Origin of the sequence: Litoribrevibacter albus (genome assembly GCF_030159995.1) — a bacterium.
Lineage (GTDB): Bacteria > Pseudomonadota > Gammaproteobacteria > Pseudomonadales > Litoribrevibacteraceae > Litoribrevibacter > Litoribrevibacter albus.
The window spans coordinates 230,687-288,357 of sequence record NZ_BSNM01000016.1; the positions used below are offsets into that span (position 1 = coordinate 230,687).

The following is a 57,671-nucleotide window of genomic DNA, read 5'->3' on the forward strand; positions in this document are numbered from 1 at the left end:
GGTCAGTAGCATTTCATAAGACTCACCCGCCGCGATGGAGAGGTGCTCATCTTCCATTCGATCGGTGATTGCGGGGCCAAACATCAGCTTGTATTTTTCCGGGCAATCACCCGCAAACTTTACATACGCCATGCCTTTCATACTGAATTCTTGGAGTATGTCGAGATCGGCTTGCTCCACTTCATTCAAACGAGCTTTCAGCTCTTCAAAACCAACAATGGCAATGGCAATCAACAAAGCGCGCTTATCTGAAAAGTGTCGATACGGTGCATTGGCCGAAACCCCAGCCTTTTTAGCGATCGCACGAAGGCTTAATCCGTCGACGCCCTTTTCCCGGATATCACTGCAAGCAATCTCAATCAGCGTCTGCCGAAGATTACCGTGATGGTAAGTGTTGGTTTTTTCCATGATGACTCCAAATTTTGCCGCGCGCATCATACCACATTGAAGCAGAATGATTTGAACTTCACTGGCTCGCGATTCCCTCTGAGTCAGAAGAACAGGGTTTTCTGTTACTTAGCTGATCAACGACACGTTCTTTATTCTTAATGTTATTTATTTTTAGTGCCATGTTGTCAATGCACACATTTATGTTGACACTGCATACTTTAGACGATTACCATGTTGTCATTGTCAACATAATACTATCTTTACATTGTAAGTGTACAGAGGGTTATTTGGCGGATTTGTTGTCGATCATCAACTGATCATGACATGTATGAATACACGTCGTACTGATTAAACGACACTGACCAAACAATGCATTTGCCAGCCGACAGCTGCTGCAAATGTGGAGGGAAGCTCTATGAAACCGTTCATCCTGCTATTATCCGTTGCGTTCACGTCAGCGATGCTGCCTCTGACCAGTCATGCAAATCCACCCATTAACACGGTGGATATTGAAACCGTTGAAGATGCCGTTTCTTTCTATTCTTCCGGCCTTGTTGCCAATAAAGCGCAATCCCGCCTCTCATTCAAAACCTCCGGTATTGTCCAAAAGATAACCGTAGATGACGGCCAGCAGGTTCGAAAAGGCCAGCTACTGGCTCAATTGGATCTCTCCGAAATCCAGGCACAACAACGCCAGGCGCAAGCCGATTTCAAACAAGCCTCGCTGGATGTCACCCGTCTGGAAACCCTGGTTGCACAGCGCCTGGCGCCTAAAGAGAAATTAGATAATGCCTTGATCCGAAAGGATAAAGCCAAAGCCGCGCTGAACATTGCTGAATTCAATCTCAAGCACTCCCAGATCATCGCTCCCGCCAGTGGCGTAGTTATTACCAAGCACATTGAAATGGATGAGTTGATTTCGGCTGGTCAACCGGTCATCACCTTCTCACCGAACAGCAAGGGCTGGGTGGTCAAAGCAGGTTTGATCGACCGTGAAGCGGTATATGTTAATTTGGGCGATACCACCACCATCGAGCTGGATGCCTACCCGGGTCAACGTTTAGAAGGTGAAGTCACTGAAATTGCTGCCCAAGCGAACCCGAATACCGGATTATTCGAAGTAGAAATCAGCATCAATGAAGAGCCGTTCCGCCTGCTGTCAGGCCTCTACGCACATATCAATGTCCACCCACAAGACCAACCGGTGCTGTATCGAGTACCGACGTCATCTTTGCTCACAGCTAATGGCAAGCAGGCCACCGTTGCCCAAATGAATCCGGTGAGTCGCAGTATCGAGATGATGACCGTCAACGTGCATTCGTTATCCACCGATTCGGTGCTTATTTCCAACGGACTCAACACCGCCTGGCCAATTGTCACGGGGTCGCCTTATAACTTCCCGTCTCAATTAAATGCACCGCGAGAAGTATCGCAAGTAACGGCAGAGTTTTAAGTCAATCAACCTTGGTTAACAACGTATTCATTAATTAACCAAAAGCCCTGTTCAGGTTTAGAGCCAACGGCATTTCATGCGGATGCCGGTTTCGGGCCTCGCGTTGTGAGGCCCTTTTTTTCCCCCTATCCGCTGGCACGGCCATCAGGCGTTAAACCGTCTCTGACGTTTGATCGTTGTTAACAGATTGCATAAACATTCACCCCTTTCAGGATTAACGAGGTTACGTCATGCGTTTACCAGCCTTAGCCATCAATAACCATCAGTTCGTGTGGGTCGCCACGCTGATCCTGACGCTGCTGGGCATCGTTTCATATAACTCCATGCCACGCTCGGAAGACCCACAATTCAACTTCCCTTCCAGCCTGATTACCGTAATTTATTCGGGAACTAATCCCTTCGACATGGAAAGCCAGATTGTCGATAAGATCGAAGAAGCGCTGAACGAGTTGGATGACATCGACGATGTAAAATCCACCATTCGCGATAGCGTATCGACCACACGCATTCAATTTTTGTATGGCGCCGACCCGGACGACAAATACGAAGAAGTGGTTCGGGCGGTCAATCAGATTCGAGATCAGTTACCGGATGGCATCCAGAAGCTCGAAATCAAGCGTATTTCGCCTACGGATGTAAACATTGTTCAGCTGGCACTGAGTTCTGAAAGTGCCTCTTATCTGGAGTTAAAACAGTACGCCGAGAACCTGGAAGATCAGCTCGAAAAAATTCGTAATGTGAAAGAAAGTGAAACCTGGGCCTATCCGGAACAGCAGGTAGAAATCGCACTGGATCTTCGCAAGCTGGCCACGCTTGGCATTTCCTCCAACCAAGTATTGGATGTACTGTCAGGCAATAGCCGAAACATTCCTGCAGGCTTCATTTATTCAGGCACCGATCGCCTCACCGTCCGCACCAGTGGTCTGTACCGAACCCTCGAAGAAATTGGCCGAACACCGATTTACTCTCGTGACTATCAAGTGCTGCATCTCGAAGATATCGCCACCATTCGTCTGGCCGATGCCACGCCAAGACACATTGCCCGCTACGATGGCAAACGCAGCGTGTTTATCTCCGCAGTCCAACGCGAAGGCTCTCAAATCTTCGATGTAATGAACCAGATCCGGCAACAGGTTTCAGCGTTTGAAGCCACCCTTCCCGATACTGTTCAATTAACCTGGGTATTCGATCAGAGTGAAAGTGTGGATCGTCAGACCAACAGCTTTTTCTCAAGCTTGCTTCAGGGGATTGCGGTGGTCGGCGGCGTGCTCTTCCTGATCCTGGGTATTCGTCCGGCCGTGGTGGCCATGGTATCGATCCCCCTTTCCATTGTCATTGCCATCGGCTGGGTGGATACCGCCGGATTCGGTATTCAACAGATGACCATTGTCGGACTGATCGTCGCCTTGGGACTTCTGGTAGACAACGCCATCGTCGTTGTGGAAAACATTCAGCGCTTCCTGAAAGAGGGATACAGCCGTTTGGACGCGACACTTAAAGGCGCCTCTCAAGTGGGCTGGGCCATTACCAGCGGGACCGTCACCACCGTATTGGCATTCCTCCCCTTGTTATTATTACAGAGCGGTTCCGGCACTTTTATGCGTTCCATGCCGGTAACGGTGGTCATCACTCTGCTCTGTTCGCTGTTGTTGGCCTTAACCATCGTGCCGTTGATGGGCAAATATCTGCTAAGCCACAAAATCGGCCCCATAGCCACAACCAGTAATCGGGGCTTTGACTGGCTCAACCAGCGTATTTATGAGCCGACACTGAGATTCAGTCTGAAATACCCTTGGCTCGTACTGCTGCTATGTATTGGGTTATTTATTGGTTCGTTGAGCGTTATGAAATCTGTCGGCGTGTCGATGTTCCCGAAAGCTGACAAGCCGCAAGTGTTGGTCGATATCAAAATGCCGGTAAATGCGAGCATCGAACATTCGGATGCCATTACCCGAAAAGTCGAGCACGTCATCAACAAGCACCCGAAAGTGACTCATGTGGCGACTAACGTCGGCAACGGCAACCCACGCATCTATTACAATAAGATTCCCAAACAAGGGCTGCCTAATTACGCCCAGCTCATGGTGGAACTGGATGCGAACAGCATTCAGGAAACTTCGGCAATTACCGAAGAGTTACGGGCACTGCTGGTGAACTGGCCGGAAGCCGACATCAAAGTGGAACAGTTCCAAACCGGCCCTCCCTATGAAGCGCCCATTGCCATTCGCGTGATCAGCGACAAGCATGGCAGCATTCGTCAAATGGCGGAGCAGGTGGAAGCTACCATGCGTGGCATGGAGGGCATCATCAACATTGAGAACGCTGCCTCCGATGAGATGATTACCACCAAGATTCAGATTAAGTCGGACAAAGCCGCCTTGCTGGGCATCAACGCCTATGAAATGGATCAGGCGGTAAGGACAGCCCTCAATGGCGCCAACATCGGTGTTTTCCGGGATAACCTGGGGGAAGACTACGCCATCGTTCTCAAGAGCAATCATTACAATCACCCCAACAGCAAAGAATTTGACCGCATCATGCTGACCAGTGCCTCCGGCGCTCAGATTCCTTTGCGTCAGGTGGCCGATATTCAGCTGGAGTCCAATCAGGCCAAGTTACAGCACTATAACTTGCAGCGCATGACCTACATCACCGCCGATGTCGCCGAAGGCTATAACGTCGCGGCTGTAACTCAGGATGTAATTCAGCAATTGAATCAGCTGGATTGGCCCGCCGACGTGACCTGGAATGCCGGTGGCGAAGAAGAAAACCGTAACAAGAACTTTGCAGGATTGGCCAAAGCCCTGGTGTTGTCCTTACTCGGTATCTTTGCCGTACTGGTGCTTCAGTTCCGCTCCTTCTTACAGCCCGTGATCATTTTTATTGCTATTCCCTTTGCAATTACGGGAGCCATTCTAGGCTTGTATGTCAGCGGTTACTCATTCTCGATTGTGGCCTTTGTTGGCCTGAACAGTCTGATGGGAATTGTGGTCAATAACTCCATCATTCTGGTGGATTACGCCAATCAATTGCGCGCTCAGGGAGCCAGTATTCAGGAAGCCATTTCAGAATCCTCAGCCACCCGGTTAATGCCCATTGTACTGACCACCTTAACCACCGTCGGCGGTCTGTTACCTCTGACCATTCAAGGCGGTGTGCTTTGGGCACCTTTAGGTTGGACCATCATCGGTGGATTAGCCGTCTCTACCCTACTGACACTGATATTGGTCCCCGTGTTATACAAGCTACTGACCAGGGATTAGATGACCATTGAAGGTGGCTAATCTGACCTCAGAATAAGCCGCTGCAACCGGTTCTTGCACTGGATCTCTGCCTAAACAAGGCTATGGTTAATGGATAAGGCTTTTTCCGCGTTTCCAGCTAACCTCTCTGTGCGAGAACCTGCTATCAATGTTATCCACGCTAGGCAAACAACTGACTCATTTTATGGGCCGACTGCCCTATATTAAAAAGTTCATTGCCTTGATCGTGGTGTTCTTAATTCCTCTCGTGGTGTGCTGTTCATTTCTGTTATCGGAGTTTTATCAACGCATTACATTCACTCAGCTTGAAATTCAGGGGGCAGAATATCTACAAGGGTTGTCCGGCTTCAAACACGCCCTCTATCTGGTCGAATCCAATCATAAAGGTAAGATACTCAGAAACAGCTCCGATCCGGCCTATGATCCGAAGACGCTCGACACACTCATTCAAACTGCATCGCAACGCCTGCAGGAAGCACTTGAGTTAGACAATAACTATGGTGATCAATTAGATACCCAAGAAGAGCTTCAGGAAATCCAGAAACTCTGGCACATCGCCAAAGCGTATTTGGGTGAATCAGATAATCAAACCGACTGGCAACGCTCTTACACCTATGAGCTCAACCGAAAACTCGAATCCCTGACCCGGAAAGTAGGAGACTCTTCCAATCTGATCCTTGACCCGGATCTGGACACCTACTACCTCATGGACACCATTCTGATCACCTTGCATGACCTGCAAAACACCTTGATCCAGATTGAGCGGGCGTTTTATCTCCAACCGGACATGCTCCAACAGACCATCTCTGCCCCGTCTTATGCCTATCAAAAACTGCAGGAAAAAATCATCCTGCTCAGGGAGATCAAACTCCGATTGATTCGCAATCTATATACCGCCTTTAAGAAATCGCCCAATCAGAACACGGAACAAACTCTCGCCCCGGTATTGAAAGAACTGAATCATGCAACCCAAATGCTGATCATCCAGATTCAGAGCGACAATCAAAACACGCTACTGAACAACAAAACGGTCATTACTAATCTGCAGAAAACCATTGCCAAATCTTATGAACTCTGGGATCTCACCAACAACCAGCTTAGTGCCAAGCTGAAACAACGGATCTCTGGCATCCAGCAGAAAATTGCCATTTTTTCAGTGATCACCTTGTTAGCTCTGCTGCTCGCCGTGGCCTTAATTTATGGTTTCTATCAGTCTGTGATCAAAACGGTATTGCTGCTCGATGAATCCACCACAAAACTCCTGAAAGGAAACCTTAACCAGTCCTTACATATCCACACCAAAGATGAACTTAGCGTCATAGTAAAAGCGTTCAATCAAATCATGGAGCAACTGAGAACCGAATGCTCGAAAGCGGTCAATGAAACCGAACGTGCGCGAAAAGCCGTCCTGTATGCCCAGGCTCAAGAAGAAAAATCACGAACCCTTGCTCTGATTGCCAGCCGAACCACAAACGGCGTCATCATTACTGATGCGAATGGGTATATTGAATGGGTCAATGACGGTTTTGAACGCATCTCTGGCTATTCGTTGCATGAAGTCAAAGGCAGGAAGCCCGGTGATTTCCTGCAAGGCGAAGAAACCAGTCAGGCAACCATTGAGTTTTTACGAAGAAAAATCAACGCCCAATCGGGGGTTCAAGCCGATCTCATCAATTACACCAAAGACGGAACGCCCTACTGGATTCATCTCGACATCCAGCCGTTATTTGATCATACAGGCCAACTGACTCAGTTCATGGCCATTGAAACGGACATCACGGAGCGCAAACAGATTGAACAGGCGCTGCAAAAAAGTGAAAAGTTATTCAAGGGCATCTTCAACTCGGCCCCTGATTGTGTACTCGGTGTCGATCAGAACAACCGTATTTTGTTTGTAAACCCCGCCACAGACGTATTGTTTGGCTACCACCCAGGGGAATTAATTGAACACCAGTTAGATAAACTGTTACCTAATTCAAGTCGCACTCATCACTGGAAATTCATGAAAGCGTTTGCCGAAGGTAAAGAACCGCGCTTACACATGACCAACCGCCAAGTGAATGCCAAGAAAAAAGACGGCTCTGAATTCCCCATCGAAGTCTCCATTTCCAAAGTCCAGCTAGACAACGAAGTTATTTTCACCGCCATTCTCCGGGACGTCACGCAACAACGGGAGTATGAAAAACGCCTACAGGATGCACTCGCCTTAACCAAGAGTATCCTTGACGCATCAACCTTGGTCGCCATGATTGCGACCGATCAGGAAGGCACTATTACGGTCTTTAACTCCGGAGCAGAACACATGCTCGGTTATAAGGCAGAGGAATTTGTGGGTCAAAGAAGCCCTGCCATATTGCACCTGGAAGACGAAGTTATTCAACGGAGTCAGGAATTAACAGAGCAATTAGGAGTACCGATTGAAGGCTTCGAAACTTTTGTCGCTCTGGCCCGTCGAGGCAAATACGAAGAGCGGGAATGGACCTATGTGAAAAAGAACGGCGACCACATTACCGTCAGTCTCAGTATCACCGCCATTCAAGACGCCGAAGGAGAGATCACCGGCTTCCTCGGCATTGCCAAAGACATCACCGAAAATCGTCGGACCCTTAAACGGTTAGAAGAAGAGACGCTGCGAGCCAGTCAATTGGCAGAACAAGCCCAGGCGGCAAACATTGCCAAGAGCCAGTTCCTGGCCAACATGAGCCATGAGATCCGAACCCCCATGAATGGGGTACTTGGCATGAGTCAACTGCTCAAACTCACTGAACTGACCCCAAAACAACAAGAGTATCTGGATGCCATTCAATCTTCGGGCGAAATGTTACTGACGGTACTGAATGACATTCTCGATTTCTCCAAGATCGAAGCCGGTAAGCTCACCATTGAAGCAATCGAGTTTGATCTCTTTAGAGAAATTAAGCACATCACCAAGCTCTTCAACAGCCTGGCAGAAAAGAAAGGGCTGGAACTTATTCTCAACCTACCCGTCTCCGGCCCCCGTGCATTCAAAGGCGATGAAGTTCGTATAAAACAAGTCCTGACGAACTTAATCAGCAACGCCATTAAATTCACCTCCGAAGGCCATGTTTTGGTGCAGGTTGAAACCACACCTACAAACAATCATAGCCATAGCATCGCAATCAAAGTGCAAGACACAGGCATTGGTATTCCGGCGGACAAAGTCGGTCAGTTATTTCAGGAGTTCACGCAAGTAGACGCCTCAACCACCCGAAAATACGGCGGTACCGGCCTGGGGTTATCCATTTCACACAAGTTGATTTCGCTGATGGGTGGCAGCATGGAGGTGACATCGGAAGAAGGCCAGGGAAGTTGTTTCTCATTTAAACTTCAGCTCCCAGCCGTCACGGTGAATCAATCTCATCCACCCAAAGAGCTTTCCAAAGTTCGGGCTCTGGTGGTCGACGATAATCCCATGAATCTTCAGGTTCTGGGGGATCAACTAAGACATTGGAATCTCAAGGTCAGCTTACTGCAAACCCCGGAACACTTTTTTACGCACTATCAGGCCAGTGAATTTGATGTGCTGATTCTCGACCACCTCATGCCCATTGTGAGTGGTTTGGACATACTTCAAAAAGTCAGAGAGAGTCTTCCCGCGATCCCGATTATCCTGATCTCATCCGTTGATATGAATAGCGAAATTCAGGCCCTCAATATGGATCCTCACTTCAGCTACCTACCGAAACCCATCGACCCGGACCATCTTTACGAGTGCTTAATCCACTTGCTCTCAGCAACAGAAGAAAAAACAGAGATCAAACACAAGAACACTGATACAAACGCCAAAGGCACTCATACAAACGCCAAAGGGACTAATACAAACGCCAAAGGGACTAATACAAACCCCACAGACATGAATACAAGTCTCGAAGACACCCGTAACAACGCCAAAAAATCAGTGGATACCAATGCCTTTGAATTTACCCGTTTCTCAGGTCACGTACTCTTGGTAGAAGACACACCGATTAACCAGATGCTCGGCCTGGAAATTTTGAATAACTTTGGAGTTACCGTCGATCTGGCAGAGAACGGCCAGGAAGCCCTGGACAAGATTACCAATACGAATTACGACCTGGTGTTCATGGATTGCTTAATGCCTGTGATGGATGGTTACCAGAGCACCCGACAAGTTCGGATCGCCGAAGCAGAGTCAGATCGTCACACCCCCATCTGTGCTCTCACCGCCAATGCCTTACAAGACGCCAAGTACAAATGCCAGGCAGCCGGAATGGACGACTTTGTCAGCAAACCGTTCAAACCCCAGGAACTAGTGACTGTGCTCAATAAGTGGCTTCCCACCACCGCGCAATAATTGACTTAAACTATAGATTCCATTTGTATTATTAATTTTATAAATACAGTTTTTTCTCAGATACTGAACCCATCGCAACTCAACAACTTGATTCAACCGATTTTTAATCGATGTTCAATCGAACAAATGACAGTATCTGGAGAACACCATGACCGCTATTACCAATAAAGAAGGGCAGACCATTCCGGACGTAACCTTTGCTGTGAGAACGGGTGATGAATGGCAACACTTGAATAGCCAGGATTTGTTTTCTGGTAAAACCGTTATTGTCTTCTCACTGCCAGGTGCCTTTACCCCGACTTGTTCATCAACACACCTACCGAGATATAACGAACTGGAGTCTGTTTTCAAAGCCAATGGTGTCGATGACATTATCTGTGTCTCGGTGAATGATACCTTTGTGATGAATGCCTGGGCAGCCAGTCAAGAGGCCGATCAAATCACCATGCTTCCGGATGGTAATGGCGACTTTACCAAAGGCATGGGCATGTTAGTCGATAAGCGGGACTTAGGCTTCGGTCAGCGAAGCTGGCGCTACAGCATGTTGGTAAAAGACGGAGTCATCGAAAAAATGTTTATTGAACCAAATAAACCGGGCGATCCGTTTGAAGTATCCGATGCAGACACCATGCTGAACTACATTAACGCGGAAGCCAGATTACCCGAATCAGTGACCGTCATTTCAAAACCGGGTTGCCCTTACTGCACCCGAGCCAAACAATTGTTAGCAGACAACGATTTGGTATTTGAAGAAATTGTACTGGGTCGGGATGCATCCATCACCAGTGTCCGGGCGATGACAGGTCAGGAAACCGCACCTCAAGTATTTATCGGTGGCCAATACATTGGTGGCAGTGAAGCATTAGAAGCCTTTATCGCCAACCGATAGCGTCTGTACAGTTCCAACCTCACAATGTTGAACCAAAGCTGAGGTTGGAACACCTCTAACATCCGAACAAACATGTACCGATCATCGAAATATTGTTACCGGCATCTTAGTTTTGAGTGACACTTCAAATATCTGACTATAATTCATACAAAAATCTCACATCAACTGGCTTGAACTGAGCAGATTTTATGCATTATTAACAAGCAATGCGTTTGTCAATATCTTTATCAATATAAATTGATGCTTTTTTTGATAGTTACAACGAATATCATAACCATTTGATTTTAAAGACTTTTTAAAATACGTCTATTTTAGCATCTATTTTCCGAACCCAAGATAATACGGGCGTTTGAGGTAGTTTCGAATAACTTACACACAAAGTTATCCACAGACTTTGTGTATAACCTGAAAACTTCATTTAAAAGTAAGTTATTAGAGGTATTTGTTAAGAGCGAATGATCTCAACACGTCATCCCACAGTACCTAAAAGCATCCCTTTGCCTATCCCATAGGATCGACTACTCTTTTCTCTGCAAAGATAAAAATAATGCGCTTTGATTAGGAGAGATACATGGATATTAAACTCATACTTGCAACGCTTGCTCTTGCCACTGCCACATCCGCAGTCCAGGCTGCAGACATCAACGCAGGAAAAGCAAAAGCGGCCGTGTGTGCTTCTTGCCACGGAGCGGACGGTCATGCTTCCATTCCGACCTATCCAAATCTGGCAGGTCAAAATGCCGGATACATTGAAGCCGCTTTACTGGCTTATAAAGCCGGCCAACGAACCAGCCCTCAAGCGGCGATTATGAAAAGCATGGCGATGCCGCTGAACGAGCAGGACATTAAAAATCTCGCCGCCTATTACAGCAGTCTAAAATAACCGAAGTGCTCAAAATGGCCTAAGCGCTGTTTTCTAACAATCCGGGGATCGTGACCGTTATTGATACACGGCTTGGAGAAACCCCAGAGAAGAAATGTAATCAGAAAGAAAGTTTCACATCGACTGGTCGTATCACATCGACTGGTCGTATCACAGTGATTGCAGTATCACAGTGATTGCAGTATCACGGTAGGTGGCAGGTTCTAACTTTCGCCACCCTCCAAGATCAGCTCCTGTAATGCATTTTCCAGAAGCTCAAAGTCTATGGGCTTGGTGTAAACCAACTCAATGCCCGCATATTCACACGCCTGTTGAGTCTCATATCGACCATCTGCGGTCACAACGATAATAGGAATATGACGTACCAGATCGTTATTATTCAACAGGATGGACAACTCCAGGCCATCCATGTCCGGCAGACTCATATCCATAAGGATGATGTCAGGTAATGACTTTTGGGCCAACTGAAGCGCTTCTCGCCCACTTCGGGCAATACTCATCAACCACCCTTCATGCCTTCGGGCAAAACTCTGCATCAGGGCAATATTACTGTCGTCATTTTCGACGTACATAATATGCATTTCCTGGACAGAAACGGGCGCTTTGGGGGAGTAATTAAAGTAATCCGTCCCACTCTCTGTCAACGAATCAGCCAAAGGCAAGATGATATCAAAGCGGCAACCTTCATTTTCGCGACTGCCGAACTCAATCCGCCCCCCCATATCGTCCACCAAGCGCCGTGACAGTACCAAACCAATGCCAGTACCGGGAATACTGGACGTTTCATAGCCCAGCCGATTAAAAGGCTTAAACAGATAACTCTGCTTATCGATAGGAATACCTACCCCCGAATCAAGCACTCTGACCCGGACTTCACGTGAGCCCAACCGAGTGACGGAAATGTCGATACGACCATAATCCCGGTTGTACTTGATCGCGTTATCTACAAAGTTTAAGAAAATCTGCTTTAATCGGGTTCGATCTGCAAACACCCTCACTTCTTCTGGCGGGAATGAGGTAACCAGTTCCAGTTCCTTGTCAGAGATTTTAAGAGACGATAGCTGAAGGACCTCTTTGATCGCTGAGACCAGATCCGTTTTGACCGGTGCTTGTCTTAGATGCCCTGATTCAATCCGGGCTAAATCAAGAATGTCTTCGATCAGACTTTTCAGGTGCTGACCTGCATTGAAGATATAATCCAACGATTCCAGTTGATCCGGTGAAAGTGACGTATCTTCTCTTAGCAATTGAGTGAAACCTAACACGGAATTTAAAGGAGTACGCAACTCATGGCTCATATTGGCTAAAAACTCGGTCTTCGCACGATTTGCCAGTTCCGCGCGTTTGCTTTCTCTTAGAAGCCGAACCTTGGATCGCTTCAGCTCAGTAATATCCAAAGAAAATGACGTAACAAACTCCACCTGGCCGTGATCGTTATAAATCGGAGAAAACTGGGTATCAAAAAATCGACCTTTAAACGCATGCGTAAAACGCTCGGCTCCTTCATTGGAAAATACGGCCTGAATCTGTTGTTCTTGCTGAAATGCACCATCGCCTGCAAACAGATCGGCCCACCCCAAGCCCATCACGGTATGTGCATCCGGCACACCAAATAACTCCACCGCCGCATGGTTTGCTACCAAAATACGACCCGCTTGGTTAAACACTAAAATCACGGCCTCAGGCGAATTCAGTACCCCGTCCAATAAGGTTTCATGCCTCAGTCTGAGGTCAGGTTCATGGGATTGATGCGTTTGAGAAGGAGAAGAAAAGTTCAGTGAGGAGATATTCTGAAATGACAGAGAGGCAGAAGGAAGCGCCTGAACCAAGCATGTGAAAAGCGTTTGATCATTAACACTACAACGTCCCCACACCACGCGAATGGGATACATACGTCCATTCTTGTGTAAGCCCTGCGCTTTTTGGTCATCAATGCCCTCAGGAAAACGTCCTTCGTTAGAACAAGACACCACAATATCGGACGGCTGCTTATCGGAGGCCAAGAATATTAAGCCATTGATTGATTGGCCTTCCAGCTCAGAGGATGACCAACCAAAGAGTCCTTCTACTGCACTGTTTGAGATAACAATAACACCCAACTGATTCACCACAATCAGCGGGTTAGTCATCGTTTCCAAAACGGCTTGGAATACGCTGCCTTGGGAATCCATTTCAAAGCACCTAAAGTCGATCAATTACTCATCGAAGAGTAATTGAGATTAGTCATCCAGAGCTTTTCTAAGCGTTGTGGACGCTTCAATCAACTCTCGTTCAATATCGTCCGTTTCTTCATAGAGCTCATACAATTTCTGATGCTGCTCCGCGACCTTTCCAATCAAGGTGGTTTCTTGCTCCTGAGATAACCCCATCACCATCATGCATTCTTCCACTTCATGCATCATATTGGTTAAGCGTTCTTTCATTGAGTCAGAAAACGAGCTAAACCGTCGATCAATCTTGGTCACACTGTCATTGATCAAGCCAATACCGGATTCCAGCAATTTCTGCTTACGTCTCTCAGCCAGACGATCGGTATCCAGGCTTTTAATTTTTTCTTCTACAACCGTCACCGCAATGGCCAGATGGTCTCGCAGCCGACCAAGCACCGCATCATCATTTGGCATATTTTTAATCAAGATTGAGGCGTGTTCAGAATTGAACATATAGAGGTGCTTATGAGCCACAATTCGTTCTGCATTGGTAGTCTGCTCAAACAGCGCCTTTTCCAACGGGCTGACCACCCCGGAAAGCGCAAAAAACTGGTGTCCAATGATGTCACTACGAAATGAAACCACCCCCGATAATTGAAACGCCTTCAGCATATTCAGCAAGCATTGGGCGACTTCGTTATAGTCTGAAGTTTGTAAGGACTGTATCAGGAACTCCAGGACACGTCCCATTTCGCTGGAATTGGACATGGCAGTAAACGCAGCTGCTTGCGCCATATCCGCATGAGCCTTGGCATTTACTATCTTCTGACGTACAAGTGAGTTAGCGCCGACTTTGGCACGTAGTTCTGAAGGGTTAAACGGCTTGCAGACATAGTCATCCCCGCCTGCGTCATACCCTTCCAATCGTTCATCCAGAGTCGTTAAGGCAGAAACAAAAATGACACCGATATTGTCTTTGGAGGTATCTTCTCTGAGGGCTCGGCAGAATTCATAACCATTCTGCCCGGGCATATTAACATCCAGTAATATGACATCCGGACAAAACTCTTCCACCTTCACCCAACCTTCTTCTGCGTTCATCGCCAGATCCAACTCAAAGTGTGGCGACAGCACTTTATTGATCAATGCTTGGTTAGGAGGGGTATCGTCAATAGAAAGCACTTTTACCGTCACAAGAAACCTCGATTTAATACAGCAAATAGATATTAAGTATGAGCCAAGTCTGCAATAGCTCAAGCTGCTGTTTCTCGTAAATTTTCTATTTCTTTGTGAGATATATCCTAAGATGACGACATCAGTTGTCTTAATCCATTCAATAGGTATCGGAGTACAGGGTCAGACATAAAAAAAGCGGGCATTAGCCCGCTTATTGAAGGTTCGACCAGTTATAGGCGGAACACCTTCACATAATCTTTCTTATCAAATCCGGCAAGTTTCTGTTCGCCAACTACCAGATAAGGAATACCTTCGCCACCAGCGGCTTCAAAACGATCAATATTGTCGTCTGATTTATCTAAATCCAGTTCAGTAAATTTAATGTCATTTTCATTCAAAAACTGTTTGGCTTTTTTGCAGTAACCGCACCACTCCGCAGAAAACAGAATGACTTCGCTTTCGACCTGTACAGTTTTGGCTTGTAAAGGCTCTTGCGCCATACCATGCACTGAAAACAGAACACTCATCATCGCTACAACTTTAATCAATCGATTTAAAACGTACTGCGTCATCTACTACTCACCCTGCGAATTTCAAGATGAGCAAACTGTACATTTTTTAACCAACCTGTACATCAGTTTTTTTGTAACAGATGTAACAATTGGTTAAAAAAAACCACCGGTGTTATGGCCGGTGGTTTATTGATGCAGAGATGAAAAATCTCTGTCTAATAAGTGCAGACTACTGCATGCAATCCAAATCACGTTTACGATCTGCTTTTTTCACGTATTTGCATGTTGGTGTTGCTTGATCCACAGAGGTAAAGCCTGGTTGTTGCACTTCTTGTGCAACTGAAAAAGTTGCGAATGAAGCAAGCACGATAGTACAAAGAGCCGAAGTAATGGTTTTCATAATTTCCCCCTAACCTTACAAGTGTTGTGTCCATCATTGTTATGAACTTTCAAAAAGTTAGAGGGAAATGACGCGGCATAGTTCAGAGAGCGCTAAGATCATTTGTTCATATATTAATCAACTTAAAGTCTAATAAAATATGGAACCAAGTGTTTCGATTCTCGACTAATTCGCTCTCTTTTATTCGCCCGGTTTCGTCTTCACTCGCTCAACAGCATCCAACCAACCCTGATAAAGAGTACTGCGTTGATCTTCTTCCATCGACACATCAAATGCACGCTCACAGAACCACAATTCACTGATCTGCTCTAAGGATTCAAAAATCCCCACCTGCATACCGGCTAAATAAGCAACACCTAATGCTGTGGTTTCCGTGATCTCAGGGCGCTCAACCCGAGCATCGAGAATGTCCGACAAGAACTGAACCAACCAGTTGTTCTTCACCATGCCGCCATCGACACGCAACGTGGTCGGTTTGGCTGCACCATCGGCTTCCATCGCCTTCATCAAATCTTTGGTTTGATAACATACGGATTGCAAGCCGGCCGCAACAATTTCAGCAATACCGGTATCCCGAGTCAGACCAAAAATTGCGCCGCGCGCATTTGGGTCCCAGTAAGGCGCGCCCAAACCAGTAAACGCCGGAACCAGATAGGCAGCCGACTCGGCATTGGCCTTTTCCGCCAAGGCTTCGGTTTCACGAGCATGCTCAATTAAACGGAGGCCATCACGAAGCCACTGAACCGCAGCGCCAGCAATGAAAATACTGCCCTCAATCGCGTAGGTCACTTCGCCATTCAAACGGTAGCCAACGGTGGTCAGTAATCGGTTTTCTGACTTAACGGCTTTGTTACCAGTATTCAACACCAGGAAGCACCCGGTGCCATAGGTACTTTTCGCCATACCCGGTTCAAAACACGCCTGACCAAACAAAGCGGCTTGCTGATCGCCAGCCATCCCAGTCACCGCAATCTCACCGCCAAACAAGTTGGCAGAGGTGTTGCCAAAGTCAGCACTGCAGTCCATCACTTCCGGTAATAGCTGAGCAGGAATATCAAACAGCTCTAACAGTTCCGAATCCCACTCTTGGGTATGAATGTTCAACAACATGGTACGAGAGGCGTTGGTGGCATCGGTTTTATGAGACTCGCCTTCAGTCAATCGCCACAGTAAGAAACAGTCAATAGTTCCGAACAGCAACTCACCGGCCTCTGCTTTCTCACGAGCTCCTTCCACATTATCCAGAATCCAACGAATCTTGGTGGCCGAGAAATACGGATCGATTAACAGTCCGGTTTTCTCAACAATTCGTTCTTCATGCCCCTGCTGGCGAATCGTTTCACAGAAGTCCGCTGTTCTTCGATCTTGCCAAACAATCGCGTTATAAATTGGCTCGCCGGTTTTTTTATCCCAAACAACCGTTGTTTCACGCTGATTAGTAATACCGATAGCAGCAATATCAGACGCAGATAAACGACCTTTCTTTAGAGCTCCGCGACACACACTTAACGTGGTTTGCCAAATTTCTTCCGGGTTGTGCTCAACCCAGCCATCGTGAGGAAAGATTTGATTAAACTCTTGCTGATCACTCCACAGCGGACGGCCTTTATGATCAAAAACGATGGCACGAGAACTGGTCGTGCCTTGATCGATGGCCAGAATATATTGAGACATGGGCGTTCCTTTTCACTTTCTGCAAAGAGAGTAGTTCTTTATTATTGTATGTAATTTCAGATGCATCGCATCTTAACTAATATTTTCGTTTGCGAACATAATACTTCATAATAACGAAAAAAACGCGCATCCACTCGCATATTTCGAACAAGTAGAAGTCTTACAAGGGTCTATGAATGGCAAAACAGTCACGACACGAACTCATCCTGAAACTGGTAGCAGAACATGGCTACATCAGTAACGAAGAGCTTGCCAGTCGCTGCCAGGTTACCCCCCAAACCATTCGCAGAGATCTCAACGAACTGGCCGACAATCAACAGCTGTCACGCCATCACGGTGGTGCCGGTACCAACACCAGCATTGCCAATGCCGCTTACTCACAGCGTCGAGTGATGCAGCATGAGCAAAAGGCGCGTATCGCACAACGCATCGCACAGCAAGTCCCGAACTTCTCCTCGCTGTTTATTAACATTGGTACCACCACCGAAGAAGTGGCCAAAGCCCTGCTCAATCATACCGGCCTACAGATCATTACCAACAACCTTAATGTCGCCAATATTCTCAGTGCCAAAGAGGATTTTGATGTACTTGTAGCCGGTGGCACTGTACGTAAAGACGGCGGCATCGTTGGTCAAGGCACCGAAGATTTCATAAACCAGTTCAAGGTCGATTTCGGCATCGTTGGCATCAGTGGTATTGATGAAGACGGTTCGTTACTGGATTACGACTACCGCGAAGTTCGAGTCTCGCAAGCCATCATCAAGAATTCCCGGCAAGTGCTTTTAGCCGCCGATCATACCAAGTTTGGCCGCAACGCCACTATTCGCCTGGGCAACATCACGGATGCGCACCAGGTCTACACAGATCAAGCCACACCCACAAAGATCAAAGCACTATTGGATGAACATCAGGTCAATCTGATCATCTGCTGATCAACCTAGAGATCCAACACCGTTTTCTAAATCTGATCTTTATTTCAAATAACCCGATTCTTTCATGAATAAGTTTCGGTTTCGTCAAATTCGTCGCATAAATGTTCGCTTACGAATATTTATGTTTGCTTTCGAATATAAATTTGATTATTATCATCAAAAAACAACACATACGAACATAAAGAACCTTCTTATGAACACTCAAACCTTCGATTTGGTCATTGTTGGCGGCGGTATTAACGGCGCAGGTATTGCGGCAGATGCAGCGGGTCGTGGACTCTCTGTGTATCTTTGCGAACAAAAAGACTTTGCCTCTGCAACGTCTTCAGCAAGCAGTAAGTTGATCCACGGGGGTTTGCGTTATCTGGAACATTACGAATTCCGGTTGGTAAAAGAAGCTCTCAAAGAACGCGAAGTGCTACTGGAGATCGCTCCACATCTAGTAAAACCGATGCGCTTTATTCTTCCGCACCAACCACACCTTCGCCCAGCCTGGATGATCCGCAGTGGCTTGTTCCTATACGATCACTTGGGTAAACGCGAAAAGTTGCAGGGTTCTCATAAGGTTAAGTTCCGTGGTGAATCGTCGTTAGACGATAAAATCAAAAAAGGATTTGAATACGCCGATTGCTGGGTGGATGACGCACGACTTGTGATCACCAACCTGCTGTCTGCTCAAGAAAACGGTGCGGTTATTCGTAATCACACCAAGTGTATCGATGCCAAACGCGAGGATGGATATTGGCATTGCGTCATGGAAGACACCCCTTTCGGAGGCGGTGAACGCAAACGTTACACCGTCAAAGCGAAAGCCTTAGTCAACGCTGCAGGCCCTTGGGTCGCCAGCTTCATCAAAGACCAGGTGGAAACCAAATCTCCTTACGGCATTCGCTTAATTAAAGGCAGCCACATTGTCGTACCTCGTATTCATAAAGGGGACGAAGCCTTTATTCTTCAAAACGAAGATCAACGAATCGTGTTTGTGATTCCCTACCTTGAGAAGTTCTCTCTGATCGGAACCACCGATGTTGAGTACAAGGGCGATCCGGGTAAAGTCGCTATTTCAGCCGAAGAAGTAGACTACTTGTTGACGGTCACCAACAAGCACTTCAAACATCAGTTAACTCCGGCGGATTTAATCTGGACCTACTCGGGTGTACGTCCACTGTGCGACGATGAATCAGACAACCCGTCGGCGATTACCCGTGACTATACGCTTGCCATGACGCAACCGGAAAGCGCGCCATTATTGTCTGTGTTTGGCGGGAAAATCACCACATACCGCAAACTCGCAGAAGCCGCGATGACGAAGCTTGGTGATTACTTCCCGGAAATGGGCGAGGCCTGGACGAAACAAAAAGCCTTGCCTGGGGGCGACTTCCCTCACGGTAAAGCACAGTTCAAGCTAATGCTGGAAGAGCGTTATCCATGGCTTCGTCAGGATACCATCAACCGTTATTCAGACGCGTATGGCACGCTGTGCATGAAGTTTCTGGACACCGTACGTTCCCCTGAAGACATGGGCACGCACTTTGGTAACGGATTGTACTCCTGTGAAGTTGATTATCTGGTGAGAAATGAGTGGGTTATTTCTGCAGAAGATCTACTGTGGCGTCGAACCAAACTAGGACTGTTCCTGGATCATCAGCAACAGAATCATTTGAATTACTATCTAGAGAAACATTACAACATTGCACCGAAATTCCAGTAATGAATCTCTGATGACACAACGCACATTCTGCCCAGTGACACTGGGTCAGAACCTAAAAAGAACAGTTACCACAGGTCATTAGACCAAACACCCAGTTTTCCCTTTTTAGACTGCTCAGGTTCCCCGGCCGAGCGGTCTTTCTTTTTTCTATGCTTTGGATTAATTCAGCACGAAAAAGAACAATTACTTGCCCTTAAAAACAGGCAAGCGCTTTTCAAGAAAGGCGTTCACTGCTTCGATATGATCTTCGGTCTGGTGCAAATGCGATTGAACCCGGGCGGACTCATCCAGTAATTCATCTAATGAGGCGGCACGAGCCAAACGCATCAATTTCTTAGTTTCCCGGACCGCCTGGGGCGGATTTGAGGCAATCCGCTTAGCCAAAACCAATGCTTCATCCATCAAGTCATCGTGCTCAACCACTTTAGACACCATACCCCACGCCAACGCCTGTTCAGCCGAGATCATATCACCGGTAAATGCCATTTCAGCCGCTCGCGCATAGCCAACAACTTTAGGCAAAAACCAGGCACCACCATCACCAGGAATTATCCCCAGCTTCACAAAACTTTCGGCGAAACAGGCGCGAGCACTGGCAATACGAATATCCGCCATCATCGCCAAGTCACATCCTGCCCCCACTGCAGCACCATTCACTGCCGCAATCACCGGCACATCCAGTGCAAAAATGGCTTTCGGGATTCGTTGAATGCCCTGACGATAATTCTCCGCCAATTCATTCGGGTCCCCGGCAAACATGCCGGACTTTTCCTTCATGTGCTGAACATTACCACCCGAAGAGAAACCTTTACCTTCCCCCGTCAGAATTAGCACACTCACCGTTGGATCTTGATTAATCGACTCACACAGCGACTCAATGGCCTCGATCATCTCGGGTTCTGAAATGGGATTTCTTAGTTCAGGTAGATTTAGACGGGCCGTTACCACCCCTCCATCCTGGGAAATAAGCAGACAACTCATAGCGATGACATTCCTCTATTAAACTCAACACACAGTGTGGACGACTACCGAGGGAACCGGGAACCAACAGGAACACGTTGAGCACTTGGAAACGCATTCAAGTGCTGCGATATTCGCCATGTGTTTAATAGAGTACGTTAGATTAGATGGACGTCAAGGCTGAAGATTAGCCTGTGATTTGTTGAACCTGAGGATCATCTTGCAGGCATTGTCTTAGCCAGCGTAACGCCTCTTCTTCTTCAGTGAAAATCTGCAATTCCAGACCAGAATCACCGAGGTATTGTTGAACTAAATGTGCCATCAGAGGAGACTCATTAACAACCGCCAACCAACGACAATTATTCTGCGCACACCAGGTAAACTGTGCTCCGATACGCTTCATAACTTCAGGCGATGCTGCTTCAAATCGCTGTAAGACTTCCATAATAGCCCAAGGGCGATCCTGGATTTTCACCACTTCCTTGGCAAACGCCAGCTCATATTCCTGAGCGCCTTCCATGTTGAAGCCACCTTGAGGGCGACAAATAAACAATTGCCCTTCTCGCGTTATATCAGTATGACCGTGCTGCTTTGCCATAAAGACCTCTTCAACTACTCCACATCATTTAAGTCAGGTGATAATCACCTACATCCACAAAGGTTATTATTCATACAACTCAAAGAGCGGGGACTTTAAGCCTTTTCACGATTACGAACAAGTTTTCTTAACGTTTCTTTACAACTCCATGACAGACGGAGACTAAAAAGCCGCACCACTTAGGATGCGGCTTTGGACGTCAGATCAGTAAATTACTGAGCTGTGAGAGGAACTTCTGTCACTGTTCCAGCATCAGAAGTAGTCTGACTCGTGCTCAAAGTGCCTGACCAAATTTCACCCGTGCCATCAGGAATATCAGATCCCTCAAAGTACCAGATGGAATTCGTCGAGAACGCTTTGAACGAAAGAAGACCAGCTTCAGCATCATAACCCACAGGCGCATATCGCTCAGTGAAGATCAGATCTTGCTCATTGATCGTCGTATCAATAACGATTTCAATGGTTCCATTTGGAATCCCATCATCCGCTGTTGAATTAATCGACCAAGTGAATTCAAAGGTCTGATCTGTATCAGTCTCAGTTTCTGCTGGCTCAAAGAATGAACCGGTGCCATCCGCATTAAACGTAACTTCATCACCATCGTCGTACCAGGTATTCGCAGTTAATACATCAGCGTCAACACCACTGACGACACCACCACACTCTTCGTCGTTCACAGATGCTTCAAACGCTTTCAGAGTGTTAGGCTCGACAGGTGCACCCAGCCCTTCAAATGCATTATCGTCCCATCCAGACTCATAGAAACAATCAACTAAGAATACGTCCTGATAAATACTGTCAAACGCATCCACGATGTTGTTTGCTGCAGTCGCATTGAATACCCACTCACCGCCTTCGTCTTCAACGGCACCCGCTTCGACAAAGACACCAGGGCGAACAAAGCCATCATGCACAGCAAAGATACGAACGGCTTCATCATCGTCCGAATCCATCTCGTCCATCAATTCCTCAGGAATCGGTAGCACAATAAGGGATTCGTCTGCACCTAAACCGGTAGGTGATGCATAAGACCATTCTGGAGTTGAACCATCTTCAGGAACAAATAACGTGGTATTACCGTCACCGTAAATAAAGAACTGCGCGGTACGCACGGTGGTCGTTGCTTGAGTTTCTTCATTGACTTCGGTGGTTTCTACCAACTCAACCAATACGTCATCGACCCAAACAGCAACCGTAGAATTAAAGATAGTGTCTGAAGTAGAAGGCGTGTCCGTCACAAGCTGAGTTAACGCAGTTGCAGGCCCTTCGGAGTTATTCACCCAAACGGTCTCACAGTTGCCACCACGGTCAGCCGCTAGCTCATTGGCGTTCCCCCAACAGCTTCCGTCGTCCTCACCTTCGTCATACCACAAGGTATAGTTATCATTAACCGCTGCAACACTGATCTTGACGCCCGTCGCACCGGCACCAAAGACAGCGTCAGAGCCAATGAAAGTAGCCAGATCTTCTTCATCCGCATTCGTCTCTAGGAAGTCTTCAATGTTCTTGCCTTCCAAATCAAGCGCCTGGAGCGTACTTACTTCAAGTTGAAGAGAGTTTACAGCCGAATCCTGTAACAACACGGTTCCTTCGGTCGTATTGACACTTACCACCTCGATGGAATCAGAACTGTTTACCCAGCCCTCAGCCGTCAGTACCAAATCGTCATCGGCATCATCAGAAGTTGGGTCAAAACTTTCGCCTTCCGTCCAATCATCTGCGTCAAAATCGTATTCATAGAAGACTTCACCCGTACTCGAAATGGCACCACGCTCCACTTCAAGCTCATCAAAGTCTTTATTGTAAGGAGAGTTATCCTGACTGAACTCCGTATCCGCCTCAGCCCAGAACCAATTCAATCCACCATTTTGAACCAAACTCGCAATAGTGGTCGTTGTCGCATTTTGAATATCGTCGATTTGTTCGTTAATGATTTCATCAACGGCATCGTTCAATACAGTTTCAAAGTTAACCGTATTACCCTCTTCATCGACAACTTCTTCACCAGATAACAAGTCTGCCAAATCGATGTTTGCATCACTCAGATAATCTTCAAGATTCAATGCTTCTAATTGCTGTTCAACATTACTGATTAACTGTTCGACAGCAGCTACTTGTCCAGGATCATCAACATCGTAAGCATCAAAACCACCATTGGTTTGAACCGTTTCCAGGAACTGCTGATAAGCGACCGTTGATTCAAGATCCACATCAATGTCTGTGGCGGTTGTCGGTGCAAACAAGGCATTTGATGAGGCAAGAGAGTCACCTGCTTCAACAATTAATTCACCATCCACATTGACTGCGATTACGCAATTCAGCTGTGGTACACCAGGCGCTTCAATCACGTAATTTCCAGAACCTGCCGGAGATTCTTCTACCTGATCTGCGGTAAGTTCAAATACTTCCACCGCATTTCCATCAGCATCAACAATCACAACTTTAAAGTTGGTCTCATCGAGACCCGTCGTATCGGCATACGCTTGAGACATCATGGAGACTAATGGATTTGTCCAATCAAAACTGGCCGATGCCAATGTCTGAGGAGCATTGCCTAAGGATACGTTGAAGGTGGTACTTTGACTTGAAGAACTTGAACTAGAGCTTGATGAATCATCGTCATCATCGAACCAATTACATCCAGTAAGTGCTGCTGATATGGCGACTGCTAAAACACCTTTTTTAAACTTATTATCTCGAATCAACTTCATGAATCTCTCCTGAGATCTATCTGTGTCCATAAAGAACGGAACTAACGTTCCAACTTTTTATGCAACTACGACCTTAAGTTACACATTAAGGTTAGACCAAGATATTTAAGATTCGAGGTAATAAGTTTTACATTTTCATACTTCTCGTAGTCAAAGTGTATCTGATCAGTAATTGTTCGTATTCGAACCTAATCAGACCACTGAAATTTCGTCTTAGCTGTCTAATTCTTTGAGGTTTTTGAAATACGCTAATGCCTCTGGATTCTTCAAAGCATCGGTATTTTTTACCGGTTCGTTATGAATCACATTACGCACCGCTAACTCAACGATTTTTCCTGAAATCGTTCGGGGGATATCCGCCACCTGAATAACCTTGGCAGGCACATGTCGTGGTGTCGTATGCTGACGAATAGTGGTTCGGATTCGCTGAACCAGTTCCTCAGTCAATTGAATGCCTTCTTTTAGCACCACGAAAAGCACCACCCGCACATCGTCCTGCCATTGTTGCCCAACTGCGATACTTTCAATGACTTCATCAACCTGTTCAACCTGGCGATAAATTTCCGCCGTGCCAATACGAACCCCGCCCGGATTAAGCACTGCGTCTGAACGACCATGAATCACCATCCCCGAGTGCGCTTGATGGTCATGACGCACTAACTCGCCGTAATCACCGTGGGCCCAAATGTTCGGCCAGGAAGCAAAGTAGGCTTTATGAAACTTGGCACCATCAGGATCATTCCAAAAACCAACCGGCATCGATGGGAACACTTTTTCACACACCAATTCGCCTTTTTCGCCAATCACCGCCTGTCCGTCATCGTCATAGATAGACACCGCCATACCCAACCCAAGGCATTGCAGTTCACCCCGCCACACAGCCAGGTTTGGATTCCCTAATACGAAGCAGGAAATAATGTCCGTCCCACCAGAAATCGAAGACAGACAGACGTCCGGCTTAATGTCCCGATACACATAGTCAAAGCTTTCGTGGGCTAACGGCGAACCTGTGGATAAGACCGCTTTCAATGAAGACAAGTCATGGCTTAGACCAGGCTTCACACCGGCCTTTTCCAACGCGGCAATGTACTTGGCAGACGTACCAAAAATCGACACGGACTCCTGCTCTGCCATATCCCATAAAACCTCAGGGCCAGGATGGAACGGCGAGCCATCAAACAACACCAGGGTGGCGCCCGTCATTAAGCTGGACACCAGCCAATTCCACATCATCCAACCACAAGTGGTGTAATAAAAGATGGTATCGCTTGGCGTCACATCCGTATGCAACATCAGTTCTTTAGCATGCTGAATCAAAGTGCCTCCGGCACTGTGAATCATGCACTTCGGCACGCCTGTGGTTCCGCTGGAATACATCACATACAAAGGATGATCGAAAGGTAATGGTTCAAAGCAAATCTCCGTGGCCTGATCATCTAGAAATTCAGACCAGATAGACACAGCGGAAAACGCACTCTTAAGATCACCAAGGTCAGCAGCACCCAACCGATCATTGAGATAACCGACTACCACCAGCCGTTCCAGAGAGGGTAAATGCTGAATAATTTCAGATACCTTGCTTAAGGAATCCAATGTCTTACCACCGTAATAATAACCATCCGTAGTGATCAGAACTTTGGGCTCAATTTGTCCAAAACGATCCAGCACCCCCTGTAAACCAAAGTCGGGGGAACAGGATGACCAAACGGCCCCCAAACTGGTCGTTGCTAACATCGCAATAACGGTTTCAGGCACATTCGGCATGAATCCGGCCACCCGATCACCAATGCTGACGCCCTGCTTTTTCAGGGCAGACGCGCATTGAGCCACTCGGCCGTATAATTCCTGATAACTGATAGACGTTCGATGACCAGCTTCATCCCGAAACACCAAGGCCGCTTTCGAGGTGTCAAACCCCTCAACCTGGCATGCCTTCAACAGGTTCTCTGCAAAGTTCATTTTGAGATCAGGGAACCAACGAGCACCCGGCATCCGCTGTGAATCTTCCAACACCACCTGACTCGCAGATAGCGCTGGCGTCAATGACGCAAACTCCCAGACAGAACGCCAGAACTCAGAAGGCTGATCGACACTCCACTGCCATAAAGATTGATAGTCCTGCTCCGGCTTACCCACCTTCGCCATAAAAGCAGACATCCGAGTCTGTTGAACTCGTTCAGCAGAGGGTGTCCAAAGAGGTTGATTAGGCTTGGCTTCAGGCATACATAGTTCCTTCGAGTGTCACGGCACATTACGTCGTCAAACAAACATTTCCAGTCACATGCTCAATCATCTAGATCAGTTTAGATGTTCCATCGTTAACCGGATTATAAACAACATTACCTTAACGTAAACGTAAAGCTAATTCCACACTTAACCCCGCCATAACACCGCCTGTCATCTTTTCCAAAATCCATTTTGCAAAATACTTGGATTCAACCTTAATTAGAGATACTTAGGTACCGAATGTAATCCCAGTACCTTGGCTTCTTAGGCATCAAACCAATGTAAGAGGCAGTTCATTTTATAGAGGACGACACACAGAAAGGATCTCTCCGGTTCTGTCTCCTCAAGCCGTATTGGAGGATCCGAGTCATGCCTGTAAGACAACTTACCGAGTATTTAGACGCAAACCGAGTGAGGTACATGGCTCACAACCATGCCCCGACATTCACAGCACAAGAAACCGCTGAAGCAACCCATATTTCCGGAAAAGAAATGGCAAAACCCATCATCATTGAAGTCGATGGTAAACATCTGATGGTCGTCACGGCGGCCTGTGAACGCATCGATTTTGATAGCCTCTCTGATGCCCTGGGTGGCGAACGAGTCAGGCTATGTCATGAAGATGAATTTGAAGATGAGTTTCCGTTTTGTGAAACCGGCAGCATGCCACCCTTTGGCAACCTCTATGGAATGCCGGTGATACTGTCGGCCTATTTATCCAGTCAGGACAGCATCAGCTTTAACGCAGGATCTCATACAGAAATTGTTCAAATGGATATGATTGATTACTGTACGTTAACCCGCCCAAGAGTCGCCCGTTTTACCATACTTCACTGATCATCTTAGAGTTTTCCAAACCAGAGAATTTACTCTGGTTTGGGCTCATGTTAGCGTTACGACTCCGTGGGTTACGTGCAAGGATCGCTCATCATGAGTTCATCAGGTATTGATATTGGTAAAGAGCAGCTCGATCATCCTCTCCGGTTGTCGATTCAACTGCATTTGGGAGAGACGGATTGCTTTGTGCTCTTCATTCGGGATCAAGTGGTACTGAACCAAGATCATTCCCCGTTCTTATCTTTGGAACAAGCTGAACCCTTGATGCAACAAGCATCGCGATTGTTCATCGGCCACACCAAAGAAACGCCCAGCGCCAATGTTTATACCTGTCGATTGCCAGAATCAACCCAGCTGCCCGACGACATGAAGACCTCTAACCTGCGCTCACTGATTTTGCTCGAACATCAGAGTTTACCGAAACTTCTCGGACGTGCCCGACAGTTGTTGGACTGGCATGAGAATCACAGATTCTGCGGTCGATGTGGCGGAAAGACCGAACAAGTGCCTCAGGAATACAGTTTCAAGTGTTCCGACTGCAGCCTGTACTTTTACCCGCGCATCTCACCGTGCGTGATCGTGTTAATCAAGCGCGGCGATCACTGCCTGTTGGCGAAAGGTGCTCATCGTTCTGCCAACTTCTACAGTACGCTGGCGGGCTTTATGGAACCGGGAGAAACGCCGGAACAAGCGGTGAAACGCGAGGTATGGGAAGAAACCGGCATCAAGGTGAAAAACGTCCGTTACTTTGGCAGCCAAAGCTGGCCCTTCCCTTCCCAGCTAATGCTTGGCTACATTGCCGACTATCGGGATGGAGACATCACCATTAACCCCGATGAAATCGAAGACGCCCAATGGTTCCACTTTGATGAGCTACCGACACACCCACCGATCACCAGTATTGCTGGACGATTGATCGAAGAAGGGGTTCGGGAATATCAGCGATCTCAGGATTAAAAGATCACGTCGTTCTGGCATGACCGACATCAGCCCAAGCAGGTCTTGGGCTGAAGTTTATTGCATTCATCAGCCTGATAAATACCTGTCAAAAACATCCTCAATTTAGTCACAAAAAGCCTCCATCGTTAGAATTCTGATACCTCCGAAAATTGGTTAACTATTCAGTCAGAATTCGATGGTATAACAACGAACTTTCTTCCTGACATTTCAACCAATAACCATCTCGACTGGTAAGCATTTCAATTAATAAACATTTCGACCAACACAACCACATTTTGGACTAAGGACAGACCATGCTGTTTTCTGTACATCATCGATCCTGCTATCGAATACTGAGTCTCGCTTCCATTCTCACTCTGACAGCCTGTGGCGGCGGAGGTGGTGGCGGTAGCTCCAATGGTACCACACCGCCCGATACAGGCGTTCCTGCTTCGGAAGCACCAGAAAACCCAATACATCAAGCCTACATTCGGGATATGGACGGAGATACAAATCAGCTGTCCGGGAATCTCCAGATTCAGTTAAATGCCGATTTCTCAGCAGAGAACAGCAATGTCGATACGGTAAACCTCTATTGGGCCACCAATACCGGAACAAAACTGGGGGCTGCATGGCTAGTATCGAACACCAATACACCGTTCCAAATATCGATTCCGGCGAATACCGAGATTCCGGTTGGCAGCGATGGTTTGCTGCTTTTCCCGGCTAATACCGTGGGTGAATCGGATACTGGAACGCGGATTCGTTTCCATGATTTCACAGGCAATGTGAACATGACCGGCCCCGGCGGCAACGAGCAACAAAGTTGGAATTACGGCACAGATCGCCCAACCATCAGCATTCGTCGTACCAATGAACAAGGCGGCTTGTGTTATCTGGATAATGGCTTGGTACAAGTCATCGACATGGCCAATGAGCGGGATACCGTTTGGGAAAATAACAGTGATCAGGCCAATACCGCCAACGATGTCTCCTTTCCTGCCTTTTCGTTCTTATGTGATGACACACCAGAGAATACTGAGCGTCCGATCCTGGCGGACAATAATGTGGATATCTACACCTATTCCACCTTAAACGATGCGATGTTTTACGGCACCTTGGCCTACGATGCCTTTCAGCGTTATTTAGGCGAACCGCCGTTGGAAGACAAGCTCAGATTGCGCGTCCATTATGGCTTGGAAACCGACACGAACGCTTTCTGGGATGGTGCCTATGCCAACTTCGCAGATGCCTATGGCTACGCCTATACCCTCGCCACACTGGACATCATCGGCCATGAAGTGGCCCACGGCGTGCTAAACAGAATCTCCAATCTGAAAGGCTTTGACACAGAACTCAGTCAGGACGCTAAAACCCTGCACGAAGCCTTCAGTGATATTTCCGGCACTATGGTCAAATACCACTTTACCAACAATGCCAATGATTGGGTGTACGGCCAGGAATCCGACGGCGGTCTTCGCTATTTAGACCGCATTAAAACCGAAACCAATGCCATCGACAGCTATCTCGACTACGACGATGCAGGCAATAACTATTACCAGAGAATCGGAATGATCTCATATCCCTTTTATCTGTTGAGCAATCAATGGGGGATCGAGAATGCCTATCAGGTCTATCTGGACTCGGCACGTACCTGCTGGCAAGCCGACACTTCGCTAACTCAAGTCGCACAATGCATTGCGGACTCTGCTGAAGCCTTAGGACACGCAAGAGGCGATGTCGAAAACGCCTTTCGCAGTGTTAAGATTCGTCTCAATGCGGCCGATGTTCTCAGCCATTTTGACTACCGTAACTATAAACTGACGTCCCATTTTACCGACAGCAGTCAAACACCGGCCGAAGTTGATCAATGGCTGTGGGACTTTGGTGATGGAACAACGTCAACAGAACAAAACCCTCAGCACAGCTACGCCGCCTCAGGGGATTACACCGTCAAACTGACCGTCAACGCCACCAATGGCAAAACCGACAACTTTACCCGCACCCTGTCAGTGACAGATCAATATTGCCCAATCCGTAACACGGTCGGCACCAATACTTTGAATCAGGTGGTCTTGGACGGGCAAGACATTGGTTACACAGCAACGGAATCCGATTACACCAACACGGTACTGACTTTAAGTGATCCAGCCAATGTCACTATTAACCTTCAGGGAGCACCGGCCGCAACTGAACGCTCGACAAGCTGGAAAATCTGGATTGATTTAAACGACGACGGAGTCTTTGGTGATGAAGCCGAAGAGTTAGTGTTTGAAAGCACCTCACCGGATGGTCAACCGTATCAATTAACAACGGCACTCGACTTGTCCGGGCTGACCAACGACGGACAACCCAAGTATATGCGGATTGCAGGCAAATATGCCTTGTTTGACCCGTGTACCGGACCAAATCTGGGTGAAGCCCTGGATTTAAGAGCGGCGTGGTAATCGACTGCCACTCTTATCCTTTATTCCTCAATAATCCTTTATTCCTCAATAATCCTTTATTCCTCAATAATCCTTTATTCCTCAATAATCCTTTATTCCTGTGCCATCTCACATGCCATCCTGCCTAACAAGCGGATGGCATTTTTAACGTCTTCGTTCCAGGGCACCGCACAGCTGATGCGTAGATAATTTTGGAAATGATCTGTCCCGGAGAACACCGCACCCGGCACAATGGTCACGCCCTCATGCAATGCTTTTTCTTGCAGCTCAACCACCCGTACATTTTCTGGCAGACACACCCACAAAATAAAGCCACCACGTGGTTCCGAAATTAACGTACCATCCGGAAAATTACACTTAATTAGCTGTTTAAAGTTATTCAGGTTTTCCTGATACGCCGCTCGTACAGTGCGTAAATGACGATCGTAATGCCCGCCTTCCAGGTAAGCATGTAATGCGAATTGCGATATGCTCGCCGCAGAGAAGGTATTGAAGGTCTGTAACCACTCCAGCTCATCGCGATAACGACCAGGAATCGTCCAGCCCACACGAAGTCCCGGTGCAATGGTCTTTGAAAACGACGAACAGTAAATCACCCGGCCATCCACATCCAAAGCTTTCATGGTATGGTTTTTTTCACCTTCAAAACCTAAGTCACCATAAATATCATCTTCGATGATTGGCACATCGTAGACTTTACAGAGCTGATAAATCTGCTTTTGCTTAAACAGCGGAATTGATGCGCCTGTCGGGTTACTGTGGCGACAGGTCAACGCTACGGCTTTTACATCCCACTGTTGTAAAGCCAGCTTCAACGCTTCAAAGCCAATACCCTCCACAGGGTCGGTCGGGATTTCAATAAGCTTTAATCCCAGAACATCCGCTAACTGGTAGAAACCGTAATAACACGGCGACTCTACAGCAACTATGTCACCAGCTTTGGTGGTCGCTCTCAACGCAATGTTCAGTGCTTCCGAACAACCATTGGTAATAATGATGTCATCGGAAGTACAGCGCACATTACTGTACCGCATACGCTGAGCAATCTGGGTACGTAATGGCTCATGACCCGGAGTGAACTGATAACTGAACACTTCACGAGAATTAAAGCGGGTTACTTTCTGAATGTAGGTTTGTAGGGCCTTGGCTGGGATGAAGTGCAGATCAGGAATCGCCGCCCCCAAATTGACCATATCGGAACGATTACAGTGCGCCAGCATATGCTGGATCATGTCACTCTTACTGCAAATACTCGGCTCACCCCCGGGAGACATTGGCGGTGGAGACAGCGGCTCATTAGCCCCCTCCCGCACATAATAGCCCGCTTGAGGTCGAGCAATTAAAAACCCTTGGTCTTCGAGCAAGGCATAGGCTTGGGTTACGGTAGAGATACTGACACTGCGCTGTTTACTCAACTTACGAACACTGGGTACTTTTTGACCAGATCCGTAGATGCCATTTTGAATATCCTCAGCAATTTCATTGGCCACGAGTTGGTACAACGTACTCTTTTCGGCTGATGAAGACATGACTGTAACCCTCAGTAATATTTAGTATCCAATAGAAAACAGCACAGATAATTTTTTATCTCACATAAGAAAAAAACCAGCTATCGCCTGTAATTACCCTCTCTAGACCTTGTTCTATAAGGCTTTGAGCAAAGTGTACACTGTTTCCTGTCATGCTCTTGAGTACAGTTTAGATGAAAAGAACCAGTACAGTTTCAAAATTTTCCCAAACTGTTATGCAAATTTAAAACTGTACTGCCTCTAACTGTACCTGTGCATTTTCTAGACAATACATCTCCATGGATCGACATCAAATTCAAGACGTCAGATCCCAATAAAAAACAATTCTTAGCAACCGACTTTTTACCGATGGCAAAGCGTACATTCAAAGCACCCCATCGTTAGACGTCATAACACTGGAGGGTTAACAATGGACTTATTAACAAGACCAACACTATCAACTGCATCCTCCTCCAGGGAGCGTGCACTGACTCACAAAGATGCTGGCACCATTAAGATGCGCCGCATGGCTGAACACGCAATTAACATTGATGCGCCAAACTACAAAGGCATTGCCAAAGGGTTTGTTGCGGTCGTGTTATTCAGCTTAACAGTGCCGATGACGAAGATTGCTTTGACCGGTTTCAGCCCCGAAGCCATTGCCGCCGTCCGCGTATTATTAGCTGGCGTCTTCAGCCTCTTTTTGATTGGCAAACTGTCCAGCCGATTGCCTACGTTGCGTGAAACCGGTGGTTTGTTAGTGGCAGGTCTTGGGATCTGTATTGGTTTTCCATACGGCATCAGCGTGGCCTTACAGCAGACCTCGGCGGTTGAAATGGGCGTCGCGCTGTCAGCACTGCCACTGTTAACCGCTATTCTGGCGGTCTTTGTTGCCAAGGAACGTCATAACGTAGGCTTCTGGATCAGCGCTTTTGCCGGATTTGCACTACTGAGCCATTACTTTACTAACGGACTGTCGGTTGATCTGCCTGCTTCGCTCTTACTGACCTTAGCGTCTGCAAGCTTTGGCTACGCCATTGGTGGACATGTAGCAAAAACACTGGGCGGATGGCAGACCATTTGCTGGATGATGATCTTGTATCTTCCAGTCTCTGGTTTGATCTTTGGCTACTATGCAATGGATGGATTCTCGTGGAATCTGGAAGCCGGCCTGGCCCTCATTTACCTGGCTCTGATCAGCCAATGGTTAGGCTTCCACTTCTGGTACGACGGCATGGCACAAGCAGGCATTGGCCGAATCAGCCAACTGCAACTGTTGCAACCGTTCTTAACATTAATCTTTGCCGCACTGTTACTGGGTGAGGCACTGGAATTGAGTCAACTTACTTACGTGTTGTTAATTGCAGCCGCAGTCTTCGGAGCGCTGAAATTCAGATAACACCTGATACTCGAAATTTAGGATAACTGCCTTGTCCTATCCCTAAGTCTCGGAGTTCTTGTCTCCCTTTGCTCGAAAGAGCGCTAAGAACTTCGATTCTCTCACTGAGAGTCTTCGGCCGGTCACTGACCGGCCTTTTTTTGTCCTGAAAACAGGCCACCGATCCCAAATTCATAAGTTTTTACACTTGATAACGCTTAAAAACTAAACCTAAAGTATTAAACAGCGTACACTTGCCTCTTTTTCGAGTATTAACTTTAAAGTTCGAACGGGATCACTATGACAGCATTACCAGTTATTGTCGGCATGGGCGGCATCAACGCATCAGGCAGAACCTCCTTTCACCAAGGCTTCCGACGCATTGTGCTTGACCAGCTCTCGCCAGAACAGCGCCAGGAAACATTTCTCGGCCTTGCCTGTTTAATGAATCTGGTCCGGTATCAAGACGGACAATTGATCGACCAGAACAACCAAGTCATAGAAGACGATCAGATCGAAGACACTTTTGGCGAACAAGTGTTAGCCGGAACATTAATTCGTAAAATCGAAAAAGAACATTTCGATCCCGATGCGACCCCTTGGCAACAAAAAATGTCGCTCTCGGCAAAGCAGGCCGATTTCAGCTTCACAGTAAAAACCAAAGACCTGCCTAGCCCGTTACCAGAGAACTGGACAGTCTCAGAAACGGTAGATGAAGAAGGTAACCCAACGGGCGTCAGTGACGTCAATGTGGCAGGCACACTGGAAGTGCTTCACGATTCAACACTCGACAACCCGATCAAAGCGGCCGGCCAATTACCAACAGGTTTTGATCCGGCCAAGTTGTATAACAGCCACCACCAACCCCGTGGACTGCAAAACGTAATCTTTGGCGCGACGGATGCGATTAAATCCACAGGCATTGATTGGCAGGATGTTCTCGATCAGGTCAGCCCGGATCAAATTGGTACCTACTCCAGCTCCACACAAGGTCAGTTGCATGCAGAAGGTCTCGGCAATGCCATGCAAGCTCGCCTGAAAGGATCTCGCGTTGGCTCTAAAAACGCCGCAATGAGTTTGAACACCGCACCGAGCGATTTCATCAACGCCTATGTCACCGGAAGCGTGGGTTCCACCATCAGTGCCACCGGTGCCTGTGCCAGCTTTCTGTACAACTTGAAAGCCGCCGCTCACGACATTCAAAGCGGAAAAATCCGTGCCGCGATCGTTGGCAACTCGGACGCACTGATCGTACCGGAAGCGGCAGAAAGCTTCGGCAACATGGGTGCCTTAGCCAACGAAAAATACCTACGCATGATCGACCAAACCGATCAGGTGGATTATCGAAAAACCAGCCGCCCGTTCGGTCAGAACTGTGGTTTCACCTTAGGTGAAGGTGCTCAATACTTCATCCTGATGGACGATACGCTGGCACTTGAATTGGGTGCAGATGTACTCGGCTCCGTCGCAGATGTCTTCGTCAACGCCGACGGTGTGAAAAAATCCATTACAGCGCCTGGTCCTGGAAACTATATTTCGATGGCAAAAGCCGTAGCCTTAGCAAAAAACATCGTGGGTGAAGAAAGCGTTCAACAACACAGTTTTGTCCTGGCACACGGTTCAAGTACACCACAGAACCGGGTCACCGAATCTCACATTTTCCATACCGTGGCGGAAACTTTTGGCATTAATGACTGGCAAGTAGCCGCGCCTAAAGCCTATCTTGGACATTCACTCGGCCCTGCCAGTGGTGACCAACTGGCCTGGGCCTTGGGCGTGTTTGCTCACGACATCATGCCGGGCATCACCACCATTAAAGAAGTTGCGGATGACGTGTTCGACGAGCACCTCACCATCCGAACGGAACACGCACCGTGTGAGCCTCAAGAAGTGGCCTTCATCAACTCCAAAGGATTTGGTGGTAACAATGCCACCGCTGTGATTCTGTCACCAAACACTACCTGGAAAATGATTGAGAAACGTCATGGCGAAGCAGCGGTTAAAGCCAAAGAGGCTCAGCGTATGCAAGTAAAACAAAACCAGGACGCGTACCGCACTGCGGCGAATTACGGTCAATTCGATCTCTTCTATCGCTACGGTGAAGGGATGATCGATGAGCAGCAAATCAAACTGTCCAAAGACTCGATGACGCTACCGGGCTATAAGAACAGTATCTCGTTGGATCTTAAAAACCCGTTCGAAGACATGTGTTAATCTAATCCACTATTGATCAGCGTCTCTGTGTTGATTGGATCCCTGGCTAGCTTAAACAATGCTTTAAGCTAGCCTCTCTATTCCCTTTCCACGTTTCATACAGCATCTCCCCTCCCGTATCGCTCTCCCTTTCGATTACATACTTTCACCAACTGAAGATTGACAACCTACACTCAGATCACTAACGTAGCTTACGCACAACCTTACAGTGTATAGTTTCTAAATAAAAAGAGTGAAAGAGGAATCATCGTGGAATTAAAAAGCTTAAAAGTAGACATCAAAGATCATATTGCCCATGTCATTCTGAACCGACCGGAAGCCCTTAATTCCATGAACATCGACTTCTGGCGTGAATTTCATGGCGTTATCGAAGAGATCGATGCACAGGCAGACGCCCGCGTGATTGTTCTTTCCTCTACAGGCAAACACTTCTGTGCCGGCATGGATTTGGCCGTATTCAGCAACCCAAAAGCCTTACCAAACAAGGGTGACCCGGCTCGAATGGCTGAAAACCTCCGCCGTTTGGTGCTAGATCTTCAGGAAGTGTTCAATGTGCTAGAACGTGCCCGTATGCCAGTACTGTCGGCCATCCACGGCGGTTGTATTGGTGGCGCGGTAGACATGATCTGTGCCACCGACAGTCGCTATTGTACCGAAGATGCGTTCTTCACCATCAAAGAAACCCAGCTCGGTATGACCGCCGACTTAGGCACCTTGCAACGCTTCCCGAAATTAGTGCCAGAAGGCATTGCCCGTGAATTGGCTTACACAGGGCGCAAATTCTCCGCTCAGGAAGCCAAAGAGATGGGCTTTGTAAATCGAGTGTTTGAGAATCAAGAAGCCATGCTCGAAGGCGTAATGGAAATCGCACAACAAATTGCCGAACAATCGCCGATGGCTGTCGCAGGCTGTAAAGAAATGATCAACTTCAGTCGCGATCATTCCGTAGAAGACAGCTTAAAGTACATGGCAACCTGGCAATCAGGCATGTTCCGCCCGAATGACATGATGAAAAGCTTCGCGGCCAGCGCCCAGAAGACCACGGCAGACTTTGATCCGATCCTGCCGAAAAAGCCGCTATTCTCAGATCTCTAAAGAGCAGCTATCAACACAAGGAATGAATCATTTCAGATCAATTAATTAGAGCACGAAACTATCTATTTTTTTGATCTGAAATTTCATTCCTAATGTCACATTTCTAGAGTTAAATACCCGAATCTTTAACTCTAGAAATGGGAACACGCCCTTGTATATCGGATTCATCATCAACGCCTGGGAAGACATCGAGCCAGGTAAAAGTGCAACCTTGTCCATCATTCAGGAATGTTTGATTCGCAAGCATAAAGTTGCGGTTTTGTATCCTCAAAACCTAACTGTACGCGAAAACGTGGTGCACGGTTTTGTGAAGATTATTCAAGGGATGGATAAGGTTCCGGACAAGTACGACAGCTTTTACAAGCGCGTAACCTTTGAAGAAAAAATGGTGCCTCTGCACGCATTTGATGCTCTATTCATTCGTAAAGATCCACCAATTGATCCTATCTTGCTGAACTTCCTGGATTCAATCAAAAACGAAACCGTAGTGCTAAACGATGTTGATGGCTTGCGTAAGGCCAGCAATAAACTTTACACCACAACATTTCATGACCCGAATAACACCTTCTTGCCGGTTACCCATGTTTCGAAGAATAAAGATTACTTGAGACGGGTGGTCAGTGAATCAGAAAAAGAAAAAATGATTCTGAAACCACTGGATGGCTCTGGTGGCCGAGGTGTGATTGTGTTGGAGAAAAACGCTCAATCCAGCATCAACTCACTTCTTGATTTCTACATTAGTGGTCAGGGCCACAGCAATTACGTGATCCTGCAAGAGTACATTGAAGGCGCTGAACACGGTGACGTTCGTGTATTAATGCTGAACGGTAAATACATTGGTGCTTATCAACGTAAGCCTGCAGACGGTGATATTCGTGCAAACATCCAACAGGGTGGTTCGGCACACAAATACACCATGACCGAAAGCCAACTGCACGTATGTAAGAAAGTCGGCCCTAAGCTGGCCGCTGACGGCCTGTTCTTTGTGGGCTTAGACATGATTGGCGATAAGATTCTGGAAGTAAACGTCTGCAACCCTGGCGGTATTACCAACATCAACCGTCTTAACAAAGTGAAATTGCAGCGTCAGGTCGTTGATGCCATTGAAGAAAAGGTCAATGAGAAACAGGAAGAACGCGCCGAGCTGGAATTCCTGATCAAACGCCTTAACGACATTCGTAACCAACACTGATTGGACATGCGCCTAAGTCGGCTCTAAGTAGTTAAGCCAAATCCAATCAAGGCACATATTTGACCACCCTCTGAGGTGGTCAAATTGTTTAAACACCCCCTCTTTTTCTCTCCCTCTTCCATTTTTGTTATCGATAAAATCATCAGTACAAGGCATTAGTTCAGCTGTTTACAGAACACTCAGAATTGGCGCTTTTGTCGTGATTTATTCAAGAATTTGACCCAGTCGATGGCCTAAAAAAAGATTTCGCTATATATGACGCATACAGGAAAGCGTACTTAAGGAAAGAGAACGCATGGATGCGAAGAAACTCATCGAAGTAAACGGTAGCAGAGGGGGGGTATACCTCTTCACTAATAGTGGAGATGCCAACCTTGGCCATAAGCAAAGCTTCACGGATGTCGATAAAGCCCGTGACTATGTTACCAAACAAATCGGCATAAATAACATCAACCCGAACCAAACCAATCTTGCGGATGTTCTTAAAGCGTTCGACAAGAACCCTCGCTATCGCCTCCAGTATGATACAAGTTCAGAAAATGGACAGAGTGAAATATTTCAACTTGTTGCTACATTGCTGGTTAACGGTGACTTGCATGTATACCTCCAGCCGCCAAAAGAACCAGTCATCCAATACGTAGAAGCCACCCAAAAGCCCGCCATTCCAAAAAAAGAGCTGCAAAAAGGTGGTCAAGCCAACGAAACCACCAACAAAGGCACCAAAGTCACCAATGCCCAGGGCACCAATGCCAGTGGACAAAACGATCAAAAGAACAGCGATAAAGAGTTATTAGGCGACCCGGTGGCAATGAGCAGCGGCGAAGAGATTCTTGAACTGCTGGACTTTGAACTGGATGGCCCAATGCCAATCCGTTGGGTTCGCAGCTACCGTTCCAGTCAGTGCCATGAGGATATCGGTCTGGGTCACGGATGGCGCAGCAACTTTCATCTTCAATTGATGGAAGTTTATGAAGAAATTGAGCAAAAAGATCCGTACAACCAGATCAATCCGAAACTGGAATCCCTACTATTCATCGATGAAGAAGGTCGTCGACTGCCTTTCCTTCCGGTAGAAAAAGGTCAAACCAGCTATCAGTTGTCCGAAGGGCTGGCCCTTCATCACGAAGCCGATGGCAGCCATCGCCTGATTAAAAATGACAACAGTCACTGGGTATTTGTACGCAGTCCAAATATTCAAAATACCTGGGTACTGGATCGGGTCAGTGACACCCACGGCAATCAACTGCGCTTTTTCTACAGCAGGAACGGTCGACTTACTCGCATCGACACCACACCGTCACGCGGCATTGAACTTTACCACGACAACAGCGGCCATTTAACTCACATTAAAGCGGTCCAACGAACCGACAAAGGCGTAGTCCACCACCCTGAAACGCTGGCGGAATACCACTACGACGCTCATAACGATCTGGTGTCAGCAACCGATTCACGCCAACAAACCGAGCGCTACCAATACGCCGGGCATTTGTTCACTCAGCGTACTCGTGCCAGTGGCTACAATCACTATTTCGAATGGCAAGGTGACGGCCCGACTGCTCGATGCATTCGCAACTGGGGTGACGACGGCAACTACGATTACCACTTCGAATACCACGATGATGAACGCCTTGCCATCAGTACCGATGGCCGAGGCCAGGTCTGGAAATTCTGGCATGATGAAGCAGGACGTCTCATCACCAAAGAATCGCCTTCCGGCCACCGATGGCAGTACCAGTTTGATGAGCATGGTAAAAAAGTCGCAGAGATCACTCCAAATGAAGCGATCACCCGTTTCGCCTACAACGACCTTGGTCAGCTCACTGCCATCACTCAACCCGATGGCGCGACAACTCGCTACCAATACAATGGCATCGGCCAACGCATCGTCACCATTGATGCCGAAGGAAACACCTGGCGAAAAGAATACACGGTCGCCGGTCACCTGAAACAAGAGATTTACCCCAACGGAGCAACAGCCCAATTTCGATACAATGACCGCTGCCAACTTGTTGAGCGCATTCATCCCGATCAACGCACCACTCAATACTTGTGGAATGAAGACGGGCAACTGCTGGCTCAACAAACCGGCGATCAGCAAACCCGATTCAGCTACGACGAACTGGGTCGACTCAACGGTGTGCTGGATGCTCGCGGTCTGGTCATTCAATACACGCGTGACAGCAAAGGTCAACTGACGCAGGTACGTCAGTTCGAACAATCACAACCCGATAACGCTCTGGAACCAACGAAAGAGAGAACACAAAGCTATGTATATGATGACGCAGGGCGTCTGACCCACTACACAGACAGCAAAGGTCATACCCACGAATATCAGTATCAAGGGCTGTCACAGCCGGTTAAACAGATTCGGGCCGATGGCAGCTGGCTTAGCTTTGATTACGACAAAGAACGCAACCTCACCGGCATTACACGCAGCGACGGCAATCAATATCAGATTGAATACAATGGCGAAGAGCTGCCGGTAAAACTCACCGGCTTTGACGGTCGCCAGCAAACCCTGAAATACGACGGCGAAGGTCGTTTACTTGAATCCGACGACAGTGGCGAACGCGGCATTCGGATTAAACGCGATGCACAAGGCCGGGTAACGGAACATGCAGGTCGCCACCATGCCACCAAGCAAACCCAGAGCAATCATTTCCAGTACGATAAACTGGGTCGAGTCACTTACGCCACCAATGCCGACCGCAAGCTCAGATTCCAATACAGTTCGTTAGGGCAAGTTACAGAGCATTGGCAGGACCAGTGGAATATCCAGCACCAATACGATTTGGCAGGGCGCCGCACCCAAACAACCTTCCCTGATGGACAGACGGTTCAATACCGCTATGACAGCAATGGTCGATTACATCAAATCGGTCTGAACGACCAACCACTTCTTCTACGGAAGTTTGATGCACTCGGCCATGAAGTCCAACGCGAATGCAGCAATGGCGTGTTACTCACCCAACAGATCGATGCCTTTGGACGACTGACCGGACAAGCGTTTTCTTATTCGTCAGAAGCAGCACCCAACGCTGAAGACGCACTGACGGAAGAGACAACACACCGACGCGACTATCAATACGAAAACGATCAGATTGCCCAAGTCTCGGACACCCTACTGGGCAACAAAGATTATCAATACGATCAGCTGGAACAATTAACTCAGGTCGTAACCAACAGCGAAAAAGACGGCAAAACTACAGAAGAGTTTGACTGGGACAGCTTTGGTAATCCCATCGGTCCGAGCGACCAAATTCAAAACGACCGGTTAATCCAACACGGCCAACAACGCTACCGCTACGACGCTTGTGGCAACCAGGTACAAGTCACCAGCGACAATCCAGATCAGCACCAAAGCCGCGAGTTTGACGCCTTTAACCAACTTGCCCGCCTTAAACATCAAGGCAAAGTGCATCAGTACCAATACGATGCTCTCGGCCGACGCGCTTCCAAACTGACCGAACAAGGCAAGATTGACTATCTCTGGGACGGCGACCAACTGATCGGCGAACATCACAATGGCAACTTCCGCTGGTATCTCTACGAACCCGGTACCTTTCTGCCTATCGCATTAATCGAACAAGGCCGAGTGTATCACTACCACCTGGATCACCTGGGCACCCCGATCACCCTAACCGACAACCAGGGTCAGATCGCCTGGCAAGCCGACTACAGCGCTTTTGGCATCGCCAACATCGCCGTCGAACAGATCAACAACCCGATCCGCTTCCAAGGCCAATACTTCGATCAGGAAAGCGGCCTGCACTACAACCGATTCCGCTACTATGACCCGGCCATTGGCCGCTTCATCCACCAGGACCCGATTGGACTAGCGGGCGGAATTAACCATTACCAGTACGTACCGAACCCGGTGAGCTGGGTTGATCCGTTTGGGTTGAGTTGTAAGGAGTTGCCATTAGAAACTCTTAATGAAGAGAACCTATTAGGTAAGGGAGCATTTAAAGAAGCATATTCAATTAATGATGAGCAGGTTTTCCTAGTCCCAAGAAAAGATGTTATTCATGGTTCTCCTCATACATTTGAAGACTTAAAGCAAGAAGCGTTTCTACTGGAATATATAAGTAGTTTTGGAATACCAACATTAAAAATCTTTGGAACAGGCATAGTAACCTTGCCTGGTGGCGAAAAAGTAAAAGGTTTAATAGCGGAGAAAAAGTTATTTAATGGCAAAGACATTTTAGCTATCAGAAAAGGAAAGAAAGCAGATGTCAGTATGGAACAAGTTAGTCAAGCAATATCCCAGGATACATTAGATGAACTCAACAAAATGGATAGCATCATTAAAAGAGAAGACCTAGTTATCAAAGACCTCCAGATACTATATGGAGAAGATGGTAAGCCTGTTGTGGCAGATCCTCTTGATGCTTATGCTGGTAAATATGCGGAAGAAAAAGATGTTAAAATAACTATAAAAAGACTAAGAACTAACAGAGAAATGGTTGAAGATATAATAAACAATAGCTCTACTTGATATAGAAGGTTTTTATGTGTGAAGAGATCAGAAACGGCCTTACAGAAAACAAAGATATTATAAAATCCCTAAAGAGTAATAAAATCGAAAACATTCAACGAGTTTATTACAAAAGCTCATTAAAGGAATGGGAGGCAGAGAAAAAACAGAACTTAAGTACTTATTTTAATCTAGAGTGTGACACAGTTCTAATCACCTTAAGTAATGCGGATACTATTGGATTTGGTGTAGATGATGTAAAAGACTCTATTGTATCTTGGTTGGATGTACACAACGGTATTGAAGATGATACACAGTACTATTACAGAGACTGGTCATCACTACTAACTTATGATGACCCAACTTACTCAAACAAAGACAGCTGGACAGGTTTCATTGGAGAAAAGATAACTAGAATCAGAGTATTAACTATCGACCTAGGAGGTATTAAACGATTTAATGACTCTTTTCAAAGGGCAATAATTTTAGAAACAAATAAAGATCATATAATCCTATCTTTCTGCCTAAAGGGAATAGAAGGCAGCTACTTTCCAATATCAAAACTAGAAGACTTTCCACAAGAATTGATGGATAAAGCGGTGATTACCGAGTTTTAAAAGTGCTTATCTATGAATATACCTTCCCCACAGCACACCATTTCAACTCCTTCATTCCACAAAATCAGGAATTAAAACCTAAATTCAGATAATAAGTGCAACACTCATGGTTGAACTGGTGAGAAGAGACTAACTGCCTGTTGGTGGTAAGCTTTAGTCACCACAACATAAAGAAAACACCATGAGTTACAGGCAGCTAGTCGAAGGTCAACGATACCAGATTCAAGCCTATTTATCCCAGAGTTTGAGTCAGAGAAAGATTGCTGAGTTGCTGGAGGTTGATCCCAGCACCATCAGTAGAGAGTTGAAACGAAATACGGTGGGAAACGTCTATTGTCCCGGAAGAAGTGGACAGCCATTCTAAGAATGGCAAAGTCCATCACCTCACAACTAGCAAGCCTTTGTTTAAAATCTCAGTACAAACTAACAGTCACCATAAAGTCGCTCAAAAACACAGACTTCAGACATAACAAAGCCTCAGCGTGTGCCGAGTGCTTACTCTTTTTTAGGAATGTAAGTCAGGAAGTTCGCAGTCGTTGATAACCGAGCAATTGACTCGCTAGTTTCATCTTGTCAGATCCTCCCGCAAAGGTTTTGTAGGATTTCTCAAAACCCTGAGAGAGCTTCAACCATTCTTGTTGGTCCATGCAGAGCCGTTCAAGGATTGGCGACAGTGTGCTTGATAAAGCTCCGCGTTTGTCATCTCGAACAATGCGCCCTGTCCAATCCACAAGCGCAAGGTAATCTGTTAACGGGACGGGTAAACCTTTCTTGAATTCATTGTTTGGGTAGCCACGAAAAAGTGGACAGCCATTCTAAGAATGGCAAAGTCCATCACCTCTCAACCATCAGCCCCTTGTTTCAAATCTCAATAGAAATCAGCAATCTCTAGAAAATTCGTCAAAAGCACAGATTACAGACACAACAAAGCCTCAGCCTTGGATATTGCCAAGAGAAATAGCGGGAACGACTCCGCTCTTATCATCAAACACCAATGAAGCCAGCACGATACGTTTTACTATCGCTCGATTCTGTTCCACGATCGTTTCCGGCTGCTCTTCGGGCCAAAATGTATTACTGCCAATATGCTCAATAACACAAATCAGGCCGTCTAAGAACACAACCGGAAGCTCTGGTTGGTTATGTTCGAAGAGCATCTGATTGACCTGCTCTATCATGCTTGCGACCAATCGGTGGCGATGGTGATAAGCAGGGCTTTCCTTGTCAGATATTTCCCGATAAATCGGTCCAACTACAGGCCCGTAATTCCGGCACCATTCGAAATACGCATCAATGCCTTTCGATACCATGGATATTAGAGACGTATTTGTCGCCAGTATCTGCTTCGTTGTATCAATTAACGCATTGTTTGCTCTTTCTACAATGATATCGATGACTTCATAGCAGCTCTTAAATAGTCGGTAGAACAACGGTCTGGATATACCGGCAGATTCGATAATTTTAGCCACCGATGTGTCGCGATAGCCGTGTTCACTATACACAAGGCTTGCTGCACCGATCACGTGTTCTCTTAATTCTTCACCTTGTAACTGATTGCTTTTAGGCCGGCCCGCGCCCCTGTTCGCCAATGATTGGCTCACAGGTCCAATACTGCTTTTCTTCATAGATATTCCAATAAAAGAAACGATTTGACGAATGTAACACAACTGTTATATATTTCAATGAAATTAATATAACAACAGTGTTACATTTAGAGACTAACAAGATGTTTGATTATGACTATTTGATTGTAGGCTCGGGGTTTGGAGGGTCTGCATCAGCACTTCGCTTGGCGGAGAAAGGCTGGAAGATTGCTATTGCTGAACAAGGCAGACGGATTGGTCCAGAGGAGATCAAACAAGGAAAAAGAAAACTCTCGAAATTGATGTGGGCACCCAAGTTCGGGCTAAAAGGATATTTTGTTCAGCACATTTTCAAGCACGTAGGGATTATTGGTGGCGTTGGCGTCGGTGGAGGAAGCATCGTTTGGGGGGCGGTCATGCTGCCACCTAAAAAAGCCTTCTATCAAGATGCCACCCTTAAACATCTTAACTTAGATCTAGAAACTGAGTTAGCGCCACATTTGGCAACCGCATCACGCATGTTAGGCGTAACCACAAACCCCAAACAAACCCTACAAGACCGTTATCTAAAGCAAACGGCTGAACAGATGGGGGTCGCCGAAACCTTCGCATCCGTGCCGAATGCCATTTACTTCGGCTCGTCTGGCAAGAAGCATCCAGACCCTTATTTCAATGGCGAAGGTCCTGAACGCGAAGGCTGTTCATTTTGTGCAGGTTGTCTAACGGGTTGTGCAACAAATTCAAAAAACGCGTTGTATTTGAATTATTTGTACCTGGCAGAAAAACAAGGGGTGGAAATTCTACCGGAACATAAGGCGGATAAGATTGAGCCGCTACCGGAAGAGGGTTACCTTGTTTCATTGGTAGAGGCATCAAATGGTAAAAAGCTAAAACAACTCAAAGTTAAAAACGTGGTGTTATCAGCTGGCGTTGTTGGCACCTTGGATTTGTTGTTTAAGAACAAGGAAGCCTATAAAACACTGCCCAAGGTCTCAAATACCTTAGGCAAGATTGTCCGAACCAACTCTGAAGCCATCACTGCAGTATTGCACCCCCAAGGCACAGACATATCAGACGGCGCGACCATTTCCACCGATTTTCATCCTGACGCCAATACACACGCGACCCAGAATCGTATTGATGCCGGTTATCGATTCATTCGTTATTTCTACGGGCCTTTGGTGAGTGATTCCAGACCTGTCATCCGAGCCTTGAAAACCTTATTTGCCACCGTGCTTTCGCCTGCATTAATGCTTCAGAACTTATTTGCAAAACACTGGGAAAAACGTGTCAGCTTATTCACCGTCATGCAGGATCTTGATAACCATTTACAACTGACCTACCAACGCCCTTGGTGGTCCCGAACAAAACGTCTGGTGTCAAAACCGAATCCAGGCCATGAAACCCCAAGCTATTTACCAATTGCAAATACCTTAACGAAGATCTTCGCACAGCAATCCGGGGGCAAAGCTATGAATGGTTTTATGGAATCCGTCGGTGCTATGTCAACCACTGCACATGTTCTTAGTGGTTGCCCGATGGGGCATAACCAAGACGACGGTGTGATCTCGACAGATCATCAAGTACATGGTTATCCAGGATTATTTGTTGTTGATGGTTCCAGTATCCCGGCCAATATTGGCGTAAATCCAAGTTTGACGATCACCGCAATGGCAGAGCGTTTTGCGGCGAATCAACCAGAAAAACGAGGATGAAGGGTGGAAAAAGATTCACGCTGTTAGCCAGAAATATAACCAAGCTGGAAAAACCCAAGATTCAAGCCCTAAGAGAAAACCACATGCCTCACTATAACGTCCGATCAGAGAGATCATTAATCAATATATTTCCACGACTTGAACCAGTAACCGAGTTAAACGGAGTCTATCTTGCCGAACTTCCCGGACCTAAAATTCTTACGCCGTTTAAGCGGTTATTTCTGAGTGTATCCGGATTACCAGGATGGAAAGGAAAGCAATTTTTTGGTGATTACGCCTTAAATATTTTGAGCAAAAAAGGCCAAATTTATAAAGGTCCTGAAATGCGAATCCAGACTCAACCTCACAAGCTGGATGGAAAACAGGGCGCCATTGCGACCTACGACTCAACGGCTCCGCATATCTGGCAACACTGTACGGATGAATTCAGACAGATTGACCAAGACACCGTACTGGGTATGAGTCACTTTGATTTACCGGCTTTTAGAGGTCGGCCGGTGATGTTTCTTCTTCATCGCCTCCCCGATGTTCAAGGGCTTGTGTAGGCAGCCTTTCATTCCAGGAAAGTCCCTAACCCTTCGGTACTTTCCTTGTGTATATCACCCTCGCCGAAAACAGTGCGTTACGATTTATCACGACAAACACCAGATACACCGGCAGCCAAACACTTAACACACTCATTGCCTGGTTCAGCAACGGCCCTTCAAAGTGAGTGACCCAATTAATATGATCTGCAAAAGCAATCAAAAGCCCGCTGAAAATCATGAAGCTCCATCCAAAATCAAGCTGATCAGGCTCATCGGATGCTGAGGTTTCAACTAAGTTGACCTTACATCGAGGGCAGAGAAAACCAGTTGGGTAACCGTGAGGATAGCCATCAATAGCGTCTTTGGTAGGAAAGAGATAAGCACAGCTGGCACATTCGTAACGTTCACGCTTGAGCATTCAATCACCTTGTTCCGTGGTTCTCGAAGATTGGAGCCATCAGTCTACAACGAAACGACTTGGCGCCCGAAGATGCAGTTAACGCTATTACAAATCACCTTTCAAAGGACAAGGAATATAAAACCAGAAAAACAGACAGAGTAAAGAAAGAATCCGTTCGCTGGGTTGATCGACCAGCGAACGTACTAGGATTAAAGAATAACTACTTTGCTAAGAACTCACCGGCTTTGTCCTGAAACGCCTTGGAGTCTCGAATTTCAGCCGCTTTCATCCAGATTTTCTCCGCCAATTCTTTATTGGCGCTAACGAATTGCTTGGAGAGCATCAGATAATAGGGTTTATCCACCAGCGGCGTTTTGATCGCTTTCAGCTGACTGTTCAGCGTTGCATCATTCGCCAGGATGTTGTCTCCATTAAGTGTCAATGCCGCTACGGCATCAACCCGACCCGATACCAGCTTCTGAAAGTTATTTAATGTTTTTGAGGACTTGGCATCCACCTGATAACCGGCTTTGGCGAGGTCATCCCCGATGGAATAGCCTGCAGGCGCAGCCACCTTACCGGTCAACCCGGAAATGGTCATTTTACCAGTCACATCAATGTTTGAATCTTTCTTCACGTAGAGCGAGTAGCTGGAAGAATGCAGTCGTAAATTCGGATCAACTGCGCCCCCCGTATGCGTCCCAGGATAATACCCGTGCTGGAGACGCTTTTCTTTAAAGCTCGCAGTAAAACAGCCTTCTGTGATGCCGTTTTCGATATTATGAAGACAACGTTGCCAAGGTGCCTGTATGTATTTAAACGAGACGTCCGGCAGTGCGTCGTCGGTCATTTTAAGTAAGATCAAATCAACCCCGGAACCGTCTTTCATGTTCCACGGGTAAGAGTCAACATTCTCGTAGGTGAACGTGACGGTCTGCTCCGCCATAACAGCTCCAGCAGACAACAACATAGACAAACCAGCCACAACCATTCGTTTCATTGTACTACCTCGTTATATCAAAATAACTTGTGCGATAATCGCTCTATTCCATGTGAGTATAGTTAAGTATTTTGACTCTGTATGAGCTGGCCGATATAGTTGTACTGTTTATTTATACAGGTTAAGTCTTCTTATGATCCTTTACATAGCCGAAAAGCCTAGTTTAGGTCGCGCTATTGCCGACGCACTCCCGAAACCACTCAAAAAACAAGACGGCTTTATCACCGCCGCCAATGGTGATGTGGTGTCGTGGTGTATTGGCCACTTATTGGAACAAGCGGAGCCGGACGCCTACGATGCAAAGTTCAAACAATGGCGGATGGAGCACCTACCTATCTTGCCAGAACAATGGCAGTTGCAACCCAAACCTAAAACACGAAAACAATTATCGGTGCTAAGAAAGCTGGTCAAGGATGCATCACAAATTGTCCACGCAGGCGACCCGGATCGAGAAGGTCAACTACTGGTTGATGAAGTGCTGAGCTATCTGAAAGTGCCTAAAACCAAACTGGCCAACACGCAGCGTTTACTGATCAATGACCTCAACTTGTCGGCCGTAAAAAGCGCGTTAACTCAGCTTAAACCCAATAAGTCCTTTGTTCCGCTATCGGTATCGGCACTGGCACGATCCCGTGCAGACTGGCTCTACGGTATCAACATGACCCGCGCTTATACCTTGCAAGGTCGAAAGTCCGGCTACAATTCAGTACTGTCTGTCGGGCGGGTCCAAACCCCCATTCTTGGGCTTGTGGTACGACGGGATCAGGAGATAGAAAACTTTGTTTCCAAACCGTTTTATGAAGTGATCGCACACTTATCCACAGCGCAAAACCAGGCATTTACTGCAAAATGGCAGCCCAGCGAGGCCTGCCAGCCCTATATGGATGAGGACGGCCGGGTACTGTCCAAAGCCCTAGCAGAAAACGTTATTCAACGCATCAGCCATCAACCGGCGACAGTGACGAATTACCAAAGCCAAGACAAACAACAAGCGCAGCCATTGCCGTATAACCTCTCTGCGCTGCAAATTGACGCCTCAAAACGATACAGTTTATCGGCTCAACAGACATTGGATGCCTGTCAGTCACTCTATGAAACACACAAGCTGATCACCTACCCTCGTTCCGACAACCGTTATTTGCCAGAGGATCATCACGCTCAGGCTCCAAACATTTTAGGTGCCTTACAGAACAATATCGAAGATCAGCAAGACGCCATTTCGAATGCCGACAGTCGCATCAAAACCAAAGCCTGGAACGATAAAAAGGTCGAAGCGCACCATGCGATCATTCCCACCGAAAAACGACTGCCGATTAACAAATTATCCACCGCTGAGCAGCAGGTCTATCGTTTGATTGCTCGCCAATATCTGGCGCTGTTTTATCCCGTTTATCGATATCAGGAACGTAAAGCTGAGATAGATATTCAACAAGGAAAATTCACCGCACAAAGCAAAGAAGATATAGATCTCGGTTGGAAGGCACTTTTCCAAGGGTCATCGAGCGATCAGCCGTCTGACAAAAAAGCCCCTCTCCCGGAGCTGGTAAAAGGACAAGCACTGCAATCTCACCAAGCGGAGCTTCAGGAGAAACACACCCAACCGCCCCAGCCTTTTACCGATGCAACCTTACTCAGTGCCATGACAGGCATCAGCCGGTATGTGAAAGATCCAGAGATCAGAAAAGTGCTGCGCGAAACAGATGGTTTGGGCACCGAAGCGACACGAGCGTCCATCATCGAACTGCTCTTTAAGCGAAAATTTCTTAGTCGCCAAGGCAAACAAATTCGCGCCACACAAACGGGTAAATCCTTGATTGCAGCACTGCCTGAACAAGCTACCACGCCGGACATGACAGCCGATTGGGAAGCACAACTGAGTCGTATCAGCGAACGCACACTCAATTACCAAGCCTTTATGCAGCCACTGGAAGTCAATTTGCATGAGTTAATTCATCAGGCAAAAACCACCAGTCTAGGCAGGCTTCAGCCCATCGAGTCTCCTCAAAGAAAATTCACCAAAAAACGCCGATCATCCACAGCAAAGAAGCGTACTTCACGCACTCAGAGCTAGCCCGATTCTGTGCATATACCCTGGAACATGGGTAGAAAAGTGACTTATCCCAGAGCATATCAAAGATAAAAATCCTTTGAAAAACAATGAACAACTAAATACAGTAGGCATCCCTACCTTCTTCCCGTATCCGATCCGCCTTTAGAGAAGTCATTTACTAAACGTTTATTCAATAAAAAACGATTCCTGTCATCAAAGTGTCACCGAAATAGTGTTTTTTGGTCACTGATTTGCAATATATCTAACGCGGAATAGCGAAAGGATTCAAAACTCACACGTTTTACATATCGGAAGAACGATGAAAATACTATTCAATAAAAAAGCCATTGCATCACTGATCTCAGGTGCAGCTGTAGCAACCACAGCACTGACGTTAACTGCACTGAGCGGTTGCCAAACTACGGATAATGCAGAGTCGGCAGAACCGGCAAAAATTAAGAACGTCATCATGATGATCGGTGACGGCATGGGTCCTCAACAGGTCGGTCTGTTGCAGGAATACGCCACCCATGCACCCCACTCAATTTATGAAGGCCAACCAACAGGCATCAGCAAAATGATGGATGCGGGTGTTGTTGGTTTATCCCAACACAGTCCGGCATATAACATCGTTGTAGACTCTGCCAGCTCGGCCTCTCAGTTAGCGACTGGTGTGCCTTCTCCGTCTGAAGCCGTTGGTCTGGACGCTAAAGGTAACCCTGCAGAAACTGTGCTGGAACTGGCGAAAAAATCCGGTAAAGCAACGGGCTTAATTTCTGACACCCGTCTAACGCACGCAACACCTGCGGCATTCGCTGCACACAAAGCCCACCGTTCATTGGAAAACAGCATTGCTGAAGAAATGTTAGCGAATAATGTTGATGTGATGCTGTCAGGTGGCCTACGTCACTGGATTCCAAAGAGCACCAACGACAAGGGTGAGCTGTACAACCAACTTAAAGAGCGCACCGATGGCAGCGTAAAGATCAAATCTAAGCGTAAAGACGAGAAAAACCTTCTGGTTGAAGCAGAACAAGCCGGCTACACCGTTGCTTTGACTCGTAAAGAGTTTGAATCAGCAAAAGGCGACAAGCTGCTGGGTCTGTTCTCTTATTCTGGTATGGCCGACGGCATCCAGCACACGTTGACCAAAGACAATGCCGATCGTACTCAGCCAACCCTGAAAGAAATGACCGCGAAAGCATTGGACATTCTTTCTCAAGATCCTGACGGTTTCTTCCTGATGATCGAAGGTGGCCGTATCGACTGGGCTGGTCACGACAATGACGTCGCTACCATGCTGCATGAAATGTTGAAATTCGACGAAACCATCGACTACGTTTACGAGTGGGTAAAAGACCGTAACGACACCTTGGTGGTTGTAACGGCTGACCACGAAACCGGCGGTTTTGGTTTCTCTTACTCGCGTGCAGACATTCCGGCACCAGAACAGCTGGACGGTTCTGGCTTTGCTGAACGCACTTACAAGCCGAACTTTAACTTCGGTAGTTTCGATATTCTGGACAAGTTGTACGAGCAGAAGTTGAGCTATCCGGACATTTTCTCTGCGTTCTCCAAAACCGAGAAAACTCCGGCAGACCTGATGAAAATCGTAAATGACAACAGCGAGTTCGACATCACGCTTGAACAAGCGGAAGAGATTCTTGCCTCAGAACCTAACTTCTATAAAGTGGACGACCACAAATACCTAAGCGCGGAGCGTTTCCCTAAAGTCATGGACTTCAAAGCCTTCTACGTTTACGGCGAAGAAATCCGTCATGACTTGCTAGGTCGTGCTGTTGCCGAAGATCAAAACGTGGTTTGGGGCACAGGTACGCACACCAGCACACCTGTTCCAGTCATTGCATTTGGCCCGGAAAGCGTTTCCAAGCAATTCGGAAAAATGGTGCACCACACAGACATTGGTCGTATGACCAAAGAAGTGATTGCTCAGTAATGTTGGAGGCCAGCCATTCTTAGGCTTCCTAAGATAACTGCACATTTCTTACCATTCTTTGAATGGCTGGTCTTTCATCATTAGGGATCTCTTCCAAGGCGCTCAATCGAGCGCTTTTTTACGTCTTAGACTTGGCCAATCTCAACACGTATTTCCTAGATCCAACTGCACACAAAATGTCAATAACATATGATGTCGCTTTCTAACAGCGGCGCTGTATAGTTACGCTGATATAAAATCGACCATCGAATTTAGAACACATTTAAGACATTTATTTTGGATCAATTGGTTTGAAGGGGTCGCACCGCTTCAAACAGAACCATACAACAGCGAGCTTGATGACATGACAAAACCATATCCACATCTACTTGAGCCACTCGACCTGGGTTTCACGACGCTAAAGAACCGCGTCATCATGGGCTCAATGCACACTGGTTTGGAAGATCGTTTCTACCACATTGAAAAATTGGCCGCCTACTTCGCTGAACGTGCACGCGGTGGCGTAGCGTTATCTATTACTGGTGGTTATGCACCAAACCGTCGTGGTGAGCTTTTGCCATTTGGCTCTCGTATGGATAACAAACTGACGGCATTATTACACCGTCGTGTAACATCCGCTGTTCACAAAGAAGGTGGTAAAATTGCCCTTCAATTACTGCATGCGGGTCGTTATGGTTACACCCCGTATAACGTGTCTGCGTCGTCTAAAAAGTCGCCAATCACGCCATTCAAACCAAGCAAGTTGAGCCACAAGCAAATTCTTAAAACCATCGATGACTATGCGAATGCAGCCAAGATGGCACAGTACGCAAACTACGACGGTATTGAGATCATGGCGTCGGAAGGTTACTTGATTAACCAGTTCCTTGCTGAGCGTGTTAACAACCGTACGGACGAATGGGGCGGCAGCGCAGAGAAGCGTATGCGCTTTGCCATTGAAACCGTAAAAGCCGTACGTAAAGCGGTGGGTGAGAAATTCATCATCGTTTACCGTATGTCGTTGATGGATTTGGTTGATGGCGGCCAAAGCTGGGAAGAAATTGAAGTTCTGGCAAAAGAAATTGAAAAAGCCGGTGTGAACATCATCAACACGGGTATCGGCTGGCACGAAGCGCGTGTTCCAACCATCGTAACTTCGGTTCCTCGTGCGGCGTTCAGCTTCGCTACCGCTAAATTGCGTAAAGCGGTGAACATCCCGGTGTGTGCAAGTAACCGTATTAACACCCCTGAGATTGCTGAAAACATCATCGCATCTGGTGAAGCCGACATGGTGTCGATGGCGCGTCCGTTATTGGCCGATCCATTCTTCGTTGCCAAAGCGGAAGCGGGCAAAGGCGACGAGATCAACACATGTATCGCCTGTAACCAAGCCTGTTTGGATCACACCTTCCAGATGAAGCGTGCGTCTTGTTTAGTGAACCCTCGTGCATGTCACGAAACAGAGCTTCTGTACCTTCCGACCCAAGACAAGAAGAAGGTAGCAGTGATTGGTGCTGGCCCTGCAGGTATGTCAGCGTCTACCGTATTAGCCGAGCGTGGTCACGATGTGACTCTGTTTGATGCGGATGACAAGATTGGCGGTCAGTTCAACATCGCCAAGCAGATTCCAGGTAAAGACGACTTCAATGAAACCATGCGTTACTTCGGCAAGATGATCGAAAAGCATGGCGTGAATGTCCGTTTGAATACTCGCGTATCGGCTGACGATCTTCTTAAAGAAGGCTTCGACGAAGTGATCGTTGCAACCGGTATTACGCCACGTAACCCGGGTATTCCTGGCATCGAGCACAGCAAGGTAATGTCGTATCTGGACGTACTGCGTGACAAGAAACCAGTGGGCAAGAAAGTCGCCATCATCGGTGCTGGCGGTATTGGTTTCGACGTGGGTGAATACTTGGTTCACAAACACGCAGAAGACGCCGAAGCAGAAAAACAACAGTGGTACAAAGAATGGGGTGTCGACACCAACCTTGAAAATCGCTCTGCATTGGCGCAACCGGAAGTACAAGCGCCAGAACGCGAAGTATTCTTGCTGCAACGTAAAGAATCCTCAGTTGGTAAAAACCTGGGTAAAACCTCTGGCTGGGTTCACCGCGCAACCTTGAAGATGAAAGACGTGACCATGATTCCTGGCTGTAACTACGACCAAATCGACGATCAAGGTCTTCACATCACCGTTAAAGGCGAGAAGAAAATTCTGGATGTAGATAATGTGATCATCTGTGCCGGTCAAACTTCAAACCGTTCTCTGGCGGATGAGCTGCTAGCGAAAGGCGCAGAAGACCAAGGTATGAAAGTACACGTAATTGGTGGTGCGGATCTGGCGGCAGAGCTGGATGCAAAACGCGCAATCAATCAAGGCGCTCGCCTTGCTGCTGAAATTTAATTTTTTACCTTTTACCCAAACGTAGAAAATTAAAAATAGCCTGAGAAATTTCCCACAAGGAAGTCGCTCAGGCTTTTTTATGCACTTTTAAAAGCACTATCGCCAGCCCTGCAAACACCCATTCAGAAACGTCAGAAAATAACTCTCACCAAAACGTCGATAGAACCATTGGCTTTGCTCATCGGAGAGCTGATCAACCTGACTTGGATTTCCCCAGGACGCCCTTACCTGAGCTTCCGTCATTCCCTTAGCAATCCGTTTTTCGATGCGTAAGCGGCGGGATTCTGTTGAACTGAAACGTCGACACACATCCTCATTGGCATCCACCGCTGTTACTACCGGCTAATCATATTCCTCACGCGTTTTGCGTTCTTCATAACGTTCTTTCTTGCAACGATAATCATCACAGATGGTGTCAAAGGTTTCTGTATCGACATATTGGTTGTCGACATGTTGAGAGGCCAATGCCATTGGCATTAAACAAATAAGCCAGAACGAAAAAAGGAGTCTCATAGCCACCTCCTGTCAGAGATGCTAATTAGACTCCTTTTTTAAGAGAAAGTTGAACTCAGCTTACGATTCTTGGGCTGCTTCAGTTACTCCATTTGCCTGCGTTTTCATAGACAACTCAATAGCTTCTTTCAGAAGATCACCCTCACCATCCAAGGCAGAGACCATGCCCGGCAGTGGTTTTGAAAATTTAACCGGTGCCACCTTAGCAGCAGATGCTTCGTCTTTCACCGGTACTTGTGACATGGCGTACTCGCTAAGAGCAAGAATGGTCAGTGACGGGTTGACCGCCAGGTTTCCAGGAATGACCGAGCCATCCAACACTCGCAGCCCTTGATAACCAAAAACTGCACCGGACTCGTCCACAACACCATCAGCCGAGCTCTTACCAATCGGCACACCACCCATAATATGAGCCGTGACCGGGGTATTCACCAGAATGTCTAATGCCACGTTACCCACTTCCCCTTGAGACTTCTCTGCGTATCGGCGAGCCACTTCCTGGCCTACATCAAAGTAGGTGGTAAGTTTCATATCGCCCTTTTCCTGTTCGACGGTCAAACGTCGACGGAAGAGTTTAGTCCAAGCGCGCTTCCATTTTGCGTGAACATAGCTGTCGGCACTTTGCATAATCATCAGTACATTATTGCGTTTCGCTTTACCAATCGGGTTCATCAGCTTCAAGGTGGTTAATGGCTGCATCAGGATGTTCAGCAGCAGACGAATGCCTCGAGGAATCCCACCGGCATCGGTCAATGGCACCATCGAAAAGCTCAGCCAGGCGGAATCAGAACCTTTATTGAATCGCACCGGCTCAATGGTTGTAATGTCATCCGGCTTAAACGACGAAGTGATCGCCAATCCTTTAGAGATCTCATTTTCAGAGTAAGTGTTTTTGGTATCAAAGCCGACCGAATAAAAAGTTTCTGAATTGGTTCGAACCTGACGACCAATAAGATCTGAAATCTGAGTCAACGTCTGGTCTTTGTATTTACTGCCCATCAACAGATTTAGCGTTCCAACTACACCCGCCGATAACACCACGCCTTTAGTACGCACTGTATAGGTTTTACCAAACCACCCAGTGGATTGTTTGACCGTTAACTCATAGCCACCACTACCATCACGTTGACCATTCTTGCCTGGTAGCGGTTCAACACGGGTGACTTGGGATTCCGAACGAATCTCGGCACCGTTACGCTCGGCAAAATAGAGATAGTTCTTTTCCAATGTATTCTTAGCGTTTTTGGGGCAGCCCATCATGCATCGGGCACAGAGATTACATGCTTCGCGCTTAGGCCCTTCACCAGCAAAATACGGTTCTTCTTTATTCTCGGCCGCCTTGAACTGATCTTCGTAATACACACCTGTATCCACCAGCTCATAGGTATCTTCCCGCCCCATGTCCTGAGCCACATCTTTGAGCAGCTTATCAGCAACGCCTTCAAAACGGCCGGAGCTGGTGCCTAACATACGCTGTGCCAAGCCATAAAACGGCAATAAGGTTTCGTACCAATTATCCCGTGTTCTGGTCCATTGTTCGGACTCAAAGATACGTTGTTGTGGAATGTAATGGGTGTTGGCATAAATCAGTGAACCACCACCGACGCCCGATCCGTGCAACGCCACCACCTTGCGGGTGAAGGACATTTGCCAAGGCCCGGTCAAACCTAACTTGGGTGCCCAAAGGTACTTTTTAAAATTCCAGTTGGTAGAGGGGAAATCTTGATCTGACCAGCGCTTGCCCTTTTCAAGAACCAGTACCTTGTACCCTTTCTCAGTCAAGCGCAGTGCACTGCACGAGCCACCAAAACCAGAACCGATAACCACCTGGTCATAATCAAAATGTTCTGTACTTGGTTGATTTTGCTCATTTAAATGACTCACGAATCTTTCCCTCACATCAACATCGGAATTGCGTTTTAGTAGTTATTGAAGCTGATTATTCATTGATCATCCCCATCGGGTCAATAAAAACCTGAGTAATTACTCTAATTTCTGATTAAACGTACTCGTGATTAAAGGAGCGATTAATTCAGATGCGTTATTAAATCAGAGGCACTCTTAATTGAAGGTCAGAAGGACGACCATCTGTTCATTCTGAATTTCTTTTCTACACTTAGAATGTCTAAAGCATTAGAAAGGACGACGAATCCGTGTCAGCCAACACAACCCTTTTAGCACGACAACCCATCTGCGATGTGAATAAGGAAATTGTTGCTTACGAGCTACTCTACCGATTTGAAGACGGAACCATTAACAGCAGTATTGACGGGAATACCGCTACGTCCCAGGTGCTTATCAATACATTTTCATTAGGGGAATGCGAAAACATCACCGGTGGATTACCTGCATTCGTTAACTTCACGGATAAGTTGCTCGATTTTTTACCCCCCATAGCGCCGGAACTGCTGAATATTGAAATTCTGGAAGACATTGAAGTCACACCGGAACTCGTCGCCAAAGTTCAGGAAATCAAAGATCGCGGGTATAAGATCGCCCTGGATGATTTTATTTGGGACGACAAATACAAACCCTTACTTGAGCTCACTGACATCGTCAAACTTGAAGTGCCGGC

The 57,671-nt window shown here is 47.0% G+C and carries 39 protein-coding genes and 1 pseudogene (2 of these 40 running past the window's edge); 23 read left to right on the plus strand and 17 right to left on the minus strand.

Features of this window, described 5'->3' with window-relative positions; genetic code table 11:
- Nucleotides 1–408: the 5' portion of a TetR/AcrR family transcriptional regulator gene (locus QQL66_RS15865; protein ID WP_284382722.1), read on the minus strand. The gene continues 237 nt to the left of window position 1, outside the view; only the first 408 of its 645 coding nucleotides appear in the window; the start codon lies at nt 406–408; its stop codon lies off the left edge, out of view.
- Between the two features lie 397 nt (nt 409–805).
- Here QQL66_RS15865 and QQL66_RS15870 point away from each other — a divergent pair, with 397 nt between their 5' ends.
- The 5 genes from QQL66_RS15870 (at nt 806) to QQL66_RS15890 (ending at nt 11,211) form a co-directional block, all read left to right on the plus strand.
- Nucleotides 806–1,843, plus strand: a complete 1,038-nt coding sequence (locus QQL66_RS15870; protein ID WP_284382723.1) for an efflux RND transporter periplasmic adaptor subunit — start codon at nt 806–808, stop codon at nt 1,841–1,843.
- Nucleotides 1,844–2,073: 230 nt separating this feature from the next.
- Nucleotides 2,074–5,106 (plus strand): efflux RND transporter permease subunit, encoded by a 3,033-nt coding sequence (locus QQL66_RS15875; protein WP_284382725.1) that lies wholly within the window; start codon nt 2,074–2,076, stop codon nt 5,104–5,106.
- A 148-nt stretch (nt 5,107–5,254) separates the two neighbouring features.
- On the plus strand, nt 5,255–9,439 hold the full coding sequence (locus QQL66_RS15880; RefSeq protein ID WP_284382726.1) for a PAS domain S-box protein: 4,185 nt from the start codon (nt 5,255–5,257) through the stop codon (nt 9,437–9,439).
- Between the two features lie 148 nt (nt 9,440–9,587).
- The gene (locus QQL66_RS15885) at nt 9,588–10,328 is read left to right on the plus strand and encodes a glutathione peroxidase (RefSeq protein WP_284382728.1); all 741 of its coding nucleotides are present in this window, start codon (nt 9,588–9,590) and stop codon (nt 10,326–10,328) included.
- Nucleotides 10,329–10,899: 571 nt separating this feature from the next.
- Nucleotides 10,900–11,211, plus strand: a complete 312-nt coding sequence (locus QQL66_RS15890) for a c-type cytochrome (protein WP_284382730.1) — start codon at nt 10,900–10,902, stop codon at nt 11,209–11,211.
- A 203-nt stretch (nt 11,212–11,414) separates the two neighbouring features.
- Here the strand turns inward: QQL66_RS15890 and QQL66_RS15895 are convergent, their stop codons facing one another.
- The 5 genes from QQL66_RS15895 to glpK all read right to left on the minus strand — a co-directional run bounded on the left by QQL66_RS15895 (nt 11,415) and on the right by glpK (nt 17,123).
- Nucleotides 11,415–13,382 (minus strand): hybrid sensor histidine kinase/response regulator, encoded by a 1,968-nt coding sequence (locus QQL66_RS15895; RefSeq protein WP_284382732.1) that lies wholly within the window; start codon nt 13,380–13,382, stop codon nt 11,415–11,417.
- A gap of 48 nt (nt 13,383–13,430) precedes the next feature.
- Nucleotides 13,431–14,555, minus strand: a complete 1,125-nt coding sequence (locus QQL66_RS15900; protein WP_284382734.1) for a response regulator — start codon at nt 14,553–14,555, stop codon at nt 13,431–13,433.
- 212 nt (nt 14,556–14,767) lie between these two features.
- On the minus strand, nt 14,768–15,109 hold the full coding sequence (locus QQL66_RS15905; RefSeq protein WP_284382735.1) for a glutaredoxin family protein: 342 nt from the start codon (nt 15,107–15,109) through the stop codon (nt 14,768–14,770).
- Between the two features lie 169 nt (nt 15,110–15,278).
- The gene (locus QQL66_RS15910) at nt 15,279–15,449 is read right to left on the minus strand and encodes a hypothetical protein (protein WP_284382737.1); all 171 of its coding nucleotides are present in this window, start codon (nt 15,447–15,449) and stop codon (nt 15,279–15,281) included.
- Nucleotides 15,450–15,629: 180 nt separating this feature from the next.
- The gene (gene glpK, locus QQL66_RS15915; protein WP_284382738.1) at nt 15,630–17,123 is read right to left on the minus strand and encodes a glycerol kinase GlpK; all 1,494 of its coding nucleotides are present in this window, start codon (nt 17,121–17,123) and stop codon (nt 15,630–15,632) included.
- A gap of 176 nt (nt 17,124–17,299) precedes the next feature.
- Between glpK and QQL66_RS15920 the strand changes: the two genes are divergently transcribed.
- Both QQL66_RS15920 and glpD read left to right on the plus strand, forming a co-directional pair.
- Nucleotides 17,300–18,055: a DeoR/GlpR family transcriptional regulator gene (locus QQL66_RS15920; protein WP_284382740.1), complete on the plus strand. Its 756-nt coding sequence runs from the start codon at nt 17,300–17,302 to the stop codon at nt 18,053–18,055.
- Between the two features lie 193 nt (nt 18,056–18,248).
- Nucleotides 18,249–19,766: a glycerol-3-phosphate dehydrogenase gene (glpD, locus tag QQL66_RS15925; protein WP_284382741.1), complete on the plus strand. Its 1,518-nt coding sequence runs from the start codon at nt 18,249–18,251 to the stop codon at nt 19,764–19,766.
- 183 nt (nt 19,767–19,949) lie between these two features.
- On the opposite strand, the gene QQL66_RS15930 is transcribed toward glpD, so the two are convergent.
- The 4 genes from QQL66_RS15930 to QQL66_RS15945 all read right to left on the minus strand — a co-directional run bounded on the left by QQL66_RS15930 (nt 19,950) and on the right by QQL66_RS15945 (nt 26,258).
- Entirely contained in the window at nt 19,950–20,747 is a 798-nt protein-coding gene (locus tag QQL66_RS15930) for a crotonase/enoyl-CoA hydratase family protein (protein ID WP_284382743.1), read from the minus strand.
- A 166-nt stretch (nt 20,748–20,913) separates the two neighbouring features.
- Nucleotides 20,914–21,324: a hypothetical protein gene (locus tag QQL66_RS15935; RefSeq protein ID WP_284382744.1), complete on the minus strand. Its 411-nt coding sequence runs from the start codon at nt 21,322–21,324 to the stop codon at nt 20,914–20,916.
- A gap of 212 nt (nt 21,325–21,536) precedes the next feature.
- Nucleotides 21,537–24,035 carry a hypothetical protein gene (locus tag QQL66_RS15940; protein ID WP_284382747.1) on the minus strand — a complete coding sequence of 833 codons (2,499 nt, stop codon included), beginning with the start codon at nt 24,033–24,035 and terminating at the stop codon, nt 21,537–21,539.
- A 213-nt stretch (nt 24,036–24,248) separates the two neighbouring features.
- Entirely contained in the window at nt 24,249–26,258 is a 2,010-nt protein-coding gene (locus QQL66_RS15945) for an acetoacetate--CoA ligase (RefSeq protein ID WP_284382748.1), read from the minus strand.
- Between the two features lie 372 nt (nt 26,259–26,630).
- Here QQL66_RS15945 and QQL66_RS15950 point away from each other — a divergent pair, with 372 nt between their 5' ends.
- From QQL66_RS15950 to QQL66_RS15960, 3 genes are all read left to right on the plus strand, one after another.
- On the plus strand, nt 26,631–27,098 hold the full coding sequence (locus tag QQL66_RS15950; RefSeq protein ID WP_284382750.1) for an aminoacyl-tRNA deacylase: 468 nt from the start codon (nt 26,631–26,633) through the stop codon (nt 27,096–27,098).
- 93 nt (nt 27,099–27,191) lie between these two features.
- Nucleotides 27,192–28,055 (plus strand): NAD(+) diphosphatase, encoded by an 864-nt coding sequence (gene nudC / locus QQL66_RS15955; protein WP_284382752.1) that lies wholly within the window; start codon nt 27,192–27,194, stop codon nt 28,053–28,055.
- Nucleotides 28,056–28,351: 296 nt separating this feature from the next.
- Nucleotides 28,352–30,484 carry a PKD domain-containing protein gene (locus QQL66_RS15960; protein ID WP_284382753.1) on the plus strand — a complete coding sequence of 711 codons (2,133 nt, stop codon included), beginning with the start codon at nt 28,352–28,354 and terminating at the stop codon, nt 30,482–30,484.
- Nucleotides 30,485–30,576: 92 nt separating this feature from the next.
- Here the strand turns inward: QQL66_RS15960 and QQL66_RS15965 are convergent, their stop codons facing one another.
- On the minus strand, nt 30,577–32,013 hold the full coding sequence (locus QQL66_RS15965) for an aminotransferase-like domain-containing protein (protein ID WP_284382754.1): 1,437 nt from the start codon (nt 32,011–32,013) through the stop codon (nt 30,577–30,579).
- Nucleotides 32,014–32,422: 409 nt separating this feature from the next.
- Here QQL66_RS15965 and QQL66_RS15970 point away from each other — a divergent pair, with 409 nt between their 5' ends.
- From QQL66_RS15970 to QQL66_RS16000, 7 genes and pseudogenes are all read left to right on the plus strand, one after another.
- Nucleotides 32,423–33,391 (plus strand): DMT family transporter, encoded by a 969-nt coding sequence (locus QQL66_RS15970; protein WP_284382756.1) that lies wholly within the window; start codon nt 32,423–32,425, stop codon nt 33,389–33,391.
- A 279-nt stretch (nt 33,392–33,670) separates the two neighbouring features.
- Complete coding sequence (locus QQL66_RS15975) at nt 33,671–35,584, plus strand: beta-ketoacyl synthase (protein WP_284382758.1); 1,914 nt, start codon at nt 33,671–33,673, stop codon at nt 35,582–35,584.
- Between the two features lie 249 nt (nt 35,585–35,833).
- Nucleotides 35,834–36,679 (plus strand): crotonase/enoyl-CoA hydratase family protein, encoded by an 846-nt coding sequence (locus QQL66_RS15980; protein WP_284382760.1) that lies wholly within the window; start codon nt 35,834–35,836, stop codon nt 36,677–36,679.
- 151 nt (nt 36,680–36,830) lie between these two features.
- Nucleotides 36,831–37,871, plus strand: a complete 1,041-nt coding sequence (gshB, locus tag QQL66_RS15985; RefSeq protein ID WP_284382762.1) for a glutathione synthase — start codon at nt 36,831–36,833, stop codon at nt 37,869–37,871.
- A 295-nt stretch (nt 37,872–38,166) separates the two neighbouring features.
- Nucleotides 38,167–42,369, plus strand: a complete 4,203-nt coding sequence (locus QQL66_RS15990; RefSeq protein ID WP_284382764.1) for an RHS repeat-associated core domain-containing protein — start codon at nt 38,167–38,169, stop codon at nt 42,367–42,369.
- A gap of 14 nt (nt 42,370–42,383) precedes the next feature.
- The gene (locus tag QQL66_RS15995; protein ID WP_284382765.1) at nt 42,384–42,965 is read left to right on the plus strand and encodes a hypothetical protein; all 582 of its coding nucleotides are present in this window, start codon (nt 42,384–42,386) and stop codon (nt 42,963–42,965) included.
- A gap of 181 nt (nt 42,966–43,146) precedes the next feature.
- Nucleotides 43,147–43,305 (plus strand): annotated as a pseudogene (locus QQL66_RS16000) (helix-turn-helix domain-containing protein); the annotation flags it as partial.
- Between the two features lie 592 nt (nt 43,306–43,897).
- Here QQL66_RS16000 and QQL66_RS16005 read toward each other — a convergent pair.
- Nucleotides 43,898–44,590 (minus strand): TetR/AcrR family transcriptional regulator, encoded by a 693-nt coding sequence (locus QQL66_RS16005; RefSeq protein ID WP_284382767.1) that lies wholly within the window; start codon nt 44,588–44,590, stop codon nt 43,898–43,900.
- 101 nt (nt 44,591–44,691) lie between these two features.
- On the opposite strand from QQL66_RS16005, the gene QQL66_RS16010 reads away from it, so the two are divergent.
- Nucleotides 44,692–46,263: a GMC family oxidoreductase gene (locus QQL66_RS16010; protein WP_284382769.1), complete on the plus strand. Its 1,572-nt coding sequence runs from the start codon at nt 44,692–44,694 to the stop codon at nt 46,261–46,263.
- Entirely contained in the window at nt 46,260–46,808 is a 549-nt protein-coding gene (locus QQL66_RS16015; RefSeq protein ID WP_284382771.1) for a hypothetical protein, read from the plus strand. Before QQL66_RS16010 ends, QQL66_RS16015 begins: the two co-directional genes overlap by 4 nt.
- Nucleotides 46,809–46,833: 25 nt before the next feature.
- Here QQL66_RS16015 and QQL66_RS16020 read toward each other — a convergent pair whose 3' ends face one another.
- Both QQL66_RS16020 and QQL66_RS16025 read right to left on the minus strand, forming a co-directional pair.
- The gene (locus QQL66_RS16020; protein ID WP_284382773.1) at nt 46,834–47,208 is read right to left on the minus strand and encodes a hypothetical protein; all 375 of its coding nucleotides are present in this window, start codon (nt 47,206–47,208) and stop codon (nt 46,834–46,836) included.
- Between the two features lie 202 nt (nt 47,209–47,410).
- A complete protein-coding gene (locus QQL66_RS16025; RefSeq protein ID WP_284382775.1) occupies nt 47,411–48,190 on the minus strand; it encodes a substrate-binding periplasmic protein in 780 nt (259 codons plus the stop codon).
- Between the two features lie 133 nt (nt 48,191–48,323).
- On the opposite strand from QQL66_RS16025, the gene QQL66_RS16030 reads away from it, so the two are divergent.
- The 3 genes from QQL66_RS16030 to QQL66_RS16040 all read left to right on the plus strand — a co-directional run bounded on the left by QQL66_RS16030 (nt 48,324) and on the right by QQL66_RS16040 (nt 54,583).
- Nucleotides 48,324–50,261, plus strand: coding sequence for a DNA topoisomerase III (locus QQL66_RS16030; protein ID WP_284382776.1), 1,938 nt, complete (start codon nt 48,324–48,326; stop codon nt 50,259–50,261).
- 298 nt (nt 50,262–50,559) lie between these two features.
- On the plus strand, nt 50,560–52,197 hold the full coding sequence (locus tag QQL66_RS16035; protein WP_284382777.1) for an alkaline phosphatase: 1,638 nt from the start codon (nt 50,560–50,562) through the stop codon (nt 52,195–52,197).
- Between the two features lie 343 nt (nt 52,198–52,540).
- Nucleotides 52,541–54,583, plus strand: a complete 2,043-nt coding sequence (locus tag QQL66_RS16040; protein WP_284382778.1) for an NADPH-dependent 2,4-dienoyl-CoA reductase — start codon at nt 52,541–52,543, stop codon at nt 54,581–54,583.
- Nucleotides 54,584–54,679: 96 nt separating this feature from the next.
- Here the strand turns inward: QQL66_RS16040 and QQL66_RS16045 are convergent, their stop codons facing one another.
- Genes QQL66_RS16045 through QQL66_RS16055 form a run of 3 tightly spaced genes read right to left on the minus strand, consistent with a single transcriptional unit; the run spans nt 54,680 to nt 56,980 of the window.
- Complete coding sequence (locus tag QQL66_RS16045) at nt 54,680–54,910, minus strand: hypothetical protein (RefSeq protein ID WP_284382779.1); 231 nt, start codon at nt 54,908–54,910, stop codon at nt 54,680–54,682.
- 15 nt (nt 54,911–54,925) lie between these two features.
- Nucleotides 54,926–55,096, minus strand: a complete 171-nt coding sequence (locus tag QQL66_RS16050; RefSeq protein WP_284382780.1) for a hypothetical protein — start codon at nt 55,094–55,096, stop codon at nt 54,926–54,928.
- A gap of 60 nt (nt 55,097–55,156) precedes the next feature.
- On the minus strand, nt 55,157–56,980 hold the full coding sequence (locus tag QQL66_RS16055; protein ID WP_284382782.1) for a GMC oxidoreductase: 1,824 nt from the start codon (nt 56,978–56,980) through the stop codon (nt 55,157–55,159).
- Between the two features lie 269 nt (nt 56,981–57,249).
- On the opposite strand from QQL66_RS16055, the gene QQL66_RS16060 reads away from it, so the two are divergent.
- Nucleotides 57,250–57,671, plus strand: the beginning of a protein-coding gene (locus tag QQL66_RS16060; RefSeq protein WP_284382785.1) for an EAL and HDOD domain-containing protein. 793 nt of this gene lie beyond the right edge of the window; the window shows 422 of its 1,215 coding nt (coding positions 1–422); it begins with the start codon at nt 57,250–57,252; its stop codon lies off the right edge, out of view.

Excerpts from the sequence above, each read along its gene's own strand:
- QQL66_RS15920 (WP_284382740.1), top strand. The coding sequence starts at position 17,300 with ATGGCAAAACAGTCACGACACGAACTCATCCTGAAACTGGTAGCAGAA.
- QQL66_RS15905 (WP_284382735.1), bottom strand. The coding sequence starts at position 15,109 with ATGACGCAGTACGTTTTAAATCGATTGATTAAAGTTGTAGCGATGATG.
- QQL66_RS15935 (WP_284382744.1), bottom strand. The coding sequence starts at position 21,324 with ATGGCAAAGCAGCACGGTCATACTGATATAACGCGAGAAGGGCAATTG.
- QQL66_RS15875 (WP_284382725.1), top strand. The coding sequence starts at position 2,074 with ATGCGTTTACCAGCCTTAGCCATCAATAACCATCAGTTCGTGTGGGTC.
- QQL66_RS16035 (WP_284382777.1), top strand. The coding sequence starts at position 50,560 with ATGAAAATACTATTCAATAAAAAAGCCATTGCATCACTGATCTCAGGT.
- QQL66_RS15970 (WP_284382756.1), top strand. The coding sequence starts at position 32,423 with ATGGACTTATTAACAAGACCAACACTATCAACTGCATCCTCCTCCAGG.
- QQL66_RS15960 (WP_284382753.1), top strand. The coding sequence starts at position 28,352 with ATGCTGTTTTCTGTACATCATCGATCCTGCTATCGAATACTGAGTCTC.
- QQL66_RS15890 (WP_284382730.1), top strand. The coding sequence starts at position 10,900 with ATGGATATTAAACTCATACTTGCAACGCTTGCTCTTGCCACTGCCACA.
- QQL66_RS15930 (WP_284382743.1), bottom strand. The coding sequence starts at position 20,747 with ATGAGTTGTCTGCTTATTTCCCAGGATGGAGGGGTGGTAACGGCCCGT.
- QQL66_RS15950 (WP_284382750.1), top strand. The coding sequence starts at position 26,631 with ATGCCTGTAAGACAACTTACCGAGTATTTAGACGCAAACCGAGTGAGG.
- glpK (WP_284382738.1), bottom strand. The coding sequence starts at position 17,123 with ATGTCTCAATATATTCTGGCCATCGATCAAGGCACGACCAGTTCTCGT.
- QQL66_RS16040 (WP_284382778.1), top strand. The coding sequence starts at position 52,541 with ATGACAAAACCATATCCACATCTACTTGAGCCACTCGACCTGGGTTTC.
- QQL66_RS15910 (WP_284382737.1), bottom strand. The coding sequence starts at position 15,449 with ATGAAAACCATTACTTCGGCTCTTTGTACTATCGTGCTTGCTTCATTC.
- QQL66_RS15870 (WP_284382723.1), top strand. The coding sequence starts at position 806 with ATGAAACCGTTCATCCTGCTATTATCCGTTGCGTTCACGTCAGCGATG.
- glpD (WP_284382741.1), top strand. The coding sequence starts at position 18,249 with ATGAACACTCAAACCTTCGATTTGGTCATTGTTGGCGGCGGTATTAAC.
- QQL66_RS15885 (WP_284382728.1), top strand. The coding sequence starts at position 9,588 with ATGACCGCTATTACCAATAAAGAAGGGCAGACCATTCCGGACGTAACC.
- QQL66_RS15895 (WP_284382732.1), bottom strand. The coding sequence starts at position 13,382 with ATGGATTCCCAAGGCAGCGTATTCCAAGCCGTTTTGGAAACGATGACT.
- QQL66_RS15965 (WP_284382754.1), bottom strand. The coding sequence starts at position 32,013 with ATGTCTTCATCAGCCGAAAAGAGTACGTTGTACCAACTCGTGGCCAAT.
- nudC (WP_284382752.1), top strand. The coding sequence starts at position 27,192 with ATGAGTTCATCAGGTATTGATATTGGTAAAGAGCAGCTCGATCATCCT.
- QQL66_RS16015 (WP_284382771.1), top strand. The coding sequence starts at position 46,260 with ATGAAGGGTGGAAAAAGATTCACGCTGTTAGCCAGAAATATAACCAAG.
- QQL66_RS15940 (WP_284382747.1), bottom strand. The coding sequence starts at position 24,035 with ATGAAGTTGATTCGAGATAATAAGTTTAAAAAAGGTGTTTTAGCAGTC.
- QQL66_RS15975 (WP_284382758.1), top strand. The coding sequence starts at position 33,671 with ATGACAGCATTACCAGTTATTGTCGGCATGGGCGGCATCAACGCATCA.
- QQL66_RS15880 (WP_284382726.1), top strand. The coding sequence starts at position 5,255 with ATGTTATCCACGCTAGGCAAACAACTGACTCATTTTATGGGCCGACTG.
- QQL66_RS16030 (WP_284382776.1), top strand. The coding sequence starts at position 48,324 with ATGATCCTTTACATAGCCGAAAAGCCTAGTTTAGGTCGCGCTATTGCC.
- QQL66_RS15990 (WP_284382764.1), top strand. The coding sequence starts at position 38,167 with ATGGATGCGAAGAAACTCATCGAAGTAAACGGTAGCAGAGGGGGGGTA.
- QQL66_RS16005 (WP_284382767.1), bottom strand. The coding sequence starts at position 44,590 with ATGAAGAAAAGCAGTATTGGACCTGTGAGCCAATCATTGGCGAACAGG.
- QQL66_RS16010 (WP_284382769.1), top strand. The coding sequence starts at position 44,692 with ATGTTTGATTATGACTATTTGATTGTAGGCTCGGGGTTTGGAGGGTCT.
- QQL66_RS15945 (WP_284382748.1), bottom strand. The coding sequence starts at position 26,258 with ATGCCTGAAGCCAAGCCTAATCAACCTCTTTGGACACCCTCTGCTGAA.
- QQL66_RS16020 (WP_284382773.1), bottom strand. The coding sequence starts at position 47,208 with ATGCTCAAGCGTGAACGTTACGAATGTGCCAGCTGTGCTTATCTCTTT.
- QQL66_RS15995 (WP_284382765.1), top strand. The coding sequence starts at position 42,384 with ATGTGTGAAGAGATCAGAAACGGCCTTACAGAAAACAAAGATATTATA.
- QQL66_RS16050 (WP_284382780.1), bottom strand. The coding sequence starts at position 55,096 with ATGAGACTCCTTTTTTCGTTCTGGCTTATTTGTTTAATGCCAATGGCA.
- QQL66_RS16025 (WP_284382775.1), bottom strand. The coding sequence starts at position 48,190 with ATGAAACGAATGGTTGTGGCTGGTTTGTCTATGTTGTTGTCTGCTGGA.